The 42170-nt window shown below is 35.9% G+C and carries 36 protein-coding genes (1 of these 36 running past the window's edge); 28 read left to right on the forward strand and 8 right to left on the reverse strand.

The window, feature by feature from the left end; all coding sequences use genetic code 11:
• A protein-coding gene (locus HMPREF9225_RS01670) for an alanine/glycine:cation symporter family protein (protein WP_008901191.1) crosses the window boundary here: on the forward strand, positions 1-783 show its 3' portion. It extends 585 nt beyond the left edge of the window; only the last 783 of its 1368 coding nucleotides appear in the window; its start codon lies beyond the left edge, outside the window; its stop codon occupies positions 781-783.
• Positions 784-2282: 1499 nt separating this feature from the next.
• Here HMPREF9225_RS01670 and HMPREF9225_RS01675 read toward each other — a convergent pair.
• The 5 genes from HMPREF9225_RS01675 to HMPREF9225_RS01695 all read right to left on the reverse strand — a co-directional run bounded on the left by HMPREF9225_RS01675 (position 2283) and on the right by HMPREF9225_RS01695 (position 4993).
• Positions 2283-3017: a pyrroline-5-carboxylate reductase family protein gene (locus HMPREF9225_RS01675; RefSeq protein WP_008901195.1), complete on the reverse strand. Its 735-nt coding sequence runs from the start codon at positions 3015-3017 to the stop codon at positions 2283-2285.
• A 7-nt stretch (positions 3018-3024) separates the two neighbouring features.
• Positions 3025-3579, reverse strand: coding sequence for a chromate transporter (locus HMPREF9225_RS01680; RefSeq protein WP_008901196.1), 555 nt, complete (start codon positions 3577-3579; stop codon positions 3025-3027).
• Positions 3576-4127, reverse strand: a complete 552-nt coding sequence (locus HMPREF9225_RS01685) for a chromate transporter (RefSeq protein WP_008901197.1) — start codon at positions 4125-4127, stop codon at positions 3576-3578. The genes HMPREF9225_RS01680 and HMPREF9225_RS01685 overlap by 4 nt, the downstream gene beginning before the upstream one ends.
• A 70-nt stretch (positions 4128-4197) precedes the next feature.
• Positions 4198-4629, reverse strand: coding sequence for a peptide-methionine (R)-S-oxide reductase MsrB (msrB, locus tag HMPREF9225_RS01690; protein ID WP_008901198.1), 432 nt, complete (start codon positions 4627-4629; stop codon positions 4198-4200).
• 70 nt (positions 4630-4699) lie between these two features.
• Entirely contained in the window at positions 4700-4993 is a 294-nt protein-coding gene (locus tag HMPREF9225_RS01695; RefSeq protein ID WP_083772987.1) for a type II toxin-antitoxin system RelB/DinJ family antitoxin, read from the reverse strand.
• Between the two features lie 136 nt (positions 4994-5129).
• On the opposite strand from HMPREF9225_RS01695, the gene HMPREF9225_RS01700 reads away from it, so the two are divergent.
• Positions 5130-5903 carry a hypothetical protein gene (locus tag HMPREF9225_RS01700; protein WP_008901200.1) on the forward strand — a complete coding sequence of 258 codons (774 nt, stop codon included), beginning with the start codon at positions 5130-5132 and terminating at the stop codon, positions 5901-5903.
• A gap of 127 nt (positions 5904-6030) precedes the next feature.
• Here HMPREF9225_RS01700 and HMPREF9225_RS01705 read toward each other — a convergent pair whose 3' ends face one another.
• Positions 6031-7905: an ABC-F family ATP-binding cassette domain-containing protein gene (locus HMPREF9225_RS01705; RefSeq protein WP_008901201.1), complete on the reverse strand. Its 1875-nt coding sequence runs from the start codon at positions 7903-7905 to the stop codon at positions 6031-6033.
• 143 nt (positions 7906-8048) lie between these two features.
• Between HMPREF9225_RS01705 and HMPREF9225_RS01710 the strand changes: the two genes are divergently transcribed.
• The 18 genes from HMPREF9225_RS01710 to HMPREF9225_RS01795 all read left to right on the forward strand — a co-directional run bounded on the left by HMPREF9225_RS01710 (position 8049) and on the right by HMPREF9225_RS01795 (position 28375).
• Entirely contained in the window at positions 8049-8666 is a 618-nt protein-coding gene (locus tag HMPREF9225_RS01710; RefSeq protein WP_008901202.1) for a redox-sensing transcriptional repressor Rex, read from the forward strand.
• 189 nt (positions 8667-8855) lie between these two features.
• Positions 8856-9494, forward strand: a complete 639-nt coding sequence (locus HMPREF9225_RS01715; RefSeq protein WP_008901203.1) for a hypothetical protein — start codon at positions 8856-8858, stop codon at positions 9492-9494.
• A gap of 132 nt (positions 9495-9626) precedes the next feature.
• Entirely contained in the window at positions 9627-10502 is an 876-nt protein-coding gene (locus HMPREF9225_RS01720) for a DNA-3-methyladenine glycosylase family protein (protein ID WP_008901204.1), read from the forward strand.
• The gene (locus tag HMPREF9225_RS01725) at positions 10502-11185 is read left to right on the forward strand and encodes a DUF554 domain-containing protein (protein ID WP_008901205.1); all 684 of its coding nucleotides are present in this window, start codon (positions 10502-10504) and stop codon (positions 11183-11185) included. Before HMPREF9225_RS01720 ends, HMPREF9225_RS01725 begins: the two co-directional genes overlap by 1 nt.
• A gap of 242 nt (positions 11186-11427) precedes the next feature.
• On the forward strand, positions 11428-16308 hold the full coding sequence (locus HMPREF9225_RS01730) for a phosphoribosylformylglycinamidine synthase (RefSeq protein ID WP_008901206.1): 4881 nt from the start codon (positions 11428-11430) through the stop codon (positions 16306-16308).
• 250 nt (positions 16309-16558) lie between these two features.
• A complete protein-coding gene (locus HMPREF9225_RS01735; RefSeq protein WP_008901207.1) occupies positions 16559-16840 on the forward strand; it encodes a co-chaperone GroES in 282 nt (93 codons plus the stop codon).
• 12 nt (positions 16841-16852) lie between these two features.
• A complete protein-coding gene (groL, locus tag HMPREF9225_RS01740) occupies positions 16853-18475 on the forward strand; it encodes a chaperonin GroEL (RefSeq protein WP_008901208.1) in 1623 nt (540 codons plus the stop codon).
• Between the two features lie 235 nt (positions 18476-18710).
• On the forward strand, positions 18711-19304 hold the full coding sequence (locus HMPREF9225_RS01745) for a ribonuclease H1 domain-containing protein (protein WP_008901209.1): 594 nt from the start codon (positions 18711-18713) through the stop codon (positions 19302-19304).
• Positions 19301-19723 (forward strand): deoxycytidylate deaminase, encoded by a 423-nt coding sequence (locus tag HMPREF9225_RS01750; protein ID WP_008901210.1) that lies wholly within the window; start codon positions 19301-19303, stop codon positions 19721-19723. The genes HMPREF9225_RS01745 and HMPREF9225_RS01750 overlap by 4 nt, the downstream gene beginning before the upstream one ends.
• Positions 19724-19750: 27 nt before the next feature.
• A complete protein-coding gene (gene mscL, locus HMPREF9225_RS01755) occupies positions 19751-20200 on the forward strand; it encodes a large conductance mechanosensitive channel protein MscL (RefSeq protein WP_008901211.1) in 450 nt (149 codons plus the stop codon).
• Entirely contained in the window at positions 20200-20817 is a 618-nt protein-coding gene (locus HMPREF9225_RS01760) for an NUDIX hydrolase (protein ID WP_008901212.1), read from the forward strand. Before mscL ends, HMPREF9225_RS01760 begins: the two co-directional genes overlap by 1 nt.
• Before the next feature lie 271 nt (positions 20818-21088).
• Entirely contained in the window at positions 21089-22087 is a 999-nt protein-coding gene (locus HMPREF9225_RS01765) for a resuscitation-promoting factor (RefSeq protein ID WP_008901213.1), read from the forward strand.
• A gap of 172 nt (positions 22088-22259) precedes the next feature.
• Positions 22260-22994 carry a YfjL-like protein gene (locus HMPREF9225_RS01770; RefSeq protein ID WP_008901214.1) on the forward strand — a complete coding sequence of 245 codons (735 nt, stop codon included), beginning with the start codon at positions 22260-22262 and terminating at the stop codon, positions 22992-22994.
• Positions 22995-23072: 78 nt separating this feature from the next.
• On the forward strand, positions 23073-23435 hold the full coding sequence (locus HMPREF9225_RS01775; RefSeq protein ID WP_008901215.1) for a class II SORL domain-containing protein: 363 nt from the start codon (positions 23073-23075) through the stop codon (positions 23433-23435).
• Between the two features lie 196 nt (positions 23436-23631).
• Positions 23632-24285 carry a response regulator transcription factor gene (locus tag HMPREF9225_RS01780; protein ID WP_008901216.1) on the forward strand — a complete coding sequence of 218 codons (654 nt, stop codon included), beginning with the start codon at positions 23632-23634 and terminating at the stop codon, positions 24283-24285.
• Complete coding sequence (locus HMPREF9225_RS01785; protein WP_008901217.1) at positions 24273-25145, forward strand: sensor histidine kinase; 873 nt, start codon at positions 24273-24275, stop codon at positions 25143-25145. Before HMPREF9225_RS01780 ends, HMPREF9225_RS01785 begins: the two co-directional genes overlap by 13 nt.
• A gap of 88 nt (positions 25146-25233) precedes the next feature.
• Positions 25234-25911: an ABC transporter ATP-binding protein gene (locus tag HMPREF9225_RS01790; RefSeq protein WP_008901218.1), complete on the forward strand. Its 678-nt coding sequence runs from the start codon at positions 25234-25236 to the stop codon at positions 25909-25911.
• The gene (locus tag HMPREF9225_RS01795) at positions 25874-28375 is read left to right on the forward strand and encodes an ABC transporter permease (protein ID WP_008901219.1); all 2502 of its coding nucleotides are present in this window, start codon (positions 25874-25876) and stop codon (positions 28373-28375) included. Before HMPREF9225_RS01790 ends, HMPREF9225_RS01795 begins: the two co-directional genes overlap by 38 nt.
• A gap of 36 nt (positions 28376-28411) precedes the next feature.
• Here the strand turns inward: HMPREF9225_RS01795 and HMPREF9225_RS01800 are convergent, their stop codons facing one another.
• The gene (locus tag HMPREF9225_RS01800) at positions 28412-29455 is read right to left on the reverse strand and encodes a ribonucleotide-diphosphate reductase subunit beta (RefSeq protein ID WP_008901220.1); all 1044 of its coding nucleotides are present in this window, start codon (positions 29453-29455) and stop codon (positions 28412-28414) included.
• Positions 29456-29464: 9 nt separating this feature from the next.
• A complete protein-coding gene (locus HMPREF9225_RS01805; RefSeq protein ID WP_008901221.1) occupies positions 29465-31987 on the reverse strand; it encodes a ribonucleoside-diphosphate reductase subunit alpha in 2523 nt (840 codons plus the stop codon).
• A gap of 177 nt (positions 31988-32164) precedes the next feature.
• Between HMPREF9225_RS01805 and mnmE the strand changes: the two genes are divergently transcribed.
• From mnmE to HMPREF9225_RS01845, 8 genes are all read left to right on the forward strand, one after another.
• On the forward strand, positions 32165-33538 hold the full coding sequence (gene mnmE / locus HMPREF9225_RS01810; protein ID WP_008901222.1) for a tRNA uridine-5-carboxymethylaminomethyl(34) synthesis GTPase MnmE: 1374 nt from the start codon (positions 32165-32167) through the stop codon (positions 33536-33538).
• 14 nt (positions 33539-33552) lie between these two features.
• Complete coding sequence (gene mnmG, locus HMPREF9225_RS01815) at positions 33553-35454, forward strand: tRNA uridine-5-carboxymethylaminomethyl(34) synthesis enzyme MnmG (RefSeq protein ID WP_008901223.1); 1902 nt, start codon at positions 33553-33555, stop codon at positions 35452-35454.
• A complete protein-coding gene (gene rsmG, locus HMPREF9225_RS01820; RefSeq protein ID WP_008901224.1) occupies positions 35447-36151 on the forward strand; it encodes a 16S rRNA (guanine(527)-N(7))-methyltransferase RsmG in 705 nt (234 codons plus the stop codon). The genes mnmG and rsmG overlap by 8 nt, the downstream gene beginning before the upstream one ends.
• 1206 nt (positions 36152-37357) lie before the next feature.
• Positions 37358-38104, forward strand: a complete 747-nt coding sequence (locus tag HMPREF9225_RS01825; protein ID WP_040551263.1) for a ParA family protein — start codon at positions 37358-37360, stop codon at positions 38102-38104.
• Complete coding sequence (locus HMPREF9225_RS01830) at positions 38101-39141, forward strand: ParB/RepB/Spo0J family partition protein (RefSeq protein ID WP_008901228.1); 1041 nt, start codon at positions 38101-38103, stop codon at positions 39139-39141. Before HMPREF9225_RS01825 ends, HMPREF9225_RS01830 begins: the two co-directional genes overlap by 4 nt.
• On the forward strand, positions 39138-40022 hold the full coding sequence (locus tag HMPREF9225_RS01835; protein WP_008901229.1) for a PhzF family phenazine biosynthesis protein: 885 nt from the start codon (positions 39138-39140) through the stop codon (positions 40020-40022). The genes HMPREF9225_RS01830 and HMPREF9225_RS01835 overlap by 4 nt, the downstream gene beginning before the upstream one ends.
• Entirely contained in the window at positions 40019-40450 is a 432-nt protein-coding gene (locus HMPREF9225_RS01840) for a hypothetical protein (RefSeq protein ID WP_008901230.1), read from the forward strand. The genes HMPREF9225_RS01835 and HMPREF9225_RS01840 overlap by 4 nt, the downstream gene beginning before the upstream one ends.
• Positions 40451-40459: 9 nt before the next feature.
• On the forward strand, positions 40460-41581 hold the full coding sequence (locus HMPREF9225_RS01845) for a pyridoxal-phosphate-dependent aminotransferase family protein (protein WP_008901231.1): 1122 nt from the start codon (positions 40460-40462) through the stop codon (positions 41579-41581).
• Positions 41582-42170 lie beyond the last annotated feature (589 nt).

The following is a 42170-nucleotide window of genomic DNA, read 5'->3' on the forward strand; positions in this document are numbered from 1 at the left end:
ATCTCTGGATTTATCTTCATCGGTGGAGTTGGTAGAATCGCATCTGTAACAGAAAAAATAGTTCCAGTAATGGCATTCTTCTACATACTAGGTGGACTTATTATCCTTATTAAAAACGGTGGAGCGACAGCAGACGCATTTAGACAAATCTTCGTAGGAGCATTCAAACCTGAAGCTGTACTAGGTGGAGCTGCAGGGGTTACAGTACGTCAAGCAGTTAGATACGGGGTTGCACGTGGACTATTCTCTAACGAAGCTGGTATGGGTTCAACACCACATGCTCACGCAATAGCAAAAGTTAACCATCCATGTGACCAAGGTCTAGTAGCAATCGTAGGTGTATTTATAGATACATTCGTAGTTCTTACAATCAACGCACTAGTTATAATAGCAACTGGCGCAAACCAAATCGACGGACTAAAAGGAATCAAAGTTACACAAAAAGCATTTGAACTAGGAATAGGACATATAGGTGTAGCATTTATAGCAGTAGCATTATTCTTCTTTGCATTCTCAACTATCATCGGATGGTACTTCTATGGAGAAGCAAACGTAAGATACCTATTTGGACAAAAAGGAATAGGAGCATACAGAATACTAGCACTAGTATTTATCTACCTAGGAACTATGTTCGAAGTAGACTTAGTTTGGGAACTTGCAGATATGTTTAACGCAATGATGGTAATCCCTAACGTAATCGGGGTAATCGGACTTTACAAAGTAGTTCAATCTACACTTAACGAATATCAAACATTAAAACTAGATGTAAATCCAAACGCATAAAAATTAAATTAAAGAAAAGCTTCAGAGAAATCTGGAGCTTTTTTTAATGGGTATGCTATCTACATAACATAAAAATTAAAATTAGATGCTCTACATAGAGCATTTAAATTTAAAAAAACTTTTTAGAGGAAGCAATTTTCTTCCATTAACATGGATACTAAAATCTATTCAATCAGGCGAAGCCGTGGGAAAGCAAAACATCTGATTTGTCTTTGTAGCGGAAGCATATTGCTTCCACAGCCGAGAGGCTACAATGAACATCCAAACTTAACCACACCAGAGTTATACCCATTCGACTTCGACGGTTCCGTTAAAACTCCACCGTCTCCGCTCAGGGTGACCGCCTTCCATTAGGACTATTCGTAATACTACCACCCCAACTGCAGTCATCCTGAGAGGCAGTCGAGTTCTGCAAATCAGCCTTCACTTCAATCGGCTTCTTTGGAACTCTTTGCATAAGATCTGCAACGATCTTCCCAACTACAGTCACCCTGAGCGGAAGAGCCGAAGGCTCTGGAGTCGAATGGGTATAACATCCGAGGACCTAGTCAAAGCAAATAAAATAATTTTAAAAATACCGATTAATAATTTTTATATCTCATGCTATACGTCTAGCATCAAAAATAAAAGCTCAAAGGAGATCACGATTACAGAAACTCTAAAATTCTAAACCACGTCGACCTATAAATCGCAACTCGCTACGCTCAAACAGTGCGATTTATAGCCGGTCTCCTTAGGTTTGAATTTTGACGAGTTTCTTTCAGACGGATCTCCTTTTGAGCATTTTATTTTATAGAAATATGAATCAGAAATAAGGATTTTATTGAATAGGTCGTAGGGAAAGTTTTGTATTTGTTTTTAGAGAAAACTTATAAAATAATTATCTTTGTAGCGGAAGCAATCTGCTTCCATCAGCCTTGATACTAAATTAATGTAACTTAGCCGTTAGGCGTAAAACAACAAAAATTTATATGCACGCCCATATAATTCTTACTAACAATCTTAGTACAGATAAAACCTATACCACCACAAGTGATTTTTGCTTTCGGCGTTAAGAAATTTTCCACTGTCTGAGCGTAGCGAGTTTGGAAAATTTTAGCCGAATAAAAAAATCACTACCAAAACCTCCCAATGCGAGGTGGGTAGAGGGAGCTCGATTGGCAGTCGAGTTCTGCAAATCAAACTTCGCTATGCTCGTTTTCTTTGGAACTCTTTGCATAAGACCTGCAACGAAATCAAAGATTTCGGCTAGGGCTTTAACAAGGGAGGAAACTGCGAGTCTCGAAGAGAAAACCGCAGGTTTTTTCGAGAGACGTTAATTGCCTCCCTCTCCCTCGTAAAAGAAAATTGGAAGGAGAAAGAATAAGGTTTGGTTATTCATAAGATATTTATATATTTTTATTTTATTTCCCATGCTCTAAGTAGAACATGAAAAAATAGAAACAAACAAACTTTTAAAACAAACAAAAAAAGCGGCTTAGCCGCTTAAATTTTTATATCTATTTACTTTCATTTATTGCATCGATTATTGCGTTTCTAAATCCGCCCCGTTCTAGTGCGTGGACTCCCTTGATGGTGAGACCTCCTGGAGTGGTGGATTTTCCTTTTAATTTTCCGAGTTCCTCCACATCGCCTAGTATTACGTCGCAGCATCCTCTTACGGTGCGAGTCATCAAATCTGTGGCGAGATTTCTCTCCATTCCTCTTAGTACTGCTCCGTCTGCTGCTGCTTCCATAAACATGTAGAAGTATGCTGGAAGACATCCTGCCATCACAGATAGAAGCATGGTGTCCTCTTCTTTTAAGTCGTAGACTTTTCCCAAGACTTCAAATGTTTTAATGACTTCTCTATATTCTTCTTCCTTTAGATTTACATTTGTTGCACCCATCACTCCGTCGTTTATGGCAACCGGTGTGTTCGGGATTAAGATCATAAATTTGTCATGAAGCTTATTTAGTTCCTTAGATCCTATCTGAGGCGCTACGGAGATAAATATCTTGCCAGTTTTAACCTCTTTTACAGATTTTAAAAGCTCTGGATAAGATGTGTGTGGCGTTGCTAGGACGATGACGTCGCTATCTCTTACTATTTCTTTTAAATCTTCGTAGACCCTGATATTTTCGCCGCTAAATTTAATCTTTCTTCTATTGTAAACGGACACGGGACATCTATTTGCAAATCCTTTTGCCAAGGCTTTGCCCATGTGACCTAGCCCAACTACAGCTATTTTCATTTCTCACCTACTTTATAAAATAATTTAGTACGATTCCTAGCACTGCTCCCATGCCTATAAGTTTTAATAGATCTACCTTTTTATAATATAGAACTAGACCTAGGACGAAGCACACCGCTGCAGGGATGCTGATATTAGAAATACCATATCCATTTGGAAATACAGACTGAGAAAATAGTGATATGGCAGTGATTAAAATCAGCGATACCACTCCAGCCTTGATTCCATTAAGCATCCAGTCGAGAAGCTTAAAGGTTTTTTTCTTGGAAAATAAAAAGTATCCAAGTATCATCATCAGTATAAATTGAAATGTGACAACTCCTGCTGTTGCAAAGACGCTTCCGATTATGCCTCCTACCTTTTGTCCGACAAAGGTCGCGGAATTTATTGCAATAGGTCCTGGAGTCATCTGAGAAATGGAGATTAGATCCAAGAACTCTTGGGGAGTCATCCAACCATTTTGTTTTACTACGAATTCATTTATAAGTGGAATGACTGCGTATCCTCCTCCGAATGCCATCATTCCAATCTTTAAAAATATGAGGTAAAGTTTTAAAATCATTTTCTACCTCCTATTCCAAAGACTATTATTCCTGATAGTGCTGAAAATATAATTAAATAAACTGTATCCACATTTGTAAACATGCCCAAAAGGAATATTATCGCCATGACTACCGATGAAAACAAAGGATGTTTTTTGTAGGCGGTCTTGCCCATTCTAAGTACTGTTATAAATAGTACCGCGGAGATGATGCCGCTTATGCCAAGAAGGGCTGATGAGATGAAGAAATTTTCTTTAAATTCTGTGTAAAATTTCGCCACCAAGGATAGGGTTATTAAACATGGAAGGGTGGATGCTACTAGTGCCACCACTGCTCCCACAGGACCACAGACTTTGTATCCGGTGAGTATTGATGTGGAGATTGCCATAGCGCCAGGACCACCCTGTGCCAAAGCAACTATATCAAGCATATCATCTTCAGAGATGGCTTCAAGTTCTTCTACAAAGACGTCCTTTACTATTGGAACGATTGTGTAGCCGCCGCCGAAAGTAAGTGCATTTATTTTAAAAAATGTAAGAAATAATTTAATTAAGCTAATTTTCTTCATATAACACCTCATTTAAAATTATAACATAGCAAAATTATAAAAATAACTTGGGTTTAATAGTTAAATGAGATTATATTAGATCTAAATAATCTCCGTATCCTTCCTTTTCCATATCTTCCTTCTTTATAAATCTGAGACTCGCACCATTTATACAGTATCTAAGTCCGCCTGATAGAATCGGACCATCGGGGAACACATGACCTAGGTGAGAGTCGGCTTCTTTGGATCTAACTTCAGTCCTTCTCATTCCGTACCTTTCATCTAGAACTTCTTCAAGTTCTACGCCTTTTGCGGGCTTGGTAAAAGATGGCCAGCCGCAACCGGCGTTAAACTTGTCCTTTGAGGAGAATAGCACTTCTCCAGAGACGATGTCCACATAGATTCCGTCGCGAAACTCGTCGTTAAGTGGTGAGGTAAAAGGTCTTTCTGTGCCATTATTTTGAGTAACCTTGTAGGATACTTCGTCTAAATTTTCTATTTCTTTTGTAAAATCTTTTTTCATAAATCCTCCAGATTATTATTAATATATTTATTTAATAACATTTCAATAAAAAAGACAACCTTTATGGTTGTCAGTCATTTATAATTTTATTTTCTATAAAAGTTTTTAAATCTTCCTTGGTCATTTCGCCACTTGCAAGTTCCTTCAAAGCCAAGATATGTTCATCTACGAATTCTTCTGCATCTTTTAAAATTCTGTCTTCACTATTTAGACTTATGTTAAAAGGAATTGATTGCTCTCTTATCGCCTGTCTTAAAAATATATTTACTGCACTTGATAGATTGAGTCCAAGTTCATTGAATAATTTATCTGCCTCATTCTTTAAATCTGAATCTACTCTTATACTTATAGTTGTACTTGACATAGTATCCCTCCTTAAATAAATTATAACATTTTCTATTACAGCGTCAATACACAGTAACACAAAACACTTTAAGAGTTCATGTCTTCAAACTTGGATAAGTCATGATATAATATTAATAATAATATTGGAGGTTACTATGAAAAATAATAATAAATCTAATAAATCTTTAGAAAAAATAAATAAAGAAAAAGAAAATTCGAGAAAGAGCAACCTGACCTTCGGTGTGATTTCCATACTCATCCCAATAGGTGCAGAGTTTTACTTCGGCAAGAGTCCTTATATGGAGAGTACGACTCTTATGATGATTTTGTGGATGTTTGTAAACTATATGTTTTTAACTACCACCTACCAACTCATTGTAAACTACACGCCGATCATGACTCTAAAGGGACTTACCATGAGAAAGACGAGGTTAAATTTAAATCTTCTCACCTACTATGCGGCGATTGTGTTTTTTAACGCATACTTTCTCTACAATCTATACACCAGGGACAATGTAATCATCTCAAGGCTTGCAAATCCAATACTTATGGTGATGGTTCTACTAACATTTTTTATAAATCTATACAGCGGAATCTTTCCAAAGATTACGAAGAAGGACAATGTGACCCTCTACGATGTAAGTGATAAGCTTCCATTTAGAAATGGTCGTGAAAAGGTGGATGTCCTTGCTGGGATTTATGAAGGCGGCCTTGTGGTTGGGATAAATAAATTTAGATTTTCCACTATTAATAATATTTTTGAAGATAAGGATACCTTGGTCATCCGTGGAAAGGACGAAGAGGGCGCTTACAGGGTAAATATTTCCGCTCCAAAGACCAAGTACATGATGAAAAACTATATAAGAGCAGCAGAAGAGTTGAAGCTTCTTTCTAGGGACGTTATAAATATTTCTTATGAAGATCTATAATCTTTACATGAGTTTTACACAAAATATATGTTTGTAAAATTGTGGATAATGTGGATAAGATTGGGGATAAGGGAATTACAGCGTTTATAACTGTTGATAAAAAATGTGGATGGATTTTAAAATAATTTTAAAAGTCCATCCACTTTTCATATGCGTTATCTAGCTTATTTACTAAGTTTTCTCGCTCAAGGCTAAGTTTATTTATAGTTTCAAAATCTCCATCAAGACTTGCATTTGAGAGGTCTTCATCGATTGTGGATAATTTATTTTCGATTTCCACAATTTGATCCTCCAGCTCTTTAAATTCTTTCTCACGCTTTCTTTTTTCTTCTCTTTTCTGTCTCTCTTCTTTTTTTATTTGCGCTCTTTCTGTCTTGGAAATATATACTTCTTCTTCCTCTTCTTCTGAGGTGGTCTTTTCCAAGAAGTAATCGTAGCCGCCTAAGTATTCGGTCATTTTATCTTCTTCCATGTAGAGAAGTTTATTTATGACATGGTTTAGAAAATATCTGTCGTGGGAGATTGCAAGGATTGTTCCTTCATATTGAAGCAGAGCATCCTCAAGGGCTTCCTTCGAATCTATGTCTAAATGGTTCGTCGGTTCGTCAAGAAGTAAAAAGTTGGAGCCTTTTAAAATTATTTTTAAAATGGCAACTCTCGCTTTTTCTCCACCAGAAAGTTCCCTAATGGTCTTTAGAATATCATCGTCTATAAAGAGAAACTGTGCCAAGTATTTTCTGATTTCTGAATATTTTAATTTTGGATACTCGTCCCATATTTCGTCTAGCACCGTATTGTCTAGGTCGAGATCTCTCATCTCTTGGTCAAAATATCCGATATCCACATTGGTTCCAATTTTAAATTCGCCGCCGAAATCTTTTATTTTGCCAGTTATGATTTTAAAGATTGTGGACTTACCGATTCCATTTGGTCCCGTTAGACCAACTTTGTCGCCTTTTTGTACATTAAAAGAAATGTTTTTAAAGATTTCTCTATCGTAGGTTTTAGATAGATTTTCTATGCTTAGCACTTCTCTACCGGAGACTCTCTCCACAGGAAATTTGATATCCACCACTTGATTTTCTTCTGGAGCCTCGATTCTCTTTACCTTGTCGAGCATTTTTTGTCTGCTCTTGCCCTGCCTTATAAATCTTGCACGACCAAGTCCCAGGTATCTTTCGATGATCTGTTCTTGTCTTTTTATTTCTTTCTGTTGATTTTCGTACTGACTTTTTCTAATTTCAAGCTGTTTCTTTCTCTCTTTTGCGTAGTATTCGTAGTTTCCGTTAAAGGTTGTAAGCTTTAGTTCATCTAGAAGCACGATTTTATTTACAATATTATTTAGAAAATATCTGTCGTGGGAGATGATTATCACAGCTTTTTTATAATCTCTTAGGGCTCTTTCCAAGAAATTTATAGATTCAATATCGAGATGGTTCGTCGGTTCATCTAGAAGTAAAAGATCCGGATTTTTAAGGATTAAATTCGCAAGGGATAGCCTCGACTTCTGCCCTCCTGAAAGTTCAGAAATCTTTTTGCCGAACTCATCTTCAGAAAAGCCAAGCCCTATTAAAGTGCCTCTAATCTTAGATCCTACACTGTATCCGTCAAGCTTTTGGTACTGGTCACTTATCTTTTGGTACTCTTCCATTACATCGGATAGTTTCTCCTCGTCGTGCATCTCGCCTTCAAGTTCGCGAAGTCTCCTCTCAAGGGCGAACACCTCTTCGAAATTTTCTTCTGCACTTTCGTAGATACTCTTTGTTAAATCCTCGAATGGATTTTGTTTTAAATATCCAATGGTTAAATCCTTGGTCTTTATAATAGTCCCGTCGTCGTAGGAAATTTTATCCGTAATTATATTAAATAGTGTGGTCTTGCCGGTTCCGTTATTTCCGATGAGACCTACCTTATCATTATCTTCTACTATTAGAGATGCTCCGTCAAAGATCACTCTTTCAATAAATGATTTTTTTAAATTTGAAATATTAAGTATTGCCATATTGCACCTCAGATAAATATTAACACATTTTTTCTATCTATTAAAGCGTTTGAATTTGTGAAGAGATAAAACTATTTTAGTAAATGAAAGCTTTTATAAAACAAGAATATTTGTTATAATAATAACATAATGAGGAGGCGAATATGGAAAAGAGAATATCGGAGTCGGTAATTAGAAGACTTCCAATCTATCACAGATACTTAACAGAATTAATCGACGATAGAATTGAGAGAATATCTTCTTCCGAACTTTCAAAATTAACCGGTTTTACTGCTTCCCAAATCAGACAGGACCTCAATAACTTTGGAGGGTTTGGCCAACAAGGTTATGGATACAATACACAGGCGTTGAGAGATCAAATAGATAAGATACTAGGAATAGATAAGGTATATACTGCAGTTTTAATCGGTGTTGGACATTTGGGAACTGCCATCGCAAGCTATCAAGGATTCTCAGATTCTGGATTTACTCTAAAGGCTTTATTTGATACAGGAGAAAAAGTTGGTTCTGAAGTTGATGGGATGGAGATAAAACCATACAAAGAACTAGAAAATTACTTAGAAAAAAATCCAATAGACATAGGAATTGTTGCAGTTCCAAAAGAAGTTGCCCAAGACGTTATAGACAGACTTTTAAAACATGGAATAAAAGGAATATGGAACTTTGCTCCATTAGACATAACCACAGATAAGGCAGTAGTTGAAAATGTAAGACTAAAAGATTCACTTTTAACACTTGGCTATTATTTAAAAAACAAATAAAGATTTAAACGAAAATTAAGAAGACTTCGGTCTTCTTTTTTTGGTTATAACTTAATGTAGGTTGAAAAGGAAGTTACAAAAAACTTAAAAATAAGTTACAATTACTTCTAATTTATCTCAAAATTTAAATAGTACTATATAATAATTTTAGATAAATGCTAGGAAAAAATACATAAAATAGGAGGAAGTATGAAAAAATCTATTTTAATTTTAATGGCTGCCATTATGGTAGTATTTACCGCTTGTAGCAAGTCAGATACTAAAACAAGCGAAGTAGATAAAACTTATCCGCCAATGGTTAAAGTCGATGGAACTACCTATGGGGACACGGGCTATGAAAATGCCATGGTAACTTGTGGCACTGCTGATGGAGAGATAAAGACTACCGTAGATGGTAAGAGTATGCCAGAAAACAACGATGAATCTAACTTCGGCACTGGATACGGCTACCAAGTTTGGGAAAATGGATATATCAATGTAGAGATAGAAGGTAGATGGATTCTATTTAGAGATGTTGAACTAAAAGAAGATGGACAAATTCCAGAGTGGGTTGGTCATTTTACTGCTAAAGTTTTACAGACAGAAGAAAGTTCTATTATGGTAGAAGCGACAGAAATAGAAGATGGATTTTATTTCAAAGATCTACTTACTAAACCAATCTTACTATCCATCGACAATTTAAAAAATGAAAAGGACGGCAAAACTACCACAGAAGGCCTAGAAAATAAGACTGTTGAAGTCTACTTCGGTGGAGAAATTAAAAATACTGAGCCGGAAAGCTCCGTTCCTATAAATCTAGAAAAGATTTATAGAATAGAAGTAAAATAATTAAACGAAAAACTAAGAAGACTTCGGTCTTCTTTTTTAATTTAAAAGCGACGCCCTTTAAAGCGGCGCCAAAGATTATAAAATAGTGATTTTCCTAGTGAAAGTTTTAGGTTTTAATGGTAAAATCATGCTATGGAAATAATTTTTACATCTGATGAAACAATTTTAAAAAATATAGATTCATTTGAACCGAGCCATATCTTTAAATGTGGTCAAGCCTTCCGCTGGGACGAGTTGGAGGATGGTTCATTTATAAATGTGGCATTTAATAGAGTCTTTAGAGTATATAGAGATGGAGATGATATACATCTAGAAGGAGTGGACGAGGATTTTTACAACGCTCACCTGGTGGATTATTTCGATTTAAATAGATCCTATTTAGATATAAAGAATGATCTTTCCAAGGACGAAACTCTAAAGGAAGCAATGCTCTACGGCGAAGGAATTAGAATTCTAAACCAAGAGCCTTTTGAAACCATAATCACATTTATAATTTCTGCAAATAACAATATCAAGAGAATTAAAAATTCCATTAGGGATATAAGCAGAATGTATGGAGAGAAGATAGAAAATCCATATGGAGAATACTACGCTTTTCCAACTGTAGAAGCACTTTCCAAGGCTGATCCAAAGGATCTTCGTGAGTTTGCAAAGGTTGGTTTTAGAGACGAAAGAATCGTAAAGGCTTCTCAAATGATTTTAAATGGAGAAGTTGAAATCGACCCACTCTTCACCATGGATTTGGAACTTGCAAGAGAAGAACTGATGAAACTTCCTGGAGTAGGTCCAAAGGTCTGCGACTGCATCCTACTCTTTGCATTTAAGAGGAGCGAATCATTCCCAGTGGATGTGTGGATCAAAAGAGTTATGGAAGAATTATATTTTAAAAGAGAAGTTAAGAAGTCTGAAGTGGCGATACTCGGTAGAGAGTATTTTGGAAAATCTGCAGGCTTTGCTCAACAGTACCTATTCTTCTATGGAAGAGATAATAAATTGGGGGTTAAGTAATGAAGGGACTTATTATAAACCTTGTGGCAATATTAATAGGCGGTCTTTCCGGCAACTTTGTAGGTTCAAGACTTAGCTCTAAGTACAAAGACCAAATCATGTCAGGGCTATCTCTTTCAATCTTTGTGGTAGGTATGGAATCTGCCCTAAAGGGAGAGAATTTTATCCAAATAATCCTTGCCATGGTCATAGGACTTGCCATAGGAACCTACTTAGATATAGAAAAGAGAATTGAATCCCTTGGAAATAAAATTCAAAAGCTTGTAAGCAAAAAAGAAGGAGACTCAACCTTCGTCGAAGGCTTTGTAAGCGGTTCGCTTATTATATGCGTAGGATCTCTTACCATCATCGGAGCATTAAACGCTGGACTTATGGGAGATAACTCACTTCTTATAACTAAATCTGTATTCGACGGGATAACTGCATTTATTCTAGCGAGCACACTAGGAGTCGGAGTTATGTTTTCCGGTGTGCCACTTATGATTTATGAAGGGGGAATATTCTTCCTAGCAAGATACTTAAAAGATTTCTTCACACCTGCAATTATGGCAAATATAAATGGTGTAGGAGGAATACTAATACTTGCGATTGGGCTTACCATGTTAAGGATAAGAGATTTTAAAAGTGCAAATATGATTCCTGCTATATTTCTTGGAATTTTATTCGGAGCAATATGGGGATAAGAATTTAACCAGGCGAAAGTCTGGTTTTTTGTTGAAAAAATTTATATGTTTTTCGAAATTAATAAAAACTAATAGGAAAATTTCTCTTGATTTTGGTATTTAAAAATAAAAAGAAGCACCAGAAAATGGTTGAAAAAATATAGAATTATAAACCCGAAATTTCACAAAATTTTCTATATATGTGGTAATATTTTGATTAGAGAGAAATAAATTGAAAGTGGATAAGTATGTAGGAGGTAATGATGAATATACTTATTGTTGGAAGCGGCGGAAGAGAGTACGCTCTTGGACACAATATTCTAAAAGGACATAAGGACAGAAAACTCTATTTTGCACCGGGCAATGGAGGCACCTTAAACCTTGGAGAAAATACTGGTATAAAAGTAGATGATATAGATGGACTATTAAAATTTGCATTAGAAAATAATATTGACTACACAGTTGTCGGTCCAGAACTTCCTCTTACTTTGGGAATCGTAGATAAGTTTGAAGAAAATGAAAAGAAAATCTTCGGACCAAAAGAACTCCCATCCAAATTTGAAGCAAGTAAATCATATACAAAGAAATTTTTAGAAAAATATAATATAGCAACTGCAGAATATGGCGAGTTTGAAGACGAAAAGAGCGCCTATGAGTTTGCAGAAAAACTACTTACAAGAGATGGAAAAGTTGTACTTAAGGCGGACGGTTTAGCTGCAGGCAAAGGAGTGTTTATCGCTGAAGATTGTTCCCATGCACAATCATTTTTAAAAGATGTATTTAACGGAGTCTACGGTGACAAAAAAGTGGTGGTGGAAGAATTCTTAGAAGGATTTGAGATGAGTTTAATCTGTCTAACTGACACGAAGACCATCCTACCTCTACCAACTTCTCGCGATCACAAGAGAGCTTATACTGGAGAAATCGGACCTAACACCGGCGGCATGGGCACCTACGCACCGAATTTAATGGCAGAATCTTTTATGCCTAGAATAAAAGAAGAAATTTTAAATCCGATTTTAAAAGGACTTCAAAAAGAAAATATGGATTACAGAGGAGCGCTATTTATCGGACTTATGATCACCGATGAAAAGATCGAAGTACTAGAGTTTAATGTGAGATTCGGCGACCCAGAAACTCAAGTAATCCTAGAATTAATAGATAATGACCTACTAGAACTTCTTCAAAAAACTTCTGAAGGAAAATTAGACGAAGTAGATTTAAAGGTAAATAATAAAAAGGCACTTTGTCTTGTTCTAGCGAGTGGAGGTTATCCAGGCGCCTATGAAAATGGCAAAGAAATCCACATCGGACCTACCAAGAGTAGCATCTACTACTGCGGAACAAAACTTGAAGACGGAGTTCAAAAGACCAGCGGCGGTAGAGTTTTAAACCTCGTTTACTCTGGAGATGATTTTGATGAAGTAATAGAAACAGTTTACTCCGATGTAAAAGAAGTTTCATTTGAAAATATGGAATATAGAAAGGACATCGGTCCTAGAGTTAAGAGGGTCTATGTTGCGAAGAAGGATGAATTTGACCACGAATCCAAAGGAATCCAAAGTGAAATCGAAAATTCTCTTGGAATTAAACTTGATGGACTAAAGGTTTACAATAGGTACGACCTTGAAATGTCAAAGGAAGGCATCGAAAAGATTCTCTACACCATTCTTAGCGAAAAAGTCGTAGACGATGCGTATTTCGAAGATGCCATGGAACTTCAAAGCAAGATGGAAGATACCATTGCAGTGGCATACCTTCCAGGTCAATTCGACCAAAGGGAACAAGGAATCCTAGACACTGTAAGTTTAGTTACAGATGAAAAAATCGCGGCTAAATGTGCAAAAGTCTATGAAATAAAAGGAGCAACCAAGGAAGAACTAAAGAAAATTGAAAAATTCTTGGTAAATCCTGTGGACTCTCACAGAGTTGAGCTTCTAAACATACCGACAACCCTTAGAAAAGAACTTAAGACCACAGATAAGAACGAAATCTATGAAGGATTTATAAATTTCAGCGAAGAAGAACTAGAAAATTTCCTAGAAGAAAAATCCCTTGCAATGAATCTTGATGATTTAAAATGTATAAGAGATTATTTCAAATCTGAAAAGAGAGATCCAAGTGAAACTGAAATCAGAATCCTCGACACATATTGGTCAGATCATTGTAGACACACCACTTTCAACACATTTTTAGATATTAATTTCGACGAAAAGACAGAGCTTGATAGAATAATTAAAAATTCTTTCGACGAATATATAAAGATAAGAGAAGAACTAAAGATTGAAAAACCGATAAACCTAATGAGTTTTGGAACGATTCTATCGAAGTACCTAAGAGCCAAAGGAAGACTAGAAGATCTAGAAGTTTCAAGCGAAATCAACGCCTGCTCAGTAAAGATTAAGACGAGAATCGACATTGGTGGCAAGGAAGAACTAAGGGATTACCTTCTTATGTTCAAAAACGAAACCCACAACCATCCAACAGAGATAGAACCATTTGGTGGCGCATCAACCTGTCTCGGCGGAGCAATTCGTGACCCACTAAGCGGAAGAAGTTACGTCTACCAAGCAATGAGAATAACCGGCGCCGCTGATCCAAGGGATAAAAATACCATGGCAGGTAAACTTCCTCAAAAGAAGATAACCACAGAAGCAGCCCATGGATATTCTTCCTACGGAAATCAAATCGGACTTGCAACAGGACTCGTTGACGAAATCTACCATCCAGGCTATGTTGCTAAGAGAATGGAAACTGGAGCTGTAATAGCTGCAGCACCAATTGAAAATGTGGTAAGACTTGAGCCAGAAGCGGGAGATGTGGTAGTTCTACTCGGAGGCAAAACCGGAAGAGATGGTATTGGCGGAGCGACAGGCTCATCAAAATCCCACAGCACCACTTCAATCGTTACAGAATCTGCCCAAGTGCAAAAAGGAAATGCACCGGAAGAAAGGAAGATTCAAAGACTATTTAGACGTGAAGAAGCTACAAGACTTATCAAAAAATGTAACGACTTCGGCGCAGGTGGAGTAAGTGTCGCAGTGGGAGAACTTCATGACGGAGTGGATATCTTCCTAGAAAATGTTCCACTTAAGTACGAAGGATTAATTCCAATGGAAATCGCAATCTCTGAATCTCAAGAGAGAATGGCGGTAGTTCTAAGTAAAAACGATGTAGAAGAGTTTGAAAAATATGCCCACGAAGAAAATCTAGATACAAATATAGTTGCAAACATCACAGACACCAACAGAATGAGGATGTACTACAAGGACAAAATTGTGGCAGATCTTTGCTACGACTTTATAAATACAAACGGTGCAAGTAGGCACATGAATGTGGAAGTTACTTCTGAAAGCTTCCCTAAGACTTTAAGATCAAAGGACACAGATCCAAAGAATTTAAATAAATATCTTGGAGATTTAAATATAACTTCCAAGAGAAATTTAATCGAACTATTTGACTCCTCAGTTGGAAGAAGAACCGTACTTCATCCGCTTGGAGGAAGAGAAAGCATAAACCCAGTAGATGCAATGGTTGCCCTAGTGCCAACCCTAGAAGGAAGATCAAAGACCGCATCCATTATGAGCTACGGATTTAATCCATATCTAAGCGAAGAAAGTAACTACCTCGGCGGTTACTATGCGGTGGTTGAATCCCTTTCAAAGATCGTGGCAGCAGGTGGAAAAACCGACAAAGTTAGACTTTCCTTCCAAGAATTCTACGAAAAATTAACGGACGAAAAATCTTGGTCAAAGCCACTTAAATCACTACTAGGAGCATTTGAAGTATCATCATTTTTCGAAACTCCACCGATTGGCGGCAAGGACTCCATGAGCGGAACCTTTGAACATATAAGCGTGCCACCGACACTGATTTCATTTGCAGTTACAACAGAAGATGTTGAAAATATCGTGAGTCCAGAATTTAAAAAGATGGGTAAGATTGGACTAATCGACATAGATTACAACGAAAATGGAACCATAGATTTAAATAGATTAAAATCAAACTACGAAAAGATCCACGAAGAAATTAGAAGTAAAAATATTGTTTCTATAAAGGTTTGTAGCAAGGGAATTTTGCCAACCATCTACGAAATGGCTGTTGGAAACACAGGCTTTGATGTTGAGCTAGAAGATCTATACACCAATAAATTTGCAAGCTTCGTTGTAGAATTTAAAGAAGATAGAGAATTTATAAAAGAAATTGGTAAGTTCCAAGATGAAATCACAGTAAACGGCGAAAAATTAAATTCTAAAGATTTAAAAGATTCCTACCTACACACTCTAGACTCAGTCTTCAAAGGAGCAATCGAAGAAAAACCTGCTAAGATTGAAAATAAAAAGGTGGAAAGAAGACTTAAATCCAAGATAAAAGTGGATAGAGTAAATGCACTTGTCCTTGCATTCTTAGGTACAAATAGTGAATACGACACTAGAAAGGCACTCGAAGACGCAGGTGCAGAAGCAAAGATCGTACTATTTAAAAATAGAAACGAAGAAGAGATTAGAAAATCCATAGACGAATTTGCTAAGGAAATTAGAGAGGCAAACATCCTTGCAGTTCCTGGAGGATTCTCAATGGGAGACGAACCAGACGGCTCTGGTAAGTTCATCGCAAATGTTCTAAGAAATGAAAAGATAAGAGAATCCATAGAATATATGCTAGAAGAAAACGACGGACTTATAATCGGAATTTGTAACGGATTCCAAGCTCTTATAAAGACCGGACTTCTTCCATATGGAAAGATCAAAGAAATAGAAGAAGACGATCCAACCTTGACCTTCAATAACTCATCTCGCCATATAGCAAGATTTGTAAGTACAAATATGCTAACCAAGAACGGACCATGGCTAAGTAAACTTAAAAAGGATAGCTACAAGATTCCAATCTCCCACGGAGAAGGAAGATTCATAGTAAATGAAGAAAAACTAAGAGAACTTCTAGAAAATGAACAGGTTGTAGCCCAATACGAAGTAGTTCCAAACGGATCCTACTACGGAATAGAAGCCATAATGTCAAAGGATGGAAAGATTCTAGGTAAGATGGGTCACTCAGAAAGAGTTACAGATGATCTTTACAAAAATATCGATTCAGATATCCAAGAAATATTTGAAAGCGGCGTAAGCTACTTCAAAGAAAAATAAATAAATTAGTATAAGAGGTGCGCTAGTCGCACCTTTTTTAATGAAAAAATTATTTAGAAAATAAAAAGATATTTTTCGTCATATAAAAATTTTTAAGAAACAAAAGCTTACAATAAATATAAAAGATATGAAAATAAGTTATCTTTATGACTTGCAAAAAAAATAGAATGATACTATAATACTATTAGCACTTAAAGAGACCGAGTGCTAATTAAATAGTTTATAAATTTTATTATACAAGGAGGGACTTATGGAACTTAAACCATTAGGCGACAAAGTCGTAATCAAAAAAATTGAATTGGAAGAAAAGACAGTATCTGGAATAGTTCTTCCATCTTCAGCAAAAGAAGAAACAAATATTGCAGAAGTAATAGCAATAGGAAGAGAAATACTTGATGATGACAAGACCAAAGATGAAATAAAAGTTGGGGACAAAGTATTATTTTCTAAGTATGCTGGCACAGAAGTTGAACTAGAAAGAGAAAAATTCATAGTCCTTAAATATCAAGATCTACTTGCAGTTGTAAAATAATAGGAGGTAGAAATGGCAAAAGAAATTAAATTTAGAGAAGACGCAAGAGAATCCATGATAAATGGAATCGACAAACTTGCAAATACAGTAAAGGTAACCCTTGGACCTAAGGGAAGAAATGTAATCCTTGGTAAGGAATTCGGAGCTCCACTTATTACAAACGACGGAGTTTCAATCGCTCGTGAAATAGATTTAGAAGATGTATTTGAAAATATGGGTGCACAACTTCTAAAAGAAGTAGCAACTAAGACCAATGATGTTGCAGGGGATGGAACTACAACAGCAACCCTACTTGCCCAAGCAATAATAACAGAAGGTATGAGAAACCTAGCAGCAGGAGCAAACCCAATGATCCTTCAAAAAGGAATTAAAAAGGCAGTTGAAGCTGCAGTTGAAAGCATAAAGGGATTCTCAAAAGTAGTTGAAACTAAAGAAGCAATAGCACAAGTTGCATCAGTTTCAGCAGCAGATGAAGAAATCGGTAGACTAATCTCTGAAGCTATGGAAAAAGTAGGAAGAGACGGAGTTATAACCGTTGAAGAATCTAAATCCATGGGCACTGAACTAGATGTAGTAGAAGGTATGCAATTTGACAGAGGATACCTATCCCCTTACATGGCAACAGATCCAGATAAGATGGTAGCAAATCTAGAAGATCCATACATTCTTATTACAGATAAAAAGATCACAAATATCCAAGATTTACTTCCACTACTAGAACAAGTTCTACAAGAAGGAAGACCACTTTTAGTAATCGCAGATGATATCGAAGGCGAAGCACTAGCAACACTTGTTCTAAACAAACTTCGTGGAACTCTAAACATAGTAGGAGTAAAGGCTCCAGGCTATGGAGATAGAAGAAAAGATATGCTTCAAGATATTGCAATCCTAACTGGTGGACAAGTAATCTCTCAAGACTTAGGAATGGATATAAAAGAAGCAACCATTGATATGCTTGGACATGCAAGCAAAGTAAGATGTGAAAAAGAACTTACAGTAATCGTAAACGGTGGCGGAGACAAGGCTGAACTTGATAAGAGAATCGCACAAATTAAGAGCCAAATCGAACAAACAGAATCTGAATTTGACAAGGAAAAACTTCAAGAAAGACTTGCAAAATTAGCAGGCGGAGTTGCAGTTATCCACGTAGGAGCAGCAACAGAAGTTGAACTAAAAGAAAGAAAACTTAGAATAGAAGATGCTCTATCAGCTACAAGAGCAGCAGTTGAAGAAGGAATCGTGCCAGGAGGCGGAACCGTTCTTATCGACTCAATGAAGAAAGTAAAAGAAGTAGCAGAAGCATCTGTTGGCGATGAAAAGACAGGAGTAGAAATAGTACTTCGTGCATTGGAAGAACCTGTTAGACAAATCGCAGCAAACGCAGGACTTGAAGGATCAGTAATCGTTGAAAAGATCAAATCAGAAGCTGAAGGAATTGGATTTGACGCTCTAAACGAAGAATATGGAAACATGATTGAAAAAGGAATCGTAGACCCAACTAAGGTAACTAGATCTGCACTACAAAACGCAGCATCAGTAGCAGCTATGATTCTTACAACAGAAGCAGCAGTTGGACCAATTAAAGAAGAAGCACCTGCAATGCCACCAATGGGCGGTATGCCAGGAATGATGTAATAAACAATTAGGAAGGCGAAAGTCTTCCTTTTTTTATGCGAATTTTTTGATAGCTTTGTGCGAAATTAATTTCTTTGAAAATTAAGTACAAATTTTTTAATTTTATATTGAGTTAGACAAAATCCATATGCTTATTCGACTAAAGAAAATAAAAAATTAACTTAGAAGAGTCTTATTTAAACCTCTACCCTTTAAATTTAAAGGTTTAATTGATAGAATAATCTTGAGGTGAAGAATGTACTACGCAGTTAAAAATGGAAGAAACCCAGGGATCTATTCCACATGGGATGAATGTAAGAGAGAAGTTACAGGTTTTAGCGGTGCAGCCTACAAAAAGTTCAAAACTTTTGAAGAAGCTGAAAGCTATTTAGGAATTATAGAAGAAGAAATAAAGATAAAAGATATAGATGAGTTAAAGAGTGACGAAATCTTAGCCTATGTAGACGGAAGTTATAGAAAGGAAGACCATTCCTATTCCTACGGCGTCTACCTCTACTCAGAAGGCGTAGAAGAAAAGTATAGTGCTAGATTTTTTGACGAAGAAAATGCAAAATCTAGAAATGTCTCAGGAGAATTAAAAGGCGCAATCATCGCCATGAAAAGAGGCGTGGAGCTTGGATACAAAAAGATGTACCTCCACTACGACTACAGAGGCATAGAGGATTGGGCACTTGGGAACTGGAAGACGAATCTGGATTTAACGAGAGAATACAAGAAGACCTACGACGAAATCAAAAATAAAATGGAAGTTAAGTTTATAAAAGTCGATGCCCATACAGGAGTTTATTATAACGAACTGGTGGATAAATTGGCGAAGGAGGCAAAATGAGAAAATCTTGGGATGAATATTTTATGGAAATAACAGAGATGGTAGCCACTAGAAGCACCTGCGACAGAGCCTTTGTAGGTTGCATCTTAGTAAATAAGGACAATAGAATCGTGTCCACAGGATATAACGGATCCCTATCTGGAAATAAATCCTGCGACGAGATTGGTCATACCATGAGGGATGGTCACTGTATCGCAACCATCCATGCAGAGATGAATGCTCTTTTATACTGCGCAAAGGAAGGTATCAGCGTCAAAGGTTGCAAATGTTATGTAACACATTTTCCATGTCTAAATTGCACCAAGGCCCTACTCCAAGCAGGCATAACAGAGATCTACTACAAAGACGACTACAGAGTGGATGAATACGCCCTAGAATTAATCAAAAACAACAAAATAAAATTAGTAAACATGAAATAGGGGTATAGGATTAGTAGGAGGTAAAAGATGAAAAATTTTATAAAAGAATTTAAAGAATTTATAGCAAGAGGAAATGTGCTAGATCTAGCAATAGGGGTAATCATCGGGGGTGCCTTTGGTAAAATCGTATCTTCTCTAGTAGATGATATAATTATGCCACTAATAGGAGTTATAACAGGTGGAGTTGACTTCACTCAAAAGTATATAGCACTAGATGGCAACACTTATGAAAGTCTTGCAAAGGCAAAGGAAAGCACAGCAGTATTCGCCTACGGAAACTTTATACAAAATATTGTAAACTTTTTAATCATAGCACTTGTAATATTTATTATTATTAAAAATGTAAACAAGATTCAAAGTTTAGGCAAGAAAGAGGAAGAAGCTGCAGCACCTACTACAAAAGAATGTCCTTACTGCAAGAGCGAAATACCAATAGAAGCTACAAGATGTCCACATTGCACATCAGAACTTAAATAATGGAAAACATTGAGAAAATAAAATCTAAAATTGAAAATCACTTTCCAAAACCGGTAGACAACAAAAGTAGCTACTCGGTTTTGATTCCTTTAATAGAAATAGATGGAGAGCTTCACATACTCTACGAAAGACGAGCGAAAACTCTAAGAAAACAACCCTATGAAGTGTCTTTTCCAGGTGGAGCAATAGATTTTGGGGAAAGCCCAAAAGAAGCAGCCATAAGAGAAACATCAGAAGAACTCCTCATAGGAAGAGACAAGATAGAAATAATAGGAAGATCTGACTACCTTGTGAAGCCAGAGCTCTTAACTATCTACACCTATGTTGGAATAATTAAGGAAGATTACAAAAGAATAATTCCAAATAAAGACGAAGTGGAATATATCTTTACAGTGCCACTTAAATATCTCATGGAAAATAGTCCGAAAATTTATCCCATTGAACTTAAAATCGAAAGGACCACGGGATTTCCCTACGAACTAATTCCAGAGGCTAAGAAGTACAAAAGACGCCTAGAAGTTGAAACTGTAGAGACCTATGAGTACGGAGATAATTTGATCTGGGGATTTACCGCAAAGATGACTCGTGCCTTCATAGAAATATTAAAAAGCGAATAATTCGGAGATTGGATTTTTTGTTACCAAAATGTAATACAAATGTAATATAAAAATGAGAATGGCTGTAACAAGCCATTTATTTGCGTTACTGTAAAAAAGCCGTAGAAAAATAAAAAAATATCGTTACAGAATAAAATGGCTTAAAATAGCGAAAAATTTTAAAATTACTTCTAAAAGTAACAAAAGAGTTACAAAAATTTGACATATAAATTCATATCATATATACTTCTAAAAGAATTAGTTACAAAATGGTAACTAAGGAGGAGGTATTATGAACAAATCACATTCTTCTAAGCCGGTGAAGAGATTCCTCATAGTGACCTTGCTACTTGTTATGGCAATCACCATGGGTTCTTCATTAGTAAAAGGGAAAAATGTAATTTTGAACATTAATGGTCGAGAAAAAACATTATTAACTTATTCAGCGACGGTTGAAGAGCTAATTACAAAAGAAAAAATTGAACTAAAAGAAAAAGACTTGGTTGAACCTAAGAAATCTTCTAAAATCGAAGAAGGCATGACTATTTACATCAAATCACCAAGATCCATTACAATATACGATGGAAACAAAACAGTTATTGAAGAAGCTCAAGGTGCTACCACCGAAGAAGTTCTAGAATATCTAGGAATTAAATTAAATGAGCTCGACAGAACTGAACCAAAACTTGACGAATTAGTAGATAATAAAATTACAATAGCAAGAGTTACGACAGAGACCAAACAGGTTGAAGAAGTAGTTCCATTCGACGTTCTTGAAAACTTAAACAAAGAACTTGAAAAAGGAAAGACAAATGTTATAACTCCAGGTGTAGATGGAAAGAGAATCGACACAATCGAAACTACATATGTAAATGGAAAGCTAGAAGGCTCACAAATTCTATCAAGCGATGTAGTTGTAGAACCAATCACTGAAGTTCGTGAAGTAGGTTCAAAAGTTATAGCAGATCAAATTCCAGCAGGTGAATTTAAAGGCGAAGAAGTAGTAGCAGTCTATATTATGGAAGCTACAGCATACGATCCAACAGCAGGCTCAAAGACCGCAATGGGAACTAAAGCAAGAGTGGGAGCTGTGGCGGTAGACCCAAGAGTTATAAAACTTGGTTCTAGACTATACGTTGAATCAATGGACGGATGGCCAAGCTACGGATACGCAACTGCAGAAGACACAGGTGGAGCGATAAAAGGTAAGAGAATAGATTTATTCTTCAGCACAAACGCACAAGCCCTTAGATTCGGCAGAAGAAACGTAAAAGTTTACGTTTTAAAGTAAATAAAAATTAAAATTAGAGGCAGATGCCTCTTTTTTTTATGAAATTTTCTGGAAATAAATTTTTAGATTTTAACTGTCTAAGATTTTAAAATAAGAACGATAAGTATATCTTCCTTAAAAAATAAAAACTGATGGTTATATATATATGTTAAAATAGAAAAAAGGAGGAGCTATGAACAAGTTAATTAAAATAATAATGATACTTCTACTTTCGGTGGCGCTATTCTTTGTAAATGCGTTCTTTGGAAATCCAATTTCAAAAGCCTTGGCAAGTAGGGCGGCGAATAAGTACATAGACGAAAACTACAAGGATCACAAATTAAAGAGGGATAAAATCTTCTACAACTTTAAAACCGCATACTACACCGTAAGGCTTCAGGATGAAAATAGCGAAGACACCAAGTTCGAAGTGGCGTTTGACAGCCTCGGTCGCTTTAAATCTGATAGTTTTTTTGATATTAAGTTCAACACCTGGCTTAGATTTGAAGATGAGCTTCGAAATTATGGCAAAGAACTTGCTAGAAAGGAAAATCTTCCTTTTAAACTAAATCTAATCCCATCAGATGAAAAAGATTATAATGAACTTACCTTAGACGAAAAGGTAGACTTCGACCACTTTCCTTTTAGGGTAGAGGTAAATGTATTTGGATATGCAGAAGAACCAACCAAAGAAATAGCTATAAAGTATTTACAAGAAGCATCCAAAACCATGGAAAAGACACATCTAGAAATAAAGAGTTATTCTATTATCCTAGTTCCAGAAAAAAATAGAAAAGAGAATGGAGAGGCGCTGGATTGGAAAGGTGCTTTATCTGTCCATAATATACCTAAGGAAAAGATAAATGATTTAACCACAGAGTATTTAGACGAACTGATTGAAGAAGGAAATCAGCCAAAAGATAATTAAATTACCATAAAATATAATTGAGTTAAAAGAAAAAAACTGGGTATTAATACAGGGAGAGGATAAAAGGAGGTAATTTAATTGAAATTAACAGAAACAATTCAATCAGGTGACTGGAAAAACGAAAAACACGTACCAGCACTACACGTAGAAAGATGTTGCGAAGAAGGAATCAAAATCGTAGCAGAAGTTGGTGAAGATATTGCTCACCCAAATACTTTAGAACATCACATTTCTTGGATCAAAGTATTTGTAAAACCAGAAGGAGCTAAATTCCCTATCGAAGTAGGATCATACGAATTTAAAGCTCATGGTGAAGAAGAACTATTTTCAGTTCCAAAAGTAACTGTAAACGTAAAATGTCCTAAGAAAGCAACAGTATACGCACTAAGCTACTGCAACATTCACGGACTTTGGGAAAATTCAGTAGAATTTGAAGGATAATATAAATAAACCGGCTAAGCCGGTTTTTTTAATGCCCATTTTTATGTAAGATTTTATTATTAAAATATAAAACTTTAAAATCATTATGCTATAGACCACAAATTAAGTATAAAAATTTTAAAAGATTCATAACAATTACTGAGAATGATTAAATGATATAATATTATAAACAAATTAGATTTATTTATGGTGGTATATGAAAAAGATATTAATAATTGAAGATGACAAAAATTTAAATAAAGGACTTTCTATAGCATTAAATAAAGATTATGAGGTTTTGTCTGTAAACACAATTAGTGAAGCTAAAAATTTTATTGATGATGCGGATTTGATTTTACTCGATATGAATTTGCCGGATGGAGATGGGCTTGAAATAATAAAATATACGAGACAATCTTCATCAATTCCTATTATAGTTCTATCAGCCATAGATCTAGAAGCATATATAATCTCAGCTATAAATTTAGGTGCAGACGACTATTTAACCAAACCTTTTTCTTTGGGAATATTAGAAGCAAAGATAAAAAGAGCTTTTGAAAAAATAGTTTCTAGTGATTTAAATCTTTATAAAAAAGATGGTCTAGACTTTAATTTCAATGAAAATACTTTTTTTGTTGATAATAAAAATATAGATCTCACAAGGACAGAGACAAAAATTTTATACTACCTGATAAAAAATAAGTCTCAAGTTATTACTAAGGAATTACTATTTGATTTTGTTTGGGGAATAGATGATGAATTTATTGATCAAAATACACTGAGCGTCAACATTTCTAGGATAAGAAATAAATTAAAACCCTATGACCCAATAGAAACAGTCTTTGGAGTTGGATATAAATGGCAATTTTAATAGGTTTTTTAGCTCTTATAATTGGAATTCTTTTATATAAATATATTGTTTTGAAAAATCAAATGCGTGAACTCTCAGACTATATTGATAAGGCTTTGGATGGAAATTTAGAAATTACAGAATTTGATGAAAAGGAATTATCTAAAATAAAATCAAAGCTCATTAAATTCTTATATGCCAGCCAAGTAAAAGAAGCGAAAATAAATACAGAAAAAAGTAAAACAAAAGATTTAATAGCAGATATATCACATCAAACCAAGACGCCCATTACCAATCTTTCTTTATACATTAGTCTTTTAGAAGATGATCCGAAAGATGAGTATCTTGAAATTATAAAGTATGAACTTAATAAACTAGAATTTTTAATTCAAAACCTAGTAAAATCATCTAGGCTTGAATCAGATATTATTTCCTTACAAAAACATCAAGCAAATTTAAAAGACATAGTAGAAGATGTTTTGAGAGAATTTAAAGTAATATTGGATGAAAAATGTATAAGCATAAATTTAAAAGACGAAGACTTAATTTTCAATTTGGACGAAAGATGGCTTAAAGAAGCTATCCACAATTTAGTAGATAATGCTATAAAATACTCGCCCAATGGTTCTACTATTAATATTTCAGTTTATAAATCTTACCTAAACTATAATCTAGACATAGAAAATGAGTGCAAAGACTTATCAGAAGAAACTTTGCCAAAGATATTCGAAAGATTTTATAGAGGAAAAAATTCAGTTTCCAAGGACGGTTTGGGTTTAGGTTTATTTATAGCCAGAGAAATTATAGAAAAGCATGGTGGAAATATAAGAGCGTCTTTAGACGAAAATAGAATAAAATTTTCAGTAGACTTCCCCTTGTGAGAAGTCTTTTTTCTTACAAAACTGTAAGAAGTCTTGTAAGTACTTTGTAAGATATAAGTGTTATATTAAATGTGAAGAGGTGATAGATATGCTAAAAGTAGAAAATTTAAAAAGATATTATAAAACAAATGACGTGGAAGTAAGAGCTCTTGACGGAGTATCTTTCGATGTGGAAAAAGGAGAATTTATTTCTATAATAGGAGCATCTGGCTCTGGTAAATCAACCCTATTACATTTATTAGGAGGACTTGATTATCCTACAAGCGGAAAAGTTTTAATTGATGATACCGACATTTATGCATTGAAAGATGATGAGAGAACTATTTTTAGAAGAAGAAATATTGGTTTTGTCTTTCAAGCATATAATCTTTTGCCCATGCTAAATGTATATGAGAATATAATTATTCCCTTTGGTCTAGATGGGGATGCGGTAGATAAAAAATATGTTGATTCTGTAATAGATATTCTTGAGATAAGTGATCAAAAATATAAAATGCCAAACGAATTATCAGGTGGACAGCAACAAAGAGTTGCCATAGCAAGAGCCTTGGTTACCAAACCATCTTTAATTCTAGCTGACGAACCTACAGGAAATTTGGATTCAAAATCATCTTCCCAAGTTGTTTACTTACTAAAAAAGATTAATAAAGAGCTTGGAAATACTATTCTTATGATTACTCACGATGATGCCGTCGCTCAATCTGCAGAAAAAACTCTAAGGATAGAAGATGGAAAGCTGGTGGGAAAAAATGAAAGTCAAAAATAAAGCTTATATAGTACGTCTGTCAAAAAGTATTTTAAATGCAAATAAAAGTAGAAGAAATATTCTCTTATTAGCAATTGCTTTGACTTCTATACTATTTACAAGTCTATTTTCCGTAGCCTTAGGTTTAGTAAAGAGCATGGAAACCCAAACGATGAAAACTGTGGGGTCGATTAGCCATGGATCATTTAAAGAACTGTCTAACAAAGATATAGAAGTTTTATCCAAGGATAAAGACATAAAGGAATTTTCAGTAAGAGAGAAAGTTGGTATTCTTGATGATGAAAAAATAAGTGCAGAACTATCATATATGGATAAGAAAGGATTTGAATGGTCGCTAATAGAAAAAGTTAAAGGAAAATTTCCTGAAAAAGAAAACGACGTATTTATAGATTTAGCAACTGCAAAAAAGTTAGGTTATAAGGGTGAAATTGGAGAAGAGATAGAAGTTCCTTTCACTATAGAAAAACCTTACACAGGAGAAATTATCAAAAAAAGAAGTGATAAATTTATTATATCTGGGACTTTTCAAAATCCTATTGACTCCAACGTTGGTGTAGGACAAATTTATTTATCGAAAGCCTATGTAGATAAATTATCCCTTCCAGAAAATAATAAAGATTTGGAAGTAATGCTAAAGAATTCCTTTGTGATAAAAGATAAACTCTTAAAAATAGCAGAGAGGAATGGATATAAAGTAGCAGATAGCCCTGGAAATTTATCTGATAAAGAAATAAGAATTGGTGTTAATTTTGCTTATATTTTATCTAGAGGTGATAACGCAGACTTTTTGATATTTTTACCCGCATTACTTTTATTAATTTTAGTAATGATTGCAGGATTTTTAATTATCAATAATATATTTAAAATATCTGTAAATGAAGATATAAATTTAATTGGACTACTTAAAACAATTGGTATGACAAAAGTTCAAGTTAAAAAGCTTGTTCATTTAGAATCTTTTATAGTTTCTATCCCATCTATAATAATAGGAAACGCCATAGGTATTTCTATTGGTAAAATAATTTTAAATAAAATATTTTCTTCTAATGTAATGCTAGCGAATATAAATCTATCATTAGCCTTAATATTATTAGTTATACTTTTCTCTGCCATATTTACTTTATTAACTGTTTTTCTATCAGTTATGAGTCCAGCAAAATATGCAGCTAAAATTTCACCAATAGATGCCAGTAAATATAATGAAACTCAAGTAAAAAAGAAATACAAAAGTAATTCTATTTCACTAGGAAAACTTGCAAAAAGACAGGTTTTTTCAAATAAATTTAGATTTATATCCATAGTTCTATCTATTAGCCTTTCTGCAGTTATTTTGAATAGTGTCTTAACTTATACAGGCAATATTGATCTAGAAAAAGGGATTTCTGATGTAATTGTAACTGATTATAATATAGCAAGCCCAAAATATTTTAGGTATATGTACTCAGGAAGTGAGGACGGTATCAAAGATAATTTCATTGATGAAATAGAAAATCAAAAGGGATTTAAAGCTGGAGGAGCTTTATACTATTATGGTTATGAATACGCTTATCCAGATATAAAAATAGAAGACAATAAAGTTGCTCCAATATTATTGGGAATAGATGATTATTTAATAAATAAACAGAAATTTATAGAAGGAGAATTTGATAGTGATAAATGGAATAACGGATCGTATGTCATTGTAGGTGAAGATAGCGATAAGAAATCTTCATTTAAAGCAGGCGATAAAATAAAGATCAATGTAAAAAACAGGGTCAAAGAAGTCCAAGTTATGGGCAAGGTTGAATATAATTTTTCAAATGGATTGAGATATTATCCTATTATCCAGGAAAATCAATTTGATGAGTCTAGCCCTGAGTTAGATTTAGAATATTTTTATTTAAATCCTAATTTGTACAAAGAACTCACAGGCGATAAGAGTATAATGTCCTATGGATTTGATGTAGAAGATAGTGAAAAGGAAAATTTTGATAAGTTATTAAAATCTTTTGAAAATGAACCAGGATTTTCCTACGATTCAAGAGATCTTCAGATAAAGTCTTTTAAAGATTTCAAAAATCTTATAGAATTTGTGGGTTATAGTTTATCTATAGTATTATTCTTAATATCTGTGCTTAACTTTATTAACGTTATTGCTACTGAAATATTAAGAAACATGGTTAACTTATCAATTCTTGAAGCAATTGGAATGACAAAGAAAAATATTAAAAAATATTTGGTGAAAAAGAATTTGATCTATTCTTTATGTGGCTTAGTATTTTCTTTCATCATTATGCTTCTTGTAGATAAATACATCTTGATAGATTTTATGGAACAAACTAAGTGGACTTCCTATAAATTTGTAATCATGCCACTTATACTTGTAAATTGTGTAAATGTTATAATTGGAATACTATTTACTGGTAGGTTCTATGAAAAACACAGCCAAAACAGTGTTGTTGATAGAATTAGAAATATAGATTAAAAAAAGGCTAGGAATATTTTTTCCTAGCCTTTTATTTTATAGGTCGTCTTCTATTATCGCTGATTTTGAGTATGCGGTTACTTTTGCTTCGAAGAAGTCGGTCTTTAGTAGGTTGATGTCTGCGTATTGGGTTACCCATTTCATGGATTCTACTTCTTTGTCATAACCTTCGTAAAGTGGTTCAAAGCCTAAGTTTGTTGCTCTTAGGTTGCCAAGATACTTGATATAATCTTCTACCATCTTGCTAGTTAGTCCTTGGATATCGTCACCGATTACATACTTGCCCCAGGCGATTTCTTCTTCAACTCCGTATTTTAGAAGTGCTCTATACTCTTCTACCTTTTCTTCTGTGAAGAGTTCTGGTTGTTCTTTCTTTAGATCTAGAATTATACTTCTAAATAGCCATAGATGTGTGTTTTCGTCTCTGTTTATATATCTGATTTCTTGTACTGTTCCAGGCATCTTTCCGTTTCTTCCAAGGTTGTAGAAGAACATAAATCCTGAATAGAAATAAATTCCTTCTAATATATAGTTGGCGATTAGAGCATGCATTAGGTTGCCCTTGGTCTTGTCATTTAAAAATCCTGCGTATTGGTCTGTGATATATTTATTTCTTTCAAGTAAGGTTTTGTCATTTATATATTGGTAGAGTATTTCCGTTCTTTCTTCCGGTGAGCATATGGTGTCAAGAATATATGAATAGGATTGGGAATGGATTGATTCTTGGAATGACTGAATTGAAAGACATAGATTTATTTCGTTTGCTGTAATATATGCTTGTAGGTTTGGAAGTTGTGCAGTTTGGATACTGTCAAGGTATATTAGAAATGAAAGTATTTTGTCAAATGCTCTCTTCTCTGCTTCGTCCAAAATTTTATAATCTAGCACGTCCTGAGAAAGATTGATTTCTTCAGGAATCCAGAAATTGTTCATGGCTTGTCTGTACCAGTCGCTGGTCCATTTGTACTTAATATTGTTAAAGTCATTTAAGTTTGTGGTGTTACCATTTATTATGGTTCTCTTTTGTAGGTCTATATCTCCGTTTTCGTTGAAGAGACCTCTTTTTTTAAGTTCTTCCATTTTTCCTCCTTATGCTTGACATACTTCGCATTCGTCTACTTCTAGGGACTTACTTCTCACATAGTATAGTGATTTTAGTCCTTCTTCCATGGCTCTTATATAGAGATTTAGAATCTGTCTCATGGTAAAGTCGCTGGTGATGTAGAGGTTTACAGATTGACCTTGGTCGATGTGGCGTCCCCTAACTCCGGTTGCCTTTATTATGAGTGATTGATCGATTTCATGGGCTTGTTCATATAACCAGAAGGTTCTCGTATTTAGATCCGGTGCAACACGAGGGATGATCGCTCCCTTCTTTTCTTCTAGGAAGAATCTCTTCATAACAGGGTCAACTGCAGCGGTGGTGCCTGCGATTATGGATGTGGATCCAGTAGGTGCAACCGCCATAATATATCCGTTTCTCATTCCGTGTTCGTGGATGCTTGCCCTTAGGTCTTCCCATTCTTTGCCGTGGTAGCCTCTAAGTTCGAAGTAGTTTCCATTGTCCCAATCGGAACCTTTGAAGTATTCGTAAGCTCCCTTTTCTTTTGCGATTTCGTTTGACGCTTTTACTGCGTAGTAATTTAATTTTTCGTACACTCTATCTGCAAATTCCAAATGTTCTTCTTCATCTGAAAATGCAATTCCTTCTTTTATAAGTGCGTGGTGGTAACCAGAAGTTCCAAGACCGATTGCCCTGTACTTGCTATTTGTGATTTTTGCGTAAGGAAGTGGATAGTAGTTTAAATCGATTACATTGTCCAGTCCCCTAACCGCTGTAGATACCACGTACTCAACTTCTTCGTCGTCTTCTAAGTTTATATTTGAGATTACAAGAGATGCCAAGTTACATACTACAAAATCTCCAGGTTTTGTCTTTGTAACCACCACTGTATCTCCTTCTTCTGTTTCGATTTCTTGGGAAACAGCCTCGATGGCGCTCATATTTTGCATAATTTCTGTGCAGAGGTTGGATGAATAGATCATGCCCTTGTGTTTGTTCGGGTTCATTTTATTTACCGCATCTCTAAAGAATGCAAATGGAGTTCCAGTTTCAGTTAGAGATTTGATGATAAGTCTAACCATGTCCTTTACAGAGATTACTCTCTTGGAAATATTTGCGTCGTGGACACATTCGTAGTATTTCTTTTCAAATTCATCGCCGTAGTAATCTTCTAGGCAGTAGCCCTTCTTTACCATGATTTCATGTGGGTCAAACATGTACCAATCAGCATCTATATTATTCTTTGCAAGTCTGAAGAATAGATCTGGATAAGAAACCGCTGGGAAGATGTCGTGGGCTTTCATTCTGTCGTCCCCGTTGTTGGTTCTGATTTGTAAAAATTCTGGAAGGTCCTTGTGCCATGCGTCTAGATACACTGCGCAGGAGCCTTGTCTAACTCCCAGTTGGTCAACTGCAACGGCAGTGTCGTTTACAAGTCTTAGCCATCTTATAACTCCCCCGGCAACTCCTTTGAAGCCTCTGATATCTGATCCAGATGCTCTCACCTTTCCAAAGTATAGTCCCATTCCTCCACCGTGTTTAGAAACTTGGGCGAAGTTGTCGATACTTCTGTATATTCCTTCAAGTGTATCCGAAACTGTGTCGATAAAGCAGGATGAAAGTTGGTAGAATGGTTTACGAGCGTTGTTCATAGTTGGTGTAGCTACAGTTACTTGAAGTTTTGAAAGCACTGTGTAGATACGAGTTGCCCACTCTACTTTGTTCTTTCCTTCTGGAAGTGCAAGATGCATCGCAATTCCCATGAACATTTCCTGTGGACGTTCCAAAACTTTCATGTCGTGGCTACGAATTAGATATCTCTTAGCTAGAAGATCTATGGATGAGTAGGTAAGAAGTTTGTCCCTTTCAGGAACAATTTCCTTTTCCAACTTATCTATATCTTCCTTGGTATAATTTTCAAGGATGTACTTTCCGTAGAGGTTCATCTCCGTAAGATTTTTGATCTTTTCGTAGAAAGTATCTATTCCTTTGTAATTTTCGTTAATTTTTAGTTCTAAATCATATCTGTAAAATCTAGAGGCGATATATTCCCAATCAGGGGCTTCCTTTGTAGTAAGTTCTGATGCGGCTCTTATAAGCATGACCCTTGAATCATCTTGGCTCATGTCCTTTTTGCAGAAGGAGCTGAATTTGTGGAAAAGGGATTCGATTGGATAGAGATCCCTTGAATAATCGTTTCTCACATCTCTTATAATAGAAACGAGGGTGTCGTCTTCTAAATATTCGTTGAAGCCGCGTAGCACCTGTCTGTCCTTTGAGTGGGCAGCCCTATATGTGATGTAGGATTTAACTACGTCGATCTCTTTTTCTTCGATGAGTTCAAGCTCCACAAGGTCTTGAATCTGTTCAACGGTTGGAATGGTATCCTTGTAGAGATCCTCTACTTTTTCAACGATCTTGTCAGTAATTTTGTCTATATATGAATCCTCGAATGGCTTCATAATACCGATGTAGGATTTTTTGATGGCTGTAGAGATCTTTTCTCTGTCGAAATCCACAACCCTTCCATCTCTTTTTCTTATATTCATAGTTCACCTTTTTCTAAAATATTCCTACATATAATCTTATCATAAATAAACTTATCCTACCGATATATTTGCATCTTATTTTTGATAATTATTATAAATCGTGATAGAATTATCTTCAAAATTATGGGTAAATTTTAAAATTTAGCTACATGATGTATAATATATCTGAGGTGAAATATGAAAGAGACAATAGCTGCAATATCCACTGCCACCGGTGAAGCTGGCATTGGAATAGTGAGAATGAGTGGTGAAGACTCAGTAGAAATAGCAGACAAAGTATTTCGTCACATAGGACAGAAAAATCTCACTGAGATTAAGAATAGAATGATGAGCTACGGCCATATAATAGATGAAAATGGAAAAGTTATAGATGAGGTCCTAATCGTTAAGATGATGGCGCCTAACACATATACGAGAGAAAACATGGTGGAGATTTACACCCACGGGGGAATCATCTCCGTAAGGCGTGTTTTAAATCTTCTTCTTGACAATGGAGCGAGAATCGCAGAAGCTGGAGAGTTTACAAAGAGGGCATTCTTAAATGGAAGACTCGACCTCTCTCAAGCGGAAGCGGTAATAGACATTATAAAGGCTAAGACCGACGAGTCCTTTGACCAAAGCATAAAGCAACTGGAAGGTTCTCTAACTGGAATCATCACAGAAATATCAGACGAAGTTACCAAGATGATGGGAATTATAATCGCAAACATAGACTTCCCTGAAGACGACGTGGAAGAGTACCAATACGAAACTCTTTTAAATGATGCGAACAAGGTAAAGGAAAATATAAATACTCTAATAGAAGGTTCAAATAGAGGTAGACTTCTTCGGGACGGAATAAACACAGTTATCCTTGGCAAGCCAAACGTAGGTAAATCTTCTCTTTTAAATGCGATGCTTAGGTATGAAAAGGCAATCGTAACAGATATTCCTGGAACTACTAGGGATATAATAGAAGACTATGTAAATTTGGATGGAATACTTCTAAAGATTACGGACACAGCAGGGATAAGAGAGACTGAGGACAAGGTGGAAGCAATAGGAGTTAGCCGTGCGGTTAAATCCATAGAAGGAGCGGACCTTATAATTGCAATCTTTGACGGAAGCGAAAAGTTCGACGAAAATGACGAAGAGATCTTAAAACTTCTAGAGGGCAAGAAGAGCATAGTACTTGTAAATAAGGCGGACCTTGAAAGTAAAAACTCAGAAGATGAACTTAAATCTTTCTTTGGAAATAGAGATTATATGAATGTTTCTATAAAGAAAGGAACCATTTTAGATATTGAAAACAAGATAAAAGATATGTTTTTCAGTGGAAATTTAAAGGCGAAGGAAGAATTCTACATCAACAATCTTCGCCATGTGAGAGCTCTAAAAGAAGCGACCAAGTTTATAGATTCAGCCATAGAAGGTCTAGAAACGAGAGAGTTCTTAGACTGCATCGAAGTGGATTTAAGGGGTGCACTAGACGAACTTGGAAATATAACCGGAGAAACCACCACAGAAGATATACTGGACAAGGTATTTTCAGAATTTTGTATAGGAAAGTAGGAATAAAATAGAAGATGGCAGAAATTAAAAATTATATTGGAGGAGAGTACGATGTCATCGTAGTAGGAGCAGGTCACGCAGGTACAGAATCTGCCCTAGCTGCAGCGCGAATGGGAAGAAAAACTCTTCTTCTAACCATGAATTTAGATTCAATAGTAGCCATGAGTTGTAACCCAAACGTCGGCGGAACTGGAAAAGGACATCTAGTTAGAGAAATCGATGCCTTGGGCGGAGAAATGGCGAGAAATATAGACAGGACATTTATCCAATCGAGGATGCTAAACCTTTCAAAAGGTCCAGCGGTTCATTCCCTAAGAGCCCAAGCGGATAAGAGAAGGTACCACGATGAAATGAAAAAAGTAATCGAGAAGACCGAGAACCTAGACCTTAGACAGTCAGAAGTAGTAAAAATACTGCTTGAAGATTCAAAAGTCGTAGGAGTCCTTACCAAGACTGGGGCAATTTATAAAGCGAAGTCTGTAGTAGTTGCAACAGGCACATATCTACGAGGCAGAATCTTTATGGGAGAAGTAAATTACAGCTCCGGTCCAGATGGCATGAAACCATCCCTAGATCTTTCAGAATCTCTAAAGGATATGGGTCTAGAACTCATCAGAATGAAGACCGGAACTCCAGCTAGGATGCTTCGCTCTACCATAGACTTTTCCAAGATGGAAGTCCAACCAGGAGATGAAAGAGTGGTTCCATTCTCCTTTGACAATATAGACAAGGACATGTCCAAGGATCAAGTGAATTGCTACCTCACCTACACCACAGAAAAATGTCACGACATCATAAGAGAAAATATAATGAGATCCGCCATGTATCTTGGAGATATCGAAGGCACAGGACCGAGGTACTGCCCTTCCATCGAAGACAAGGTAATGAGATTCAAAGATAGAACCTCCCACCAAGTATTCATAGAACCGGAAGGACTTAGCACAGAAGAGATGTACATCCAAGGCGTGTCCAGTTCCCTACCGGAAGAAGTGCAAATAGATATCTACAAAAATATCATCGGACTAGAAAATGCAAAGATCATGAGATCGGCATATGCAATCGAGTACGATGCCATAGATGCAACAGTAATAGACAGATCATTGGAACACATGGATATCTCAGGATTATTCTTTGCAGGACAGATCAATGGATCCTCAGGCTATGAAGAAGCAGCAGCCCAAGGACTAATGGCAGGCATCAACGCAGCGTTAAAAGTAGAAGGAAAAGAACCGCTTATCCTCGAAAGATCCGACGCATATATAGGAGTATTGATCGACGATCTTGTAACCAAAGGCACAAGAGAGCCATATAGAATGATGACGGCAAGAGCAGAATATAGACTTACACTAAGACAGGACAACGCAGACATGAGGCTCACCCAAATGGGATACGACATAGGACTTGTGACGAAAGAAAAATACGAAAGATACCTATATAGAAAAGAAAATATAGAAAAAGAATTAAAGAGAATAAAGAAAATAAAGATAAATCCAACGGCGGAAAACAATGAAATATTAGAAAGACTTGGAACTACGCCAATCAAGAACACACAAAGTCTAGAAGAACTCATCCGTAGACCAGAACTAGGTTACGATGCGGTTAAAGAACTGGACCCACAAAGACCAGAACTAAGACGAGACATCATAGAACAGGTAGAAATCGAAATCAAGTACAGTGGATATATAAAGAAGCAAAACATTCAAATCTCCCAATTTAAAAAACTTGAGAAGAGATACCTTGAAAAAGATCTAAACTACGAAGAAGTACAAGGACTTAGAAACGAAGCAAGGGAAAAACTTACAAAGATTCGTCCAGAAAGCATCGGACAAGCTGCGAGAATCACAGGAGTCTCCCCTGCAGATATCAACGTGCTTCTAATATATTTAGAAAGAAAAAGACGTGAGAAAAATGACTAGGCTAGAAGAACTATTAAAAGAATTTGAAATAGAATTTGATAGTGAAAAAAATAACAAACTACAAAAATATAAAGAAATTTTACTTGAGTGGAATAGTTTTATGAACCTAACCGCCATCACCGATGACGAAGAGATCGACGTGAAGCATTTCTTAGATTGCCTCACCATCTTCAAGACCGGCGAACTGGATGGGAAAAAATCTGTAATAGACGTAGGCACTGGCGCAGGATTCCCAGGAATACCGATGGCGATAAAAAATCCGGACCTTGAAGTTACACTTCTCGACTCGTTGAACAAAAGGATAAAATTTCTCAATAAGGTCGTAGAAGAAACTGATTTGAAAAACGTCACGACTTACCACGGTAGAGCAGAAGAGTTTGCAAGAAAAAAAGAATTCCGAGATGCTTTCGATGTGTCAGTATCAAGAGCTGTAGCGAATATGGCAACTCTAACTGAGTACACTCTGCCCTACGTAAAGCCTGGCGGAGTTATGATTGCAATGAAGGGTTCGGAGTACAAAGAGGAATTAAAAGAAGCAGAAAATGCAATCAAAGTCTTGGGAGGAGAAATAAAAAATGTAATGGAGATTACCCTTCCAGATGGGATCCTCCACTCACTAATCGTGGTTGAAAAAGTAAAACCAACACCGAAGAAATACCCGAGATCTGGCGGCAAACCAAAATCAAAACCACTGTAGTGGAGATAATTAAATATAAAAAGAGAAAGACTTCCAATTGGAAGTCTTTTTTTGATGCTATCCAGATAGCACGAACAACAAAAATAAAAGTAAATGCTATCCGGATAGCATGAGCAATAAAATAAAAGTAAATGCTATCCAGATAGCATGGAACATAAAACATCAATACTTGACCTCACCAAGGTTATACTCATTCGAAGCCCTAGCCGAAATCTTTGATTTCGTAGCAGGTCTTGTGCAAAGAGTTCCAAAGAAGCCGAACGAAATGAAAGCTGATTTGTAGAACTCGAATGCCTACTCGCTACGCTCGGTCAGGGTGACTGTCTTCATAAATCAAACCAAATGCTATCCAGATAGCATGAACAAAATCATTAGTGATATTACTGAATTGGTTTCTCTACGACGAAAAATTTCCATAACTTTTAAAAAATTAATCTCCCAACTGCAGTCACCCTGAGCGGAAGAGCCGTAGGCTCTGAAGTCGAACGGGTATAACCTCTGTAGAGCAAGTCCTCCCAACTGAACTTCATCAGATAAAATAAAAGTAAATGCTATCCGGATAGCATGGAACATAAATCATCGATACTTGACCTCACCAAGGTTATACCCATTCGACTCGCTACGCTCGCTCAGGGTGACTGTATTCATTAATTAAAACTAAATGCTATCAGCAGACTGTTTCTGCCAATCGGCTACGCCTCTTGGGAAACAGGTTGCATCACACCTACTAAGACTCACTACGTTCGTCAAGTTAGGTGTAGACAGATAGCACGAGCAATAAAATAAAAGCAAATGCTATCCGGATAGCATGTAACATAAATCATCAATACTTAATCTCACCAGAGTTATACCCATTCGACTCGCTAAGCTCGCTCAGGGTGACTGACTTCATAAATATAAAACTAAATGCTATCCGGATAGCATGATATTTATTCAGTAAATTTATCCTTATACTTGTACTCCTTACTATTATTTTTTAATCCTCCCTGTTTTTTGACATCTATTTTTCATTCAAAATTTCATTAATTATTTTAAAAAAATTTTTAATAATACTTTCATGCTATCCGGATAGCATTTAAAATTAAAACATAAATTTTTAATTTATTCTTTAATTAATCTTTAAATGATTTTGATTTTAATCTATAATAGTATTATAAAGATAAATTAAGTAAATTATAGACAAAAGAACATATGTTCGAGGTGAATATGGCAAAAGTTATTTCAATTTTCAACCAAAAAGGCGGGGTAGGCAAGACTACTTCTGTTATCAATTTGGCTGCTGGTCTTGGTCGCCTTAAACAAAAGGTCCTAATCATTGATATGGACCCTCAAGGCAACGCAACTTCCGGCATTGGTTTAAATAAAGAGCAAGATAAAATTATATATGACCTACTAATTAATGGGGATTTAGATGTTATAAAACCTACTGAATCTAAGAATGTAGATATCATTCCTTCTAATCAAGAGCTATCTGGAATCGATCTAGAGCTTGCAAACACAGAATGGCATTACAAACTTAGAGATCAGGTTAATAAAATAAAAGACAACTATGATTATATTTTAATCGATAGCCCTCCTAGCCTAAGCGTCTTATCTATTATGACACTTATCGCTAGCGACAGTATCATTATTCCTGTTCAAACGGAATATTATGCCCTAGAAGGGGTTAGTCAGCTTATAGAATCCATTGATTTTATAAAGGAAAATTTCAATCCGGATTTAAAAATCCTTGGGGTTCTTCTTACTATGTATGACGGGAGAAATAAACTTTCTAAACAGGTTGTTGAGGAAGTGAGAGGATTCTTTAAGGACCTTGTGTTTAACACAACTATTCCTAGAAATGTCCGTCTTGCTGAGTCTCCTGGTTATGGTATGGATATTTTTAAATACGATAGAATTAGTGCTGGCGCTTTTTCATACAAGAAATTTGCGAGGGAGGTGCTTAAGAAATGAGTTATAAGAAGCGAGGGCTCGGTCGTGGTTTCTCAAACTTTTTAAGCAAGGAACAACAGGAAGAGATCACTTCTGAGTTTATGAATGATTCTGATTTAAATAAAGATGATTTAAATAAATCAAATGAAAAGAATATAATAGAAGAAAAAAATAATTCTGGCGTGAGGATAAAATCTACTTTGGTAGGAAATTCTATAATTACCGAAAAGACCACTCCGCTTATTTCTGAAGATAATTTGAATGATGTGAACAACACTCATGATTCAAATAACTTCGGCCTTAAAAATATCGCTGTGGAGCTTATCACTGCAAACCCGGACCAACCTCGTAAGTATTTCGACGAAGATATACTTAGGGAGCTTTCTAAGAGTATTGAAGAGCTTGGAGTTTTGCAACCGCTTATGGTTCGTCCAATGGGCAATAGATACTTTTTAATCGCCGGTGAAAGAAGGCTTCGCGCCTCTATTATGGCTGGTCTAAAAGAAGTTCCTTGTATCGTTGCAGATGTAAGTGACTTTGAAGCGGACAAGATTTCCATAATCGAAAACGTGCAAAGGGAGGACTTAAGTCCCATTGAAGAGGCGAGGGCTTATAGAAATCTAATTGAAAACTATGGAATGTTTCAAGATGAAGTTGGGGATATCCTCGGTAAGAGTAGACAGTTTATCGGAAATAGAATTAGACTTCTAAAGCTTCCAGAAGAGGTTCAAAATATGATAGAAGCCGGAGAGCTAACCTATTCCCATGGTCAAATTCTTTTGTCCCTTGAAAATGAAGAAGACATGTTAAGGGAAGCAAATAGGATTAAAAATGATAGCATTACCGTGACTACCATGAGGAGAAAGAGACCTAGAAGAAAAAAAGAAGTAGTAAGAGACAAGTATCTCGACGCCCTTCTTGAAAAAATGAGCTCTCATCTCGGTACGAAAATCGACTCAAAAGGCACAGGAGCTGTGAAAAAACTAGAAATCGAATACTACAGTGACGAAGATCTAGAAAGAATAGCTTCTATTATAATGGGAGGGGATTTGGATTGACTAAGGAACTTATAACCTACATTGTAAATGCCTTTACAAATAGCGCTTTTAACGGCAATGCAACTGGAGTTGTCATAGATTCTGTTGGCTTAACAGACGATGAAATGTCAAAGATTGCAAAAGATCTAAAACAACACGAGACTGTCTTTGTAAAGAAGATGGATGTAAACAGGTACTCCACCAGATTTTTCACAGACAAAGGTGAGATAGATCTGTGTGGTCATGCGACCATCGCCACATTCTACGCCCTTGCAAAGGAAGAGTACATCATACCCATTGATAGGGGTACTGTGGACATCATCCAACATTCCCGTTTAGGTAAGATTCCTGTAAAAATTGAATACAAGAACGAAGAAGTGTTGGGAATAAGCGTGTTTCTAGAAGGTAAAGAGCTTGAAACATCTGTAACCAAGGAAGAAATGGCAAAAGTGCTTGGAATTTCTAAAGAGGATATGGATTTAGAAAATAAAGACCTACCTATAAAGAAACTTACATCTGGCATTTGCGACATCGTTGTGCCAGTAAAAGATAGAGAAACCCTAAGCAAAATTAGTTTAAACTATGATCTTGCAAATGAAATTGTAAAGAGAGAAGAAGCGCTATCGATCCTTGCATTTACAACTAGTGACTATGAAAGAGTATATTCACGTACATTTTCACCAGGACTTGGCATAGAAGAAGAGCCTGCATCAGGGACATCAGCCCTTGCAACACTAAAATACCTAAGGGACCTAGGACTTTCAAAGGATGTAATTGAATCGGTGCAAGGCGTAAGTTTCGGGAGAATAGGGTACGCAACGGCAGAATATATAGAAGAAATTGACAAAATCAAAGTAACAGGAGAAGGATTTGTATTTTTGACGGGAGTGCTAAAGATATGACAGGAAGAGAATTAAGGCGTCTAAAAACAAAGAGAAAGAGAAGATTTACCCTCCTCGTTTTAATCCTACTAGGACTATTTTTCACAGGAAAGTTCATCTCCAACGCAAATAGACTAATAAAGATTAAGACCAACGAAATCTCCTACATGGAATTTATAAAATTTAAAGAAGACACACTGAACAAGACATCAACACCGAAAATTATCAGGAAGATGGCATCAGCAGTAGAATCCATAAAGGGTAAACCATCTACAAAAGACGCATCAGATACAGGAACAATAAATGTTTTAAATATATATTTCAAAGACAACACAAAGATTGAAATACTTAGGAAGAATTCCTTTGTTTCAATAGATGGAGTCTGGTACAAGATCCAAGGCTCCTCAGCAAATAAATTCGACAGACTATTTGAAGAGTACAGTGAATAGGAGGAAAAATTGAAAATTTTATCGGCAGGACCTACATCCATATCCAAAGAAGTAATGGCAGAAATGGGCAAGATCCACACAAATCCGGACCTAGATCCAAACTACACACAGTTTCACAGAAATGTAGAAAAGAAAATTGCAAAGATACTAAACACAGAACAGACCACATTTCTAATGCTAGGAGAAGCAATAATGGGCCTGGAAGCAGCAGTAATAAACATAGTAAATAGAGGCGACAGAGTGCTTGTCCTTCACAACGGATACTTCGGCAAGGGGTTTTCCGAATACGTGGAAAATGTAGGAGCAACTCCAGTAGAATTGAAATTTGACTACAGAAGGGGCATCGACATAGAAAAACTAAGAGAATACTTAGAAAAGGATAGCGACTTCAAAGCAGCGACCTTCGTTCATTGCGAAACACCATTTGGAATAACAAATGACATCGAAAAGATCGGTAAACTACTAAACAGCTACAATATTTTATCCATCGTCGACTCAGTAAGCGGCATCGGAGGAGAATATATAGACTTCGACGAATTTAAAATAGACGTGCTAATCGGAGGCTCACAAAAGGTCCTATCAGCACCGACAGGACTTACCACAATCACACTATCAGAAAGAGCAAAAGACGAAATCGCGAAGAAAAAAGTAGAATCCTACTACTTAAACTTCAAAAACTTCTACGATTACAAAGACGCAGCCTTCGCATTTCCATACACCATGAACGAAAACCTAGTACACGCAATGGATGTGGCGGTGGATAAAGTCCTAGAAAAAGACACAGTAGCCCTACATAGAAAATATGCGCAGGCAACGAGAATCGCAGTAGAAAAAGCAGGACTAGAACTATATGCCAAAGATTATTTCGCAAACACAGTAACCACAGTCCTCCTACCAGAAGGATTTGACGCACTTAAACTTCTAGAAAAGATGAGAGAAAGAGGAATCATCATCTCCGGAGGAATGGCAGATATTCTTCACAGTGCATTTAGAATCGGACACATGGGCAATAATATCGATTTTGACGACTTCAAAGAAATGTTTAGAAACTTGGACGAAGTACTAAAAGAAATGAAAGTGCCTATGAAAGGAAGTCTGGAAGAAGAATTTGTAAAAGCGATAGAAAAATAAAAAATAGATAGAATTTTTAAAAACTCAAGGAAACCCTTGGGTTTTTATTTTTTTGCAGTGGTAGCAACCTGCTTCCATAAATCTTGACACTAAATTATATTTATTTAGGCGTTAGCCGTAAAACAACAATTCCTGCTATTCACACCCGTAGCGGAAGCAATCTGCTTCCATAAGCCATGATACTAAATTATCTTTCCTCAGGCGTTAGCCGTAGAACAACCATTCCTACTATTCACACCTGTAGCGGAACCTTCCAGGTTCCACAGCCGAGAGGCTCTGCACAAGCAAACTCTTTTGATTCACAGAATTTCTAGAGGTCTGTCTCTATGGATTGTCATCCTGAGCGGAAAAGGCGTAGCCTTTGAAGTCGAAGGATCTGACCTATATTTAACCTATATAAGGCAAAAATAATAAATCTAAATAAATATCTTTAACATAACCTAACAAAATTCTTTCTCCTTCCAATTTTTTTTTACGAGCATGGCAGTCGAGTTCTGCAAATCAGCCTTCATTTCATTCGGCTTCTTTGGAACTCTTTGCATAAGACCTGCAACGAAATCGAAGATTTCGGCTAGGGCTTTAACGGAGG

It is taken from the genome of Peptoniphilus duerdenii ATCC BAA-1640 (assembly GCF_000146345.1).
GTDB classification, from domain to species: domain Bacteria; phylum Bacillota; class Clostridia; order Tissierellales; family Peptoniphilaceae; genus Peptoniphilus_B; species Peptoniphilus_B duerdenii.

Excerpts from the sequence above, each read along its gene's own strand:
- HMPREF9225_RS01675 (WP_008901195.1), bottom strand. The coding sequence starts at position 3,017 with ATGAAAATAGCTGTAGTTGGGCTAGGTCACATGGGCAAAGCCTTGGCA.
- HMPREF9225_RS01680 (WP_008901196.1), bottom strand. The coding sequence starts at position 3,579 with ATGATTTTAAAACTTTACCTCATATTTTTAAAGATTGGAATGATGGCA.
- HMPREF9225_RS01685 (WP_008901197.1), bottom strand. The coding sequence starts at position 4,127 with ATGAAGAAAATTAGCTTAATTAAATTATTTCTTACATTTTTTAAAATA.
- msrB (WP_008901198.1), bottom strand. The coding sequence starts at position 4,629 with ATGAAAAAAGATTTTACAAAAGAAATAGAAAATTTAGACGAAGTATCC.
- HMPREF9225_RS01695 (WP_083772987.1), bottom strand. The coding sequence starts at position 4,993 with ATGTCAAGTACAACTATAAGTATAAGAGTAGATTCAGATTTAAAGAAT.
- HMPREF9225_RS01700 (WP_008901200.1), top strand. The coding sequence starts at position 5,130 with ATGAAAAATAATAATAAATCTAATAAATCTTTAGAAAAAATAAATAAA.
- HMPREF9225_RS01705 (WP_008901201.1), bottom strand. The coding sequence starts at position 7,905 with ATGGCAATACTTAATATTTCAAATTTAAAAAAATCATTTATTGAAAGA.
- HMPREF9225_RS01710 (WP_008901202.1), top strand. The coding sequence starts at position 8,049 with ATGGAAAAGAGAATATCGGAGTCGGTAATTAGAAGACTTCCAATCTAT.
- HMPREF9225_RS01715 (WP_008901203.1), top strand. The coding sequence starts at position 8,856 with ATGAAAAAATCTATTTTAATTTTAATGGCTGCCATTATGGTAGTATTT.
- HMPREF9225_RS01720 (WP_008901204.1), top strand. The coding sequence starts at position 9,627 with ATGGAAATAATTTTTACATCTGATGAAACAATTTTAAAAAATATAGAT.
- HMPREF9225_RS01725 (WP_008901205.1), top strand. The coding sequence starts at position 10,502 with ATGAAGGGACTTATTATAAACCTTGTGGCAATATTAATAGGCGGTCTT.
- HMPREF9225_RS01730 (WP_008901206.1), top strand. The coding sequence starts at position 11,428 with ATGAATATACTTATTGTTGGAAGCGGCGGAAGAGAGTACGCTCTTGGA.
- HMPREF9225_RS01735 (WP_008901207.1), top strand. The coding sequence starts at position 16,559 with ATGGAACTTAAACCATTAGGCGACAAAGTCGTAATCAAAAAAATTGAA.
- groL (WP_008901208.1), top strand. The coding sequence starts at position 16,853 with ATGGCAAAAGAAATTAAATTTAGAGAAGACGCAAGAGAATCCATGATA.
- HMPREF9225_RS01745 (WP_008901209.1), top strand. The coding sequence starts at position 18,711 with ATGTACTACGCAGTTAAAAATGGAAGAAACCCAGGGATCTATTCCACA.
- HMPREF9225_RS01750 (WP_008901210.1), top strand. The coding sequence starts at position 19,301 with ATGAGAAAATCTTGGGATGAATATTTTATGGAAATAACAGAGATGGTA.
- mscL (WP_008901211.1), top strand. The coding sequence starts at position 19,751 with ATGAAAAATTTTATAAAAGAATTTAAAGAATTTATAGCAAGAGGAAAT.
- HMPREF9225_RS01760 (WP_008901212.1), top strand. The coding sequence starts at position 20,200 with ATGGAAAACATTGAGAAAATAAAATCTAAAATTGAAAATCACTTTCCA.
- HMPREF9225_RS01765 (WP_008901213.1), top strand. The coding sequence starts at position 21,089 with ATGAACAAATCACATTCTTCTAAGCCGGTGAAGAGATTCCTCATAGTG.
- HMPREF9225_RS01770 (WP_008901214.1), top strand. The coding sequence starts at position 22,260 with ATGAACAAGTTAATTAAAATAATAATGATACTTCTACTTTCGGTGGCG.
- HMPREF9225_RS01780 (WP_008901216.1), top strand. The coding sequence starts at position 23,632 with ATGAAAAAGATATTAATAATTGAAGATGACAAAAATTTAAATAAAGGA.
- HMPREF9225_RS01785 (WP_008901217.1), top strand. The coding sequence starts at position 24,273 with ATGGCAATTTTAATAGGTTTTTTAGCTCTTATAATTGGAATTCTTTTA.
- HMPREF9225_RS01790 (WP_008901218.1), top strand. The coding sequence starts at position 25,234 with ATGCTAAAAGTAGAAAATTTAAAAAGATATTATAAAACAAATGACGTG.
- HMPREF9225_RS01795 (WP_008901219.1), top strand. The coding sequence starts at position 25,874 with ATGGAAAGCTGGTGGGAAAAAATGAAAGTCAAAAATAAAGCTTATATA.
- HMPREF9225_RS01800 (WP_008901220.1), bottom strand. The coding sequence starts at position 29,455 with ATGGAAGAACTTAAAAAAAGAGGTCTCTTCAACGAAAACGGAGATATA.
- HMPREF9225_RS01805 (WP_008901221.1), bottom strand. The coding sequence starts at position 31,987 with ATGAATATAAGAAAAAGAGATGGAAGGGTTGTGGATTTCGACAGAGAA.
- mnmE (WP_008901222.1), top strand. The coding sequence starts at position 32,165 with ATGAAAGAGACAATAGCTGCAATATCCACTGCCACCGGTGAAGCTGGC.
- mnmG (WP_008901223.1), top strand. The coding sequence starts at position 33,553 with ATGGCAGAAATTAAAAATTATATTGGAGGAGAGTACGATGTCATCGTA.
- rsmG (WP_008901224.1), top strand. The coding sequence starts at position 35,447 with ATGACTAGGCTAGAAGAACTATTAAAAGAATTTGAAATAGAATTTGAT.
- HMPREF9225_RS01825 (WP_040551263.1), top strand. The coding sequence starts at position 37,358 with ATGGCAAAAGTTATTTCAATTTTCAACCAAAAAGGCGGGGTAGGCAAG.
- HMPREF9225_RS01830 (WP_008901228.1), top strand. The coding sequence starts at position 38,101 with ATGAGTTATAAGAAGCGAGGGCTCGGTCGTGGTTTCTCAAACTTTTTA.
- HMPREF9225_RS01840 (WP_008901230.1), top strand. The coding sequence starts at position 40,019 with ATGACAGGAAGAGAATTAAGGCGTCTAAAAACAAAGAGAAAGAGAAGA.